Below are 51,548 nucleotides of genomic sequence, written 5' to 3'. Positions count from 1 at the left end.
GCTTTGAGGAAACCGGGCAGCGCGTCAGGATGTGTGACACCATCTTCGCGCATAAACTCGCCAACTGTCTGGACATCTCTTTGCTGTACGCCGCCTGTCTGGAAGCGGTAGGCATTCATCCGCTGATAGTGTTTACCAAAGGACATGCTTTTGTGGGCGGTTGGTTGGTGGATGAATCCTTCGCAGACCCTGTCAACGACGACCCTTCCCTGCTCACGAAGCGGACGGCAGACGGGATCAATGACATCGTGCTGGTGGAAGGTACCAGCATGAATGCCGGGAACCCTACGTCCTTTGACGCAGCGGTTGCCACCGCCAACCAGCATATGAGGAAAGACGAGGAGTTCGGGTTGTTTGTGGACATCAAGCGCACCCGCTTTAGTGGCATCAGACCGCTTCCACTCCGGGTCCACACCCCGAATGGCTGGGAAATCATAGAAGAGGAACCTGCCAAGGAACGGCAGGGCGATGCCCCTGAAGCTTTGGCCGCCGGGTTGGAGATACTGGACGTGGAGCAGATAAAGGTTTCCAAGCAGCGTCTCTGGGAAAGGAAACTCCTGGACCTCACGCTCCGGAACAACCTCCTCAACATCAGGCTTACCAAAAGTACCCTCCAGTTGATTTCCATCAACCTGGGTCAACTGGAGGACGGCTTGGCTAACGGGCAGGAGTTCCAGGTGTTGCCCAAACCGGCGGACTGGGACAATCCGCTCCGCAGCACGGGCATTTACCAGACGCTGAACCAATCTGACCCCATCCATGATTTGGTGAAGCACGAGTTCACCCAGAAAAGGCTCCGCTCCTACCTCACCGAAAACGAACTGCAGCACGGCCTCACCAATATCTACCGCAGCTCCCGCCAAGCCATTGAGGAAAACGGGGCCAATACCCTCTACATCGCCCTGGGCTTGCTCAAGTGGTATGAGACCCCGGCCAGTGAACGCCCCCGTTATGCGCCCATCTTACTCTTGCCGGTGGAAATAGTCCGGAAATCCGCCCAGAAGGGTTACGTCATCCGGAGCCGGGAAGAAGAGACCATGATGAACATCACCCTGCTGGAGATGCTGCGCCAGGACTTCGGGATCAACATAGGAGGGCTGGAGAACCTGCCCAAGGACGAGAGCGGGGTGGACGTGCGCATGGTGTTCAATATCATCCGGAAAGGCATCATGTCCCATTCCCGATGGGACGTGGAGGAACAGGCGCTTCTAGGCACTTTCTCGTTCAGTAAATTCATCCTCTGGAATGATATCCATAACAACGCTGACAAACTCAGCCAGAACAAAATCGTCAAAAGCCTTATCTCCGGTATGCTGGAGTGGCAGCCGGAGGCGCTGCCGGAGAACGCCGCATTGGACACGGATTTCCACCCCGCAGAGATAGCGCTCCCCATCAGCACCGATTCCTCCCAGTTTGAGGCCATCTTGAGCTCGGCACAAGGGAAAAGCTTTGTCCTGCACGGCCCTCCCGGCACCGGGAAATCGCAGACCATCACCAATATCATCGCCAATGCCCTGTACGCCGGCAAGAAGGTCCTGTTTGTTTCTGCCAAGAAGGCTGCCCTTGACGTGGTGGAGAACCGCCTGGAAGCCATTGGCATCGGCTCCTTCTGTCTGGAGCTGCACTCCAACAAATCCAAGAAGTCGGCGGTCCTGGAGCAGTTGAAGCGGGCCGCGGAAATAAACAGGAAGTCTTCTCCCCAGAGCTTTGAATCAGAAGCTGAAAGGCTCCTGTCCACCAGAACGGAGCTAAACGGATACGTGCAGGCCCTTCACCAGAAGTACGGGTTCGGGTTTTCGCTTTTTGAGGCGTTTACCAATTATAGCCAATTAGCCCTTGCCCCAGACAGTGTCACCTTTACCCCGCCGGCGGTGGAGCAATTGACCGCCTCACGGTTGGCCGAGTGGGAAGACCTGGCAAGCCAGATGCAGGTCATCGGCTCCGTGATTGGCCACCCACACCGCCACCCCTTGGAAGCAGTACGGGTAACCCAATATGCCCAACAACTGAAGACTGACGCCAAACAGCTCCTGGGCAGTTACCAAAACCTCCTCTCCCAGTACCAGATAGAGACGGCAGCCGTATGCCGTATCCTTAAGATAGACTCTACTCTCCCGGCCAGGGAACAGGCAGATGCCTTGGCTCTCCTTATTTCCCTTCTGCTTCGGCTCCCTGACGTCCCGGCATCGCTGCTCACCGTAGACCATGTGGAACAGACGCTGTCACAGGTGATGGGGTTGGCCGCCCACGGCCAGAAAAGGGAAGCCCTCCGTCAGCAATTGCTCCAGAGGTTCAACAAGACCCTCCTGAACTACCCAGCCGAACAGGCTTTGCAGGATTGGAATATCGCCGAGCAGAAATGGTTTTTGCCCAAGTTCCTGAAACAAGGGGCTATCGCCAAGGCCATGAAGAAGTTGAGCTTGACCGGTAGCTTGGCGAAACAGGAAACCCCTGCTATCCTCCAAATGGTGATTGACTACCAGGCGGAACAGGCACCCCTTGAAAAGTCGACGCACCTGCCGCAGCTGCTAGGGTTTCTCTGGCGGAATGATACCTGCCAATGGGAGGCATTGCTGGACATCTGCGCTGCCCTCATTGACATCAACCGGCAGGGGATTATCCTAAACACTGCCGCCAAGGCAAAAGAATGGAGAACCGAGCTTAGCCGGGAATTCTCCGAGGGAAGCAAAGCTTATCTCCAAGCACATGGGCAAACCCTTGCCAACTTCCTGTTGCTTTCTCAGGAAATAGGCAGAAAAGAGTTGGAGCTACATCAACTTCTGGGCATAGAGCACGCTTCGCTCAAGGTGAATGACGCCCATTGGGTAAACAACGCCCTCCTTTATGCGGGCAAATGGCTCGGCGCTATCGAGGAGGTGCGGGACTGGATCCAATGGCTACAGATAAAGGAAAGGGCCTTGGAGCTCGGTCTGCAACCCTTGGTTTCCGCGTATGAGAACGGCGGCATGGGAAGCGAGGAAATCGGCCAAAGCTTCAGAAAGGGGTTGTACCGCTCCTGCGCAGAGTACATCATCGACCAAGACCCGCAGCTTTCCACCTTCAGCGGCAAACTCTTCGAGGAGAAAATCAACAAGTTCAGGGAATTGAGCAAGGGCTTTGAGCAGCTCACCAAGGAGGAACTATATGCCCGATTGGCGGCCAAGATACCCTCCTTTGTGCAGGAAGCTTCCCAAAGCTCTGAGATAGGGATCCTGCAGCGCAACATCCGCAACAACGGCAGGGCGACCTCTATCCGGAAACTCTTCGACTCCATCCCCAATCTATTGCCTCGGCTTTGCCCCTGCATGCTCATGAGCCCCATCTCCGTAGCGCAGTACTTTGATGCCAATTCCACCAAGTTTGACCTCGTGGTGTTTGACGAAGCGTCCCAGATGCCTACCTGCGAGGCGGTGGGCGCCATTGCCCGCGGCACCAACGTGATTGTGGTGGGGGACCCCAAGCAGATGCCCCCTACCAGTTTCTTCGGCTCTACCGCCGTGGACGAGGACAACATAGAGTTGGAGGACCTGGAAAGTATCCTGGATGACTGCCTGGCCCTGTCCATGCCGTCCCATTACCTCCGGTGGCATTACCGAAGCAAGCATGAAAGCCTTATCGCCTTCAGCAATGCCAAGTATTACGACAACCAACTTCTCACCTTCCCTTCCACAGATGACATCACCACCAAAGTACAGCATGTACCTGTGGAGGGCTTCTATGACAAAGGTAAGACCCGCCAGAACGAGGCAGAGGCCAAAGCCATAGTGGAGGAAATCATCCAGCGTTTGTCACACCCTTTGTTGGCTAAAAGAAGCATCGGTATTGTGACGTTCAGCGTGGTGCAGCAGAACCTGATCGAGGATTTGCTCACCGAGGTGTTCAAAACCAGGCCGGATCTGGAAAGAATTGCCGTGGAGACCGAGGAGCCGCTGTTCATCAAGAACCTGGAAAACGTGCAGGGCGACGAGCGCGATGTCATCCTCTTTTCCGTGGGCTACGGACCGGACAAGGATGGGAAGGTAAGCCTGAACTTCGGGCCCATCAACCGGGAAGGCGGCTGGCGGAGGCTGAACGTGGCCGTCTCCAGGGCCCGCTATGAGATGAAGGTGTTCTCCACCCTCCGCGCCGACCAGATCGACATCACCCGCACCGCCTCGGAAGGAGTGGCCGGACTGAAGGCATTTCTGGCCTACGCCGAAAAGGGGAAGTCGGCACTGCCCGGTAGGTCGGTTATGACCTCTACCAATGAGGTGTCTTTTGAGAATACCCTGGCCGAGGAAATCAGGAAGCACGGGTACGAAGTCCACACCGGCATTGGGTGCTCTGACTACAAAATCGACATGGGGGTGGTGAATCCGGCCAGCCCGGATGAATACATCTTGGGCATTCTCTGCGATGGGCATAACTATGCCAGCACCAAGACCTCTCGGGACCGGGAAATAGTACAGGCAGATGTGCTTCGCCTGCTCGGCTGGAACATCTATAAGGTGTGGTCCATCGAGTGGTGGGAGAACCCACAGCGGACAGTCAATGAAATCCTGACGGCTATAAAACAGGCCGAAGAGCAGAAGACTCTGGCTCCCGCTCCTATCAGCGCATCGGAAGTCACTTCTCTATCAACACCCCAGCTTCTAACCTTTAACCAGACAGTAGGCACTATAAAATCTTTTATAGCCAAGGCAGAGGCCACCATAGAAGCAGTCACTTCTACTGCCGCCCTGGTGTATGAAGTTTGCCAGATGGAAACCGTGCCGACTACTTCCTCCGAGGATTTCCTTCAGCCTTGGAACCGCGAAAAGGTAGCCCGGCAAATCATGCAGGTCCTCGCCACGGAGTCCCCTATCAGCCAGAACCTCCTGTGCAAGCGCGTGCTGGCCGCCTGGGGTATTTCCCGGAACGGCTCCAGGGTGAATGCCTACTTCGAGAATCTATTTGCACGGCTACCAATTCAGAAGACCCAACTAGGCAAAAGTGTTATTCTTTGGAAAGAGGAACACCAACCGGAATCTTATCCCTTTTTCAGGGTGAGCGAGTTAGAGATTCAGAAACGGGAGGCGGATGATTTGCCGCCTGAGGAAATCGCCAACGGCATCAGGGAAATCCTGACCAACCAGATAAGCCTGCCTAAAAATGAGCTTATCCGGGAGGCTTCCCGCCTGTTCGGCTATGCACGTCTAGGGGCTAATGTCGAAACAGCGATGGTATCCGGCATTGCCCACGCCATTGATAAAGGGTATGCGGTAGAAGAGAATGAACGGCTGGTTTTAGCATAGTAAAATGCCTGCTGTATCCTGGCCTAGCATCCTACGGTTGGCCCTTCCTTCACTAAGGAAGGGCCAACCGTAGGATGCTACTGCTCGCAAAGGGTAAGAAAATCGGCTTGGGGGATCTTTGCCCCCCTGATTTTCCCTTACCGTTTTTCGGACCTCTCTGCCCGCTTCGGAATGGGAAAATTTCCGGGATGGGTTAGGATTGCAGCCTTCATCATTGCCAACAGCTTCGGTAGGTTCGAATATGCAGGCTGCTCCAGGAGGTTCAGATCACCCCCACGCATTTACCGGCCAATTCCTTTTGGGATACCTGCTGGATTCGCCGGCAGCGTAAGAAGAAGTAATTGCGGTCCTGAGGGCCAGATAATTATTGATGGGATTTTAATCATTTAACTACAAAAAACACATATGGCAAATTATGAGGAAATGGACTTTCGGAAGTTCACTGGTCGCAGCGAAACAGACAAAGCAATCAACACTCTGAAAGGAATTTTACTTGGCATCAACCTAGATGGCAAGATCAATGCATTAGAAATCAGAGAACTTCAGGGCTGGTGTAAAGAGCATGGGGAAATGGTCAACAGACACCCTTTCACTGAGCTTGTTAGCTTAATCCAAGAGGGAACAAGCAGTGGTTTAGAAGGGGTTGATTGGATAGAGGACCTGCTTTACCTATGCAATCAAACCGGAGAAGGTAGCCTATACTATGATATGGCCACTGCTGACCTTCAGACTTTGCAGGGTATGTGCCACGGAATTCTTTCAGATGGCCAGGTGGATGACACTGAAGTAAATTCTTTAAGAGAATGGCTTGATGAGCATGAGCACTTGGCTAAATACTATCCATATGATGAGATACACTCTCTAGTATTATGTGTGCTTTCTGACGGCATTATTGACGATAAGGAAAGGCTCAGGCTCAAAGCTCATTTTAATCAGTTTGTAAAGCTTTCTGATAGTGAACTGACAGAAAAAATTGCATTTGATACCGCATCCATCAAAATTGAGGGAATCTGTACTGCAAATCCGGAAATTGATTTTGACGGTAAGACATTCTGCCTCACTGGATTATTTGACCGTGGCACCAGAAAAGAAGCTGAAGCTGCAGTTGCTGATATGGGAGGCATTGTCACCAAAGATGTTTCCAAAAAAACAGATTATCTCATAGTAGGCCAGGGAGGCAGTCCATGTTGGTCATTTGAAGCCTTTGGAAGGAAAGTTCAGAAAGCCCAGACGTATCGCAGAGAAGGAAGCAAAGTCTCAATCATTGCAGAATATGACTTTTGGGATATTCTGGAAGGTGCGCAGTGTGCAAACAAAGTAAACGCGAACCAGTAAATGAAGTTTTCTCCACGGATTGGCAGGACTAATAGTAGAAAGTCCTACCTTATTGTAAGGTAAGCGCTTCAGAAACTTCCTAATAATATAATTTCTGCCCTGAGGCAGGGAGCAACGTGTGCTATTGATTATTTCCTGCAGGAGCCCGGCCGTTCCTAGGCCTTTCTTTAGTCCTGAGAAAAAGGTAATTCATGGGTTTTGACAAAGGGAAGGAATTATCCGAGTTTTTAAATGGTAGGCACTCTGAAGGCCGCCTGCTTAATAAGCTTGCACATCGGCAATACTTACAAATCGATACCGCTCTGAACCTATAAGGGCAGGATAAGAGAAACCGCTCCTTAGTGCGCAACGCCATCTCCGGGCTTGATGATTGGATCTGCTTCAGGGGCACCACCCCTGCAATGCGTAAGTCAACAGGACCGGTTGCACAGGATAACCTGGCATTCATGATTGGTAGCAGTGACATCTGCTCTATCAGGCAAGCTCACCAAGCGCTAAAACAAATTACGCCAAGCGACACCACCGGTAAGTGATGCCGCTTGGCGTAAAAACAGGCACCTGCTTCCCGAATCAGGCTGTCCTGTTCAGTAACAGGTATGATTACCTGATAAGCACTACTTTCCTATGGACGGATGCCCCTCCCGACGTGGCCAGCCGCAGGATGTACACTCCCGACTTCTGCTCCGCGGCATGCCATTCGTGGATATACCTACCCGCCTCTTTTTCCCCGTCAAAGAGGGTTGCCACCTCCAGGCCCTGTTCGTTGAACACCTTCAGGCTGGCGTGGTCCCGCTTGGTCAATTCGAACTGCAGGGTCACTTTATCGGTGAAGGGATTGGGATTGGCGCTTAGGCTATTTTCTCCGTTCTCAGGGGGTTCTGCCAACCTGTTTATGCTGGTGGAGGCTGATATAGTTTGGTTCGTTCCCGTGCTTCCCACCTTCACGATCCAGAAGTCGGCCAACCCCTGGCTGGGCTGTGTCCGGTCCCCGCTTGCCCCCGAAGAGGAGAGCCCCCCCAAGAGGAAGCCCCCGTCGGAGGTCTGCAGCACAGCCCTTAACTCATCGGCCGCAGTGCCCCCGTACCGATGGTCCCACTGCTTGAGTCCGGTGCCCCCCATCTTCACTACCCAGTAGTCCGTTAAACCCCGGCTTGCCTCAGTCTTCTCTCCGCTGATAAGGGAGGAAGAGGAACCAGCCAGCAGGAAGCCCCCATCCGTGGTCCCGGTTAGGGAACGCAGCTCGTCATCGGCAACTCCGCCGAACCCCTTGTCCCAAAGTTTGTCACCCGCGGCGTTTATCCTCACCGCCCAGAAGTCACTGCCTCCCCGGCTGGCTAGCGTCTTGTCTCCGCTCACTGAGGAGTGGGATAGGCCACCCAGCAGGAAGCCCCCGTCGGTTGTCAGGGCCATGGAGTGCAGCTCGTCGGCGGCTGATCCCCCGAAGCGCCGGTCCCACAGCTTGGTGCCTGCGTCCGTGACCTTAACGATCCAATAGTCGGTAAGCCCCTGGCTGGCCTGCTTCCGGTCCCCGGTGATGCCGGAGGCGGATAGGCCGCCCAACAGGAAGCCACCGTCGGCAGTCAGGGAAACGGAACGAAGCTCATCGTTAGCCGAGCCCCCAAAGCGTTTGTTCCAAAGTTTGGTGCCCGTGCTGTTGATCTTGATGATCCAGTAGTCGATGCCGCCCCGGCTCACCTCGGTCTTGTCGCTCCCCGAGCCCGAGAGGGAATTGCCCCCAAGAAGGAAGCCTCCGTCGCTGGTTGGGGTAAGGGTCCGAAGCTCATCGTCGGCGGAGCCCCCGAAGCGGCGGTCCCACTGCTTCACCCCGGTGCCCCCGATCTTCACGACCCAGAAGTCCGTCAGCCCCCGGCTCGCCTCCGTCTTGTCCCCGCTGATCCCTGAGGCCGAGCGGCCGCCCAAAAGGAAACCGCCATCACTTGTCGCCAGGATAGCATGGAGCTGCTCATCGGCGGTGCCCCCGTAGCGCCTTTCCCACAGCTTGATTCCGACACTGCTCACCTTCACGACCCAGAAATCGGTGCCGCCCCGGCCTGCCTCCGATTTGTCTCCGCTTATGGGCGAGGCGGAGGTTCCCCCCAGCAGGTACCCGCCGTCGCTGGTCTTCACCATGGCAGTGAGGTTGTCATCGGCCGAGCCCCCGAACCGGTAGTTCCACTGGGTGCCGGAGACAATCGGGGCATACACTTTGACTTGAACAGATTCCGATACCGAGGAGGCCCCCAGATTATCGGTAGCCTTAGCCGTGAACCAATAGGATCCTTCCGGCACTCCGCTCCACTGGAACGTGTACGGGGTACTCAAGTCTTCCCCCAGCTTCGTGGAGTCGTTGAAAAACTCGACCTTGGTGATGCTGCCATCCGGGTCCGCGGCAGTAGCGGCGAGGTTGATAGTGGCCGGAGCAGTAAAAAATGACTGGTTTGACGGAGAGGAAAGTACGACAGAAGGAAGGGCAGTCGCCACTGTGATGGTGTAATCCTCCGCCTCCCCGTAAGCGAACTCGTCACAGGCCGCCACGTCGTACAACGGGTTGTCGTACCGGCACCGTACCCGCATCCGGACCTGACCCAAAGCAGCAGTGGAAGGAATTGTGAAAGTGCCGCTGAACACACTTATCGAGGAAGTCGGCGACTCATACACATACTCACCGGCGTCATCAAAGTCCCGATCATTGTTGTAGTCTATCCACACTGCGAAGTACTGGGCATATTCCGCCCCTGCCTGCATGCTGACGGAATAACTCTGGCCCCTGTTCACGGTGGTGGTAAGGGTTCCCGTGGGAGCGTACTCGATATACCCCGCGCTTCCGTTGCTGCAGCCTGACCCGTTGTTCACCAGGGTATTGAAGCTGAAGTTGTTGATATAATCATTACTCGAGCAGCCATCGGTGTACAAGTTAGAAGCGCAGTAATCTGGAAGGTTTACCGTTACAGTGATGGGAGAAGAGGTGATTTGAGCCCCTAGGTTATCGGTTGCTTTGGCTGTGAGGGAGTAGGACCCTGGAGCTACCCCATCCCATCCGTAGGAATAAGGGGCCATCAGGTCCTCGCCGATCTTGGTGGTTCCCTGGTAAAACTCCACCTTGGTAATGGTGCCATCAACATCACTGGCGGTGGCGTTGAGCGGTATAGTGGCTGGTGCCGTGAAAGTGGTTCCATTTAAGGACAATGTAAGGCTAACCACGGGTGGTTGATTGATCCCAGTTGACGTTATCTTCACAGCCCAGAAGTCTGCCATCCCCTGACTTGATTGGGTCCGGTCACCTCCTATTCCCGAGCCTGAGAGCCCCGTCAATACGTAACCTTCGTCTGAGGTCTGCAAAACGGTCCTGAGCTCATCGTCAGCCGCCCCCCCGAACCGCCGATCCCATTGCTTGCTCCCGACCCCGGTAACCTTAACTGCCCAATAGTCGCTGCCTCCCCGGCTTTCCTCACTCTTGCCTCCGCCTACGCCCGAGGCTGAGGTGCCGGCCAGCAGATATCCGCCGTCGCTGGACAGGGCCACGGACCGCAGTTCGTCGTTGGCCGTTCCACCGTAGCCTTTGTCCCACAGCTTGTCACCCCCACTTCCCATCTTCAAGAGCCAGAAGTCACTTCCCCCTTGGCTGGCCTGCGACTTGTCCCCACTTATACCAGAGAAGGACCGTCCGCCTAGCAGGTAACCACCTTCCGGGGTAATGGCAAGGGAGTAAAGCTCATCATCGACTGAGCCCCCGAAACGTCTGTCCCATTGCTTGGTACCCGATCCGTTCATCTTTACTACCCAGTAATCAGTGCCGCCCTGACTAGCCTGCTTTCTGTCACCAGTAATACCAGAAGCGGAGGTGCCCGCTAAAAGAAAGGTCCCGTCTAGAGCTTCCACCACCGAGGACAGCACATCATTGGCGGAACCCCCAAAGCGCTTGTTCCAAAGCTTGGTGCCGGTGCTGTTTATCTTAACTGCCCAGTAGTCTGCTCCCCCGCGGCTGACCTCCATTTTATCGCCGCCTGCCCCTGAGAAAGATGTGCCCGCCAGTAGGTACCCTCCATCAGTTGTCTTAGTCAGGGCGCGAAGCTCATCGTCGGCCGAGCCCCCGAAGCGGCGGTCCCACTGCTTGCTCCCGGTATTTCCAATTTTCACAACCCAGAAGTCCCTGCCCCCGCGACCGACCTCGGTCTTGTCGCCGCTGATGCCAGAAGAGGAGTACCCACCCAGAAGATAGCCTCCGTCTGAGGTCTCGATCAGGGAGTTGAGTTCTTCGTCCGCGGAGCCCCCGAACCGCCGATCCCATAGCTTCACGCCTGCGCTGCTCACCTTCACTACCCAGAAGTCCCTGCCCCCACGGCCGGACTCAGTCATGTCACCGCTTATTGGGGAAGAGGAAGTCCCCCCAAGTATATACCCCCCGTCAGAGGTCCTCAAGGTGACACTGTGGTTGTCGCTTCCTGAGCCCCCGAAAGCGTAATTCCACTGGGTGCCCGCGAGGCTGGTTGGCTTTACCGAAACTGGAACAGGAACCGAGGTTACAGTATTGCCTGAGTTGTCGGTAGCCTTGGCGCTAAGGATATAGGAACCGGGGGCTACCCCATCCCAGTCGTAGTAATAAGGGGTTGTCAGGTCCTCCCCAAGCTTGGTGGTTCCCTGGAAAAACTCCACCTTGGCAATGGTGCCATCTGCATCCGTGGCAGCGGCGGAGATGGCAATTGTTGCAGGTCCAGAGAACGTGCCTCCAGCGGAGGGTGAAGTCAGGGCAACCATCAAACTGGATTGAACCTGCATTTTTATGGTGTGGCTTTGCTCACATATGCCATTTGACACAGTTAGTTTTGCTGTATGTGTGCCCACACTTTTATATGTATAGGTTGTATTCCCTCTAGTATTGCTATCTGATATGCCGTCTCCGTTGAAATCCCAGCTGTAGACTGCATCAGGGACGACATTCGTGGAATGATCCGTGAATGAGGTGACAGAATTCAATACGGCGGGAGTGGCAGTGAAGGAAACGACGGGGTTCACGCAGGTAGCGGGGAATGGCCCAGGAATTTCTTCAGCCGGGCACGCCAACTCCTGGTTGAATTCTAAAGCACAATTACAGTTGTAAACCTTATCGTCTTTCCCGAGGGCAATGATACCGTTGATCGCCTTAGCCCCTATTATCCCTTGCACCTCTACAGGGTAGGCAAAGCGGTATTGGGGATTCTTCCCAGACCACCAAGGAGGCAGGTCGGTTCCAGCGAGACTGAAGTAGCCCCACCCATATACCTTATCATCTAGCCCTATTGCTGTACCGCCCCAAGCGGTTGCCGAAATAGCCTTTGCTCCTGAAAATAATGGCCTCAGGCTTGCGTCACTGTCCTGGAAAGACCCTAGCTCAGGTTGTGCCCCGTCCCCCCACGTGAAAACAACGCCGCCCATGTCTAAGGCAAGTGAAAAAAAGCTTCCACAGTCAATGGCCTTCACTTTTCCCAATCCCGGGACCGGCACTGGTTTCAAAATTTCGATTTGCCCATCGCTGCTTAATTGGCCGTAACCATCACTTCCCCAACCGTAGACCATGTCATCAGCCCCAATCGCGAGAGAGTGATAATAACCGGCGGCAATGGCTTTTACCCCGGTCAGCCCAGGTACTTGAATGGGTACGGCAGAAGGCTCGTGGGTACCGGTGCCTAATTGGCCATGAGCGTTATCGCCCCAAGCGTAAACAGTTCCATCTGCCGCAAGCGCAAGTGAATGGTAGGAAGGCCCTTCATAATACATTGAATAATATGCTCCCCCTTCAGCGACACTTAACACCTTCTTGCCGATCTTTGTCTCTATGGCCGCAACATCCAAGGGGGTATAGTTTGAACCGCCACTTACAACCCGTATCCCTATTCTGCTTTTGTACATCTTTGGAATTGTGGTGCGTAAAACATTAGTGTAAGAATATCTCTCCGAAGCCATTTCTTTCGCAAATAGCAAGTTATGAGCCAGCATCCCCCAGAACATACTAATAAACAAACCTGCCTTAAGCAGAATAGGGCAAGTCCATCTCTTGTTTTTCCTTAGAAGAAAAAAACCGTATAAAGTTGCAGTGCTATAGAGTTTTCCCATTACTTAACATTATTAGATTTTATATTTAATATTATGAATATTATTTGATCAAGTTATAAAATTGCGTATTATAGTAAAATTAATTATTGATATATTTAAATTTATTTTAATTTTTTTTCAGCCTCTGCCTTCCTTCATCTATTTTTATGATAGGCCTTATACCAATGATCACTACTTGCTTAATATGGGGAAAAGAACTACTTCTATTCCGATATGGCATCTAATCTTTACCATACCTTTCTAATCTGCGTTCCAGACAGTTCCTTATCCCTCACCTCCCAAAGGCGCCGCATCTCATCACAAGTACCGTCCCCCCATAGGTCATCTCGTAGGATTCCGGCCGGGATGGCTTTCCTTCCACCACTACCCGGATGTAACCCTTTTCTAGCAAGGCGTTAATTGGAATAGTATAAACTGGGCAGGAAATAGGCACCGGAAAGATAGGCGTCCACCTTGGAGGCTGTGAAGGGGTGCTTGGCCAGGGAGAGCCGCTGGCAGGCGCACAGCACCTCCCAGTCACGCTGCCAAAGCCCTGTCTTCTTCTTGAGTTCCTTGAGGATACGATGCTGCACGGTCAGGATGCTGGAGATGTCCGAGGCGGGGATGCTCATGCGTTATAGGGGATGTAAAAGGGTGGGATCCGGGGGTGGCTGGTACAGACACATGTATCACCAACCTGATATAGACTACCAGCCTATACCTGAAGATACGAAATTTCACGGAGACTTCAGGGAGATAGTGTCAGGTCTAACCTAATCCTTACGATTACTCGCTAACTCTACACTCACTCAAGAATGATCCGGCATCTATCCCCCAGTAATCAACGATCGTTGCTATATTCCCAATTGTTTTCTTGCAAATGGCCATCGTATTTTCGAAGGGAAGGGCAGATCGAGCGGCCTCTTGGGCGTAAGCCAATGACTTTCCCCTATCCACCGCATAGTTAAGGTAAAACCCACTCATGTTTTTGGCGATCACCGCCAGTTGGGGCAGGAAGGCCTGCGGAGCCTGCCCGGCAAGCTCTCTGCAGTTATTGATGGCAGACAATCCTGCTTTTTCGGCTTCAATTAGGTTAAATTCCCCAATAAAAAGACGCATCTGGCCCAAAAGGGTGGTAACCAAGAGTGGCAGGTGTGTCTGCCGGTTGCGGCTTACCAGCTCTTGGCACGCCTCTATCGCCGAATCGAAAATCAGCCTTGCCGGCTCGAATTTCCTATGGTCTGTCAATAAGTTGCCGAGGTTGACTAGAGTTCCCGCCATATTTGACATTAGGCTAGGTATTGCATCCATGTATTGGACGTATAGGTCTATTGCCTCCCTGAAAGCCTCGTCTGCCTTTCCGGGCTCCCCTTTTGATACAAACAGCAAGCCTAGCCCATTAAGGGTCTCGGCTACCCTTGGCAGGTAGGTATCCGGGGCATTAGCGGCTAGTTCCCTCCTTATTTCTAGCGATTTCCTGTAGGACCGCTCCGCTTCCGGCAGCTTCCCATTCTCCTCTAGGAAATTCCCGTAGTTATTGAGCGACTCAGCCAATCTTGGCAAAAGTTCTTGGTTTTCCTTTGCGAGGTCCTCCCGAACGTCTAGAGCCTCCCTATAGGCTAACTCTGCTTCATCGGGTTGGTTGTTTTTAACCAGCAGGTTCCCCAAGTTGTTTAGGGTATCCCCGATTTTGGGGCAGTAAGCACTAGGGTCTGATTTCGCCAGCTCCCTTAATTGCTCCAGAGCCTCCTGGTATAGGGCCCTCGCCTCGTTAAGTTCATTATGCTCCTGCAGGAATAGGGCGAAGTCGAAGAGGTTTTTGCTGTTCCTCTCCGCGGACAGGGACTTTCTATACAATTCCTTTGCCTTCTGGAATCGGTTGGGAAGCTTGAAGTCCAAGTTCGTGAGTTGGGCTTTGATGAGGAACTCGCTTGCCTTGTCCCGCAGCAGCTTCGCATTGCCTTCCTTCCTCTGCCTTAGCCTTTCCTGTTCTTCCAACAAAGCATCCAGTTCGCTGACCATTTTCCTTTCCTCCAAGACCTCGCTTGCCTTTCGGAAGTCTCCGGCTTCAACGTAGGACATAGCCAACATCAGACGTTCGGTGGAACGTGCCATGCTGAAGCTCTCGGCTAGTTTAATCACCTCTCTCTTTAGTGCGGCTAGCTCTTCTTCAGCAGCGGTACGCCTCTCCTCAAGCCTATGCAATTCCTCCTTGAAACTCCCGTCTGTTGAGTATTTTGCAATTCTTTCCCTTGTTATCTGGCATTGTTTATCCAATTGCGCTAACTCTGCCTCAAGCTCCTTATATATGCCGGCTTCCTTAAGGTTGATGACCGTGTTTCCGTCCCCGATGATGGCAGACACTCCGGCATAGATGGGGGCGTTGGCGACGTTCTTGCTGAAGTTGGTTTCCATAACCATCAGCCGTTGTTGTCGCCCAAGGTGACGTTGCCGCCTGCTTTGATTGGTGCGGTGCTGACGTTCTTGGATTGGTTTACTACCGTGTACTGAGAGGAACCTGCCTCTTTTCTCCTGATCGCCTCGGCGATATATTGCACCCATTCCTCGGCGTGGGGTTCCGCCCTTAGCCCCTTCCTGATCGCCAGTACCGCAGACTCTTTGTTGAGTTCATCATCCGGGTTATTCTGCAGGTCTTCCAACTCCTGCTTCGGGCTACCGTCCCTTTTGAAGAAAATAGATTTCAACCAGGAGACGCCCTCCTTGGCAAATTCCTCTGTGGCTGTGTCAAAGGCTTTGTCGAAGGCTTTCCCTGCCAGATAGTTGACGATCATTATGACAGCTCCTGTCGTGATGGGTTCCATAGGATAAGATTTGTTATAGGTATTTTGATTTACATTCTCGGACAAAGCATACAGCTGAGTCTGCCGGATCCGACTGCAATTGATCCTGATTCAGCTCCCGACCAAGAAAGAGAGCTTCCAAGACATAGCTCAATCCCCGAGCGCATTGAATATAGCAATTAAGAGGCGTGATTTATAATTTGGCCGGTGAGTTTCTGTGTCAAAAAAAGTATTTCCCAGAAGAAGCCCCAACAGGCGCAATGCAGCTATAAAATTTTACCTCCAGTTTGTATCACCATAAGCTATAGCTATTTAAGATACAATTTCAGTCTAAGTTTAACATATAATTCTATATAAGCTTGCATTCAGCTTCTGAGAGATTGGGTGCTTTATCTTAGGGTCAGAAAGAAGGAGAAGAGCCAACAAAGGTAGAACAGTTGACAGCCTGAGGTTTGACATTAGCCCATGTCTTAGTAGCTTGGCTTTTCCGTTTGTTCAGTAACCAAAAACAGGTTCTATGTGCGGCCGTTACTCAGTAATCCCCAAGAAGAAGAAAGCCGTAGCCGGGCAGAAAGGCTCCGTAGCGGAGGTGTTGGCCAAGTACCAGAAAGAGGCCCGCTACAACGCCGCCCCTACCCAGCTCCTGCCGGTGATCACCAGCCAGGAACCCGATAAGGTGCAGCACTTCTCCTGGGGGCTGCTGCCCAGCTGGGCTAGGGAAAAGGAGCTTGGCTTGAGGCCCATCAACGCCCGTATGGAAACCATCCTGGAGAAGCCCTCCTTCAGGAAGCTCATTGGAAGCAAACGGTGCCTCATTCCGGCGGACTCGTTCTATGAGTGGAAGAGGGTGGGCAAGACCAAGACCCCTTACCGCATACTGCTGAGGAATGAGCAGCTGTTCACGTTCGCGGGTCTTTGGGACGCGTGGGTTGACCGCAGTACGGGCGAGGTGCTGCACACCTTCACCGTCATCACCACGGAACCCAACGAATTGATGGCAGGCATTCACAACCGCATGCCGGTCATCCTGCACCCCGAGGAGGAGCGCATCTGGCTCTCAGGCACCGATGACATCAAACTGCTGGCCGAACTGCTCAAGCCCTACCCGGACGAGGAGATGAAAGCCTACCCGGTCTCCACTCTGGTGAACTCACCAAAGAACGATACTCCGGAGATTCTGCAGCCGATGGCCTGGCAGGGAGGCTTGTTCGGGTAAGGAGTCCATCTTAGACACCTGCCTCAGGTCTCCACCAGAAACGTCTTCAGGCCCGCGAACCCAGCGCCGGGCGCATTCCCCAGCACCAGGGCCGTAATCCTTCTATCCCCTATACGGTAGACCCGTATCCCTGAAAGCTGGCTCTCCAGGAACGCCTTCAGCTCCCGGAAACCCTGCGCCTGCTTTTTTTCCTCCTCCAACGCATCCTCCGGCTCGCGTACCATGTGGCGCAGGAACCAGTCCAAGTCCACTACCTCGGCCTTCGTGCCCTCCGGCTGACCGGACAGAGCCACGGCTTCTTCCAAGGTGAGTTCATTCTGCTGCGCTGGGAAAGAGACCGGCTCCAGCGGCGCGTCCGTCTCGCTCCTATAGAACAGTCCTTCGGAAAGCCTGCGCAGCTCTTCCAATAATCCCCGGGTATCGTTGTTCTCCATTTCTTAGGTATCAGTATATGAAATTTCTAGAGAGAGGTGAGGCCATTGTCCACCTTCGCCTCCAGCACTCTCTGCAGCTGCTGTGGCAGGGCCGATAGCAGGTCGTAGCCGGTAGCCTTCTCGATGGCATCCACGCTCGTGCGGTAGGTGCCCCACTGCGGGCTGGCGGAGTTGCTGTTGGGCGTGTCCACGGCGATCACCCTGGTGCCGGTTGTTATGCGCTCCAAGTCATTCTCCCCTTGAGGCAGGACCACCAGCACCTTCCAGATGCGGGCCGGTACGGTCACCCGCCCGTTGTCCACGGTCACGGCCGGTCCGTTGGCCCCGGTGCCGCCCCGGCCGTAGCTGCCCATGACCACATACACCTCCATGCCTTCCCGCGCCAGGTCCCGGGTGTAGGCCTCCAGGTTTCCCCACGTGTCCTGGTTGTTCCTGGGTGCCTGGGGGATGATGTTGGTCATCAGAAAGGTGGCCGAGTTGTCCTCCTCCGTCCGGGTCCGGTCGGCGGAAGGTGCGTTGTGCCCCCGGTCGAAGCCGCTGCCCTGAAAGCTGGAGGCCCTGACGCGGTACCAGCCCTCGGGCAGGTCGGTATCCGTCCGGAAATCATCTACCTGCCGGGGGGAGGTGCCGAGCCAGTAGGGACTCACGTGCCAGCTCACCCAGTTGGGCGTGGCCCGGGCTCGGCTGTAGGAAAGCGCATACTGGGGGCGCATGATGAGGTAGTCGTCCTCGTCCCCAATCTCGGCGGTGGCCCCGCTCGGGTTGCCCAGCAGAAGCTGCTCATCCGCCAGGGTAAGCGATTTGGTGGGGACTACTTCTGTTTCCTTACAAGCGAAAGTAAGGACTGTAAGAAACAGTATGCTGAGGTTTCGGTACCTGCGGAGTAGGGGTATATGCATCTGAAAGGTTTTAGGCTCTAACCCAGGAACGATGGGCAGGGCCTATTGTTTTGCTGCCTGATAAAAGCAGGTGCTTACCTAGCCTTTATAAGGTCATCCAGCCGCGTGGTGTAGCAGGGGGAGACATTGCCGCTCTGCATCTGCCATTTGCCTTCCGTACCCTGCACCCCGTATTTGACTTTGCCGTGCCCAAACTTCTCCCTCAGGGTGTCCAGGGCCTGCATCAGACCGTTGTCCCGCTCCCTGGTACCGGCCGAGAAGATGCTTTCCTGGATTTGGCCTGCGGGGCAGATGCCGGTGACGATGATGCCGGTCTTCTTGTAGCGGAAGCCTTTCCGGAAGATAGCCCTGAGCGCCTCCAGGGCGGCGGGCATAATCACCAGTTCGCTGGCGCTGGGGCTGTCCAGCTTCACCGTCCGGCTGTTGAAGTACATCTGGCCTGCCTGCCCGAAGCGGCTGGTCTCCAGGAACACGGTGAGCGCGGCGGCGCAGGACTTCTGCTTCCTGAGTTTGGTGGCGCACCGCACCGCATGCGTGGCCAATGCCTCCTCAATATCAGAAAGATCTGTCAATGGTTGGCCAAATGATCTTGACGTACAGATGTTCTGCTTTGAGGGCGGAATCATCTCCAAGTCAACACAGGCCTCGCCGCGCAACTCTTTCACCGTACGCAGACCCACGATGGTCAGGTGCTTCTTCACGAAACTGTCAGTCTTCTGCGTGAGGTCATAGGCCGTGTGTACCCCATACATTGCCAGTTTCTTGGCGTAGCGCCTACCCACGCCCCAAACGTCTCCTATCTCGGTAGCCTTCAGTGCCGCCTCAATGTGCGCCGGTTCGGTGAGCACCAATACGCCATTAGCCTTGCTGGATTTCTTAGCCAGTCGGTTGGCCAGCTTGGCCAGTGTCTTGGTTGCTGCAACCCCGACCGCTACGGGTATGCCCGTGGCCCTGGGCACCCGTTCCCAGATGGCCCTCGCATGCCGGTGGATGTCCACGTGCAGGAAGTTGCCCAAGTCCAGGAAACTTTCGTCTATGGAGTAAACCTCCACCTTGGGCGAGTACTCGGAGAGGATAAGCACCACGCGCCTGCTCATATCGCCGTAGAGTTCGTAGTTGCTGGAGAACACGTGCACGCCGTCTTTTTCCAATAAATCCCTGATTTCAAATAGGGGCGTGCCCATCTTGATGCCGAGCGCCTTCGCCTCATTGCTGCGGGCGATCACACAGCCGTCATTGTTGCTGAGCACAACGATGGGCTTCTCCGCCAAGTCAGGCTTGAAGAGCCGCTCGCAGGACGCGTAGAAATTGTTGCAATCAACAAGGGCGAAAAGGGAGGTCATGGGCTTAGAACTTGCGGTGAATACCCACAACAACACCCCATATCTTCCCAGCTTCCGCTGATTCAATCCTGATGGGTGGGTACTTAGGGTTTTCCGAGACCAGGTAGGCCGCGTCTTTCCGGATGTCCAGTCTTTTGATGGTATAGCCTCCGTCCACGAAAGCCAGCACCACCATGCCGCTGCTGGCCCTAAGGTCAATGTTTACGATAGCCAAGTCCCCCGGCATGATGTGCGCCCCGATCATGGAGTCTCCCTCCACCTTCACCAGGAAAGTGGAGCTGGGGTGATTGGAGGCATAGGTGTTCAGGTCGATGGGCTCGGCCGAGTAGTCCGTCGCGGGACTGGGGAACCCGGCCTGCACGGTGGTGGTGAAAAGGGGCAAAGAATTGCCTTGGTCAATGATTACAAGGAACCGCTGTTCTTCAATCGGGTGTAGTGGGATTATCGCTGCTTCCATTCTGCCTCTGCTTGTTTTGTCGCATTTTACGAACAATATTAGCAAAACAGATATATAAATCTAAAAAATTTAGCATGTATAGAAGCAATGAACAGCCTAATGTGCTATAGAATCGAATTTTATAAGAATGGTAGCGGATAGCGCAGAGTACGATTTTCGAGGTGAGCAGCATGCCTGCTTTACATAAGAGGCATTATAGACCTACAAGGTTAGTGCTGGGAAGTATGCCCATTTGCAATGGTGAGCTTTCCTAACCAAGAGGGACACTAATCCCTCCCCGGTTGCGTTCCTTATGCGACGGGTCCCTGAATACGCCCTCTCCGGAGTACCGCACACCGTTACGAAGGGAAGAACTGTCATCACATCATTCGCCCGTCCATCTTTCGCCCGATTCATTGCGGCAAGTCCGGTATCAATGGTTCCATCAACTTCCATGGCTATTGGACAGGCCATGGCCTTTATTTTCGCACATAAGCCAGAACCCGTGAAATACACTCCATTTATCGCCCTTTATATTTTTGTGGGGGCCTCCTGTGACACCGTTACGACGGCTGCCACCGAGGCGGCATCCAAGGCCGCCAAAGACGCTGTCAATACTGAGTTCGAACGGCATACCGGGATCGATTCGGTATCCACCAGGATCGGCTCCCTGGACACCCTCAACGTGGAGGAAACCATCAAACAGGAAGTGAGCCGCGAAGTAGAAAAGCAGGCAGAGGAAATTCTGCGTTGAAGGGTGGAGTGGCGGTCTCTGGTAAGCCCTGCTTCCGGAGTCGGTTTACCGGAGGAGCTGTGTCACCGGTTTTCCTTCCCGTAGCAGGTCCATCAAGGGACGATCCTTCCTTCGCGTGAAAACAAACGGACCTCCCGAAATCCGACCTACCCGGTCAGACCCAAAGCGGTTCCTTTGGGGAAACACACCCCCTCCTTTCCAATTCAAGCGCCATACTGTCAAACCCCGTTGCCATTCCATGAGGGTACGGCTTTTCTTTGTCCCTGCCCCACGCGGGCATATAGCTAACTAACAGGTACCGGCAGCCGAACGGGGCGTTGGGCTTACCCCGGGTATGGGCCGGACCTGGGGTGCCGGGGCAGATCAGCGTGTGACTTGTGCAAGGGAGTCCAAGGGCAATCCCGAACAAGGGAGCAGGGTTGTGGTTGGAATTTAGGTTTGGCCGGGAAAGCGGATGTTCCTGTTCTATTCCTGGGCGGTCTCCAGGAACCAGCGAAGGCAGTGGAAGGCAATCCGGCGGGCTTTTGCGTGCTGGTGTGTCCGGGCGAGGGCCAGTGCCTCCAGAAGGATTACCTGGGCGTGGACCAGGAACTGGTTGTCCTGGCTGGATGCCTCCAGGATTCCCAGGATATCCTGCGCGTACCTCAGCAGGCTCCTTATCTGTTGTTGGTGCAGTTTCTCTGCGGTATGCAGTAGGGCAAGCGTTCGGCGTACCTTGGCCAACTCCTCCAGGCATGCCTCCCCCGGCGTGGGGTGACCCCGGGCTTGGGTGAACAGACGCGTGGGCAGGAGGGTTGTGGGGGCGGTGGGTGGCATGCGTTCTCAAAAACGCTGTTATCCCGTGGGCCGCTCTCATCCTTATAACTAAGGGCGGTGGGGATTGGTTGCCCGGCGGCAGGAATAGGGTATTTCCCCCCGGAGCCATGGTTTTAAAACCGAGGTAAGGCCGGGGACCGATGGCTGCCTTCTGGGTAGGGTATCCCCCGTCTGGGGAGGGCCTCAGCGCGTCAGCGGGAAATCATAGGGAGCCTTCCCACTCGCCCGTGTGCCTCATGCTCTCCAGGTACGCGTGCAGGTTGCTTTGGGCGGTCTGGAGGGCTTCCCCGGGCCTGAGATTGTAGGCGAGCATCATCGCCTCCAACAGGCCTACCTCCGCGGCAATCAGCGGAGGGTGACCCCGGTGCGATATCTCCAACAGGCCCAACTGGACCTGTGCTTCCCTCACCAGTATCCCGATCTGCCCAAGGCGCGGGTTCTCTTTGAGGGCGAGTACCGCCAATTTGCCATTCACTTCTCCCAACTTCTGGAAGAGCATCTCGACGGGGGGGATTTGGGCCATTCTTTTCCGGAGCGATAGGTTGACAGGGGTATGCTGAGGGGATGAAAGGAAGAAACTACAGGGGAGCAAATGGGGAACCGAGAAACCCCTGGAAAGATTCCCTGCCTGTTACCTGGTTGTGAATGGTGCGATCTTGGCGTGTTTCAGTGCCTTTAGGGGGTTTCCAATCTCAAAGGGTTTCCGCCGCAGCCCATTGTTGAGAGGAGCCATGGCCACCGTGCGGGTGCTGGGGTACCCGGTCGAGCCAAAGGCGATTCCACCCGGAGATAGACCCCCCGCACCAAAAGTATAAAGCCCGGATAGGTAGGACCCTCCCTTCAAATACAAGCCACGGGCACATACGCCATTTGATTTCTTGGCTCCCATGCGCATCCAGCGTGCTGTTGCGGGAGCTGCCGGCCTCCTTTCCCTACCAAATCTTGTTTCTCCCCCGCGCCAACCCTCTACGGCCGTATCGCAGGCCAGCCGAGGCAAGGCAACCATAGGGAAAGGATTCAGTAAACAGGACGAATCAAGCCCAGGAACCTATGGACAAAATCCGCTCGGCAGACAGCATCAACTCCTTCTTCGTAAACCAGGTAAAGGACTACGCTATCTTCGCCACCGACACCAAAGGCATCATCACCGCCTGGAACATCGGGGCTGAGCGGCTGAAAGGCTACTCCGAAGAGGAGATCGTGGGCCAGTTTTACGGCATCCTGCACCCGGACGAGTACCAGCGGGCCGGTTACCCCGAGAAGGAACTGCGGAAAGCCCTGGAAGACGGCTCTTATGAGAACGAGGACTGGCGGAGGAAGAAAGACGGTTCCCTGTTCTGGGCCAACGTGACCCTCACCTCCATCTTTGATGGAGGCGGCCGGCACATCGGCTTCACCAAAATCACGGGGGACCTTACCAAGCAGAAGGAACTGCAGGATAAACTGGCCGAGCGGCAGCAGGATGCCCTGGAGCGCAAGAACAATGAACTCCAGAGGACGAACAAGGACCTGGACAACCTCATCTACACGGCCTCGCATGACCTGCGGTCCCCTATCACCAACATAGAGGCGCTGGTGCTGTACCTGGAGGAGAGACTGCAGGAATCAAACTCCCTCACCGGGGAAACGCGTGAGGTCTTAGGCAGGATCGCAGAATCCATCCATCGGTTTAAGCATACCATCGAGGATCTGTCGGAGATCAGCAAACTCCAGAAAACCTCTGCCGAGGAGGAGATAGACGGGGTGGTCACCAATATTAAAGAGGTGTACGAAGACATCATGGCAGACCTGGAGTACCCCACCAAACGGAAAACCTGCTTCATCCAGACCGATTTCGAGGTGTCCCAGCTCAACTTCTCCAGGAAGAACTTCCGGAGCATCCTCTACAACCTCCTCAGCAACGCCATCAAATACAAGGCCCCCGACCGTGACTGTATCATCCACGTAACCACCCGGCTGGAGGAGCCTTATGTGGAATTACGGGTAAAGGACAACGGCCTCGGGATAAACGCCAAGCAACAGAAGCAGTTGTACGGCATGTTCCGGCGCTTCCATGACCACGTGGAGGGTACCGGCATAGGGCTTTTCATGGTGAAACGGATAGTGGACAACGCAGACGGGAAGATCGAGGTGGAAAGCAAAGAAGGGGAAGGCACCGAGTTCAAGGTGTACCTTCAGGCAGCCATGTAGCCCTCCCCCATAACAGGCCTGGGCTGTGCAGGCAGGCACCGGTGAGATCCCCTGCAAGCAAAACGGCAAACAGATGCCCTCCCTCTGACACACCCCCGAGCCTTCTGCCAGGAAGCCCCCTTTAGGGCTTTCCCTGAGTCGGTTCCTTTCTTTATGCCCGGGCAAGATATTCAGGGAATGCGGTTCAGAGAAAGAAGCAACGAGGGTTTGGCGCAGATCCTCACCAAGGTAGGCAAACCAGACAAGGCTCCTCAGCAAGGAGGCCCTTTCCGGTTGGCTGCCCAATCCTTTCCCCAGGCTTACCCGGAGAGGGAAAGGCATCCGCTCGGGCAGGGCTGGCCTACTCCTTGGGCAGTTCGATGTAGAAAGTGGAGCCTTTGCCCTCCTCGCTTTCGAAGCGGATGGTGCCTCCGTGCCACTCCACGATGGTCTTGATGATGGACATGCCCAGGCCCGTGGTCGGCTCCCCCCGCAGCCCCGGCCTCCGGGCCCGGGTGAACTTCTCGAACAGCTCGCCCTGGAACTTCTCCGGGATGCCGACGCCGTCGTCCTGGACCGTGATCAGCACGGAGCCGTCCCGCTCGGTGAGGTCGATGGCGATCACCCCGTCGTCCTCGGTGAACTTGATGGCGTTGGAGAAGAGGTTGTTGACCACCTGCGAGAACTTGTACTCGTCCACCTGGGCGTAGAACTTGTCGGCCGAGGAGGTGAACCGGACCTCCTTCTGGATGTGTCCATCGCCCTCGCGGTACTGCTCTGGTAAGTGGCGCTTGCCACGCGAGGTGCGGGGCCGTACTAAGCCTCCTTCCTCTCCACTAGGAAACGCTCCGAGCGGAAGGCGTGCAGCCCGTGCTGGCAGGCCGAGAAGAAGGAATCGAACTTGCCGTAGGCCTTCCCGTCCTTGGTGAGGAGGTAGGCGGCGGAGGTAGCCACCAGGCTCTTTTCAAGCCCTGCGGTTCGGTTAGTCTTTTTCATGTCTTTGGGGGTGGTTTGTCCAGAATACGTGCATGTGGTAAATACGGTTCACTGGTAAAAACGGGAAGGGAGGAAAACCACCCGTGGGATGGACAGGAGGTTTGCCGAACGGAAAGGTAACGCCAACCGTGAATGGGGGATTTCCAGTATATACCGAGGGCGGGTGCTGGCCCCGCCGGTGCGCTGAAAATCCTTGCTGGGCTATAACCTGCTGGGGGAAATACGCGGATCCCTTTCCCTACCCCAGAGGTATGCTGCTGAAATAACCCATTGGGCAGCTCCCGCCCCCAAAACAAACCGGTATTGTTACGGGTTAACACCTTTAACCTTAATTCCGTTAAGGAGACCTTACTTACTTTACAGATGGCCAAGATACCAGAAGACGCAGGCAACGTTACAAAACTCAAAGAGTTGAACGAGGAGTTGGAGAACTACTTCAACAACACCATCATCCCGCAGCTCTTCGTGGACGCCGACATGGTCCTGCGCAAGTTCACCCCCGCGGCCATGACCCACTTCAGGCTCTCGGACAGCGACGTGGGCCGGCACATCGAGGAGGTGTCCCACAACATCCGCTTCCCGACCATCATCGAGAACATCCGGGAGGTGATCGAGAGCAACGAAAGCCTGGAGAAGGAGATCCAGACCACCGACAAGGTATGGTACCAGATGAACATCCTGCCCTACATCGTCCGGAGGGAGAACAGGGCCAACGGGGTCATCATCACCTTCGTGGACATCAACGACCGCATCCAGATCCTGAAGGGGTACGAGCGGCTCAACAGGAACCACGAGGTCGTCATCCACGCCCTCTACCATGACATCAAGGGCCCCGTGTCCAACATCGAGGCGCTGGTGAAGATAGTGGAGGAGATCATGACCGAGAAGACCAGCACGGACGAGGACGCAAGGTCGGTCCTGGAACAGCTCACCCTTTCCGTGGCCAAGCTAAGGGAGACGGTGGAGGACCTGGTGGACATCGGGGAGACGGAGCTGGACTTCGCCAAGGCCCCGGAGCGGGTGAACTTCGGGAACGTCATCGAGGACGCTACCCTCTCCCTGAAGGAGAAGATAACCGAGACCAATGCGAGGGTCACCTCGGACATCAACGAGGTAGAGATCGGCATCTCCCGGAAAACGATAAGAAGCATCATCTATAACCTGGTCAGCAACGCCATCAAGTACAAATCATCGGACAGGGCACCCGAGATACGCATCAGGACCGAGCGGACCGATGGCACCGTCCTGCTTACCGTCAGCGACAACGGGCTGGGGATAGAGGAAGGCAAGAAGGAGGCGATCTTCACCCGCTACACCCGGCTGCGGGACGACGTGGAGGGAACCGGCATCGGCCTGTTCATCGTCAAGAACATGGTGGAGGACACGGGGGGCAGGATCGAGGTGGACAGCACCGTGGGGGAAGGCTCCACCTTCCGGGTGTATTTCAGGCAGGACCACACGCTGGGTTGAGGATGCCCTGCCAGGTACCGGGCGAGGGAGGTGTCCCTGTTCAGCTGATCCCGCCTATGGAAGGCAGCCGCTGACAAGGCTTCCCGGATAATTCAGGCCTTCCGGTAGCCCATTGGTTTCCCGGCAGCGGGAGGGTCCCCACCCTTTCGCCGGAAGGGCCCGGAGGAGGAATGGAACCATTGGTGGCGCCGTCTTTGTCTACCTGTCACCCCGGTCAAGCACCGGGGTGACAGGTATTCAGCATTGGCAAGGTGTCACTGTTCCGACCCCTTTTTTTTAATATCGTTAAGTTGGCCAAAAGAATATTGCTCGTGGATGATGACAGCTCCTACCTCTTCATACTGAAACATAGGATCGCAAGGATAGATGCCTCGGTGCGGATGGTGACCGCCGCAAACGGTGCCGAGGCATTGGGGATCCTGGAGGGTGACGCCCTCCGCAAGGAAATGCCCGACATCATCATCACAGACATTGAGATGCCCGTCATGGGCGGCATCGCCTTCACCAGGGAGGCCGCCAGGCTGGGTCTGGTGGATTTCAGCCGGACCAGGGTAATCCTCAACAGCCAGGGTTCCCGCTACGGCAGCATTGACTGGGGGACTGACCATCCTGGGGCGGCCTTTTTCCCCAAGCCCCTGACCGAGGAATGCCTCAGAGGTATTTTCGGCTGAGAGCCGCCTTGACCGGCCAGCCCTGTGGCCTTGAGGCTTTACTGTTTGCTGATTGCCTCCGGAATAAAGACCCATTTCCCCGGCGTGGCGGCCACTAGTCGATTCTCCCGGGATAGTTGTCCAAGATACGCTTATCGATCAGGTCCGTGCTGCACAGCAGGACTTCCCCTTCAGCACTTTCCCATCGGCGATCTTCCTTCTGCAGATGTAGTTGGCGTTGATGTTGTAGGTGAGGATCTCCGTGTTGTTCCTGGCGTTCACCACGAAGTACTTGTCCCTCTCGTCGATGGTGACGATGTAGAAGGGGCCGCCCACCGCCTGCTTGAGTTCGTCCTCGCTGAACTCCTGTGTCTTGGGGTAGTATGGCTAGAAAGTGTCGTCAGATTTGTAAAGAATGCTCTCCACCCGAAAAAAACCGCTGCTTATAAATTTGCCTGCGAGGTGCGGACCACCCTCAGCTTGAGCGCCGAGGAACTGGCGCCCCACCTGATGTCCCTCTGGGAGGGGGAACTCATCCTTGTCTCCGCCCACCGGGACTGCGGGTCAGCGACACACAGCGGGGTCTCGCGGGTGAAGGGGCTGGCCGCAAAAGGAAACCGCACACCATTTGGGGGGCGTGCGGCCAATCCGGTCCCCCTCAGAGCGCGAGCGGATAAGGGGCTTAACTAACACTTATGAAAACGGTAACCTATTATTAAGTCATACCCCTGGGCGTGCGCCAGGTTTCAGAGACGGCTGATTTACCGTGTTTTAACCTGGTAATTAGGTATTTACCAGGGGTAGTCCGCTTATCTTACCAGGTATCTTCCCACACCGTGAAATCCTCCGAGCAGAACCGGTTCAGGGCGTACCTGTAAGCCTCGTAGAAAGAGCCGAAGCCCTCCACCCTGACCTCGCCCCTGGAGACGTAGTACTGCCCAGCCCCATTTAGGGGACGGCGTCTCTGGCCCGTCTCCTGGGCGTCTTCGCGGGCAGCGGTCGGCATGGCGAGCATAAAGTTTCATCGGTTCAAAGGTATTTTTACATCACCGGCGCGGTTTGGTTTCAGCCAGAGCCTGCGATTCCGTAGAATCACGGCTTTTTCCAGTATTTCCCTGCCTGCAGGCGGGTAAGCCGATTTCCGTCTGCGGGAGATGCTACTTCGCCTCCCCTATGCCTGGCCTTCCGTGCTCTCCAGGAACCGCTCTGAACCGATCGCGATCCCATCCGCAGAGCCACCCCCCCCTCCAGGTAATAAGAGGACCGCATACGTGGGTATCACTGATTTTTTGTTTTAGTTAAACGGGCCTGTCGTAAGGCAAGTAGTCAGTCCCTTGAAGGGCCGGGGGCAAGGGTAATCCGGTTGCAGCTTACTTTCTCGAAACCTGCAGCCCTTCGACGGAACCCCCCCTTTCCTAGGACGTTGATTACGCGGCGGCAGGCCGCGTAATAGGTGGGGAACGGGCCGAGGATCTCGCCGTCTACGGTTAGGAGGTGGGTTCCGTAGGGCAGGGATCCGGGCAGACTCTCTTTGGGGAGGCTGATGTCTGGGCGTGATAACTCATGGGCAATGGGGGAAGCGGTAGGCGCCTAGGGAAGTTATTCTTTCCTGGTAATAAAATTGGAGGCTACCCACCAACGGGAATGGGGCGCTGAAGGTACCGGGCGGGAACCTGCCTCATTGAACCTTGTGCCTGGCCGTGGCCCTTTACTTCCGGAAGGTCAATTAAAGGGAGGCGGGCTGTTGGGAAGACGCCACCGGGCAAAGCTGCCCGTGGGGTTCGGCATGGATCTGATCAAAACCCGGCTCCACCGACAGGCCCAGGTGGGTAGCGTCATCTCTGCTCAGGAGCAGGGCAACTGCATTCGCAGAGGAGGTCAATCGGTTTGTCGACACTCCTATGGGGTCCCACAATTCCTTGCCAAGGCAGATACCATCAAGTGGCTTCGATCTGAACACAGACGACTTCAGCCAATCAACCTAAGAAATGGCACAATTTCAGCGCTCGTATTCCTTGGCAAGTTGACCATTATTGCTTATTGGCTATAATACAAGGCTTTTCAGGAAAACATGCAATACAGCACACCTGCAAAATTTTGTAATTTTGCAGGACTAAATCTATGCAAAGGTGATCCAAAACGCATTCGTGGCAGGTAGTGAGGAGGGGACGTGGGGGAAAATGGCGCGCTTTTCCCAAGACATGCTGTGCACCATCGACCGGGGTGGCAGGTTCCTTCAGGTAAACGAAGCCAGCAACCTCATCCTGGGCTACGAGGGGCGTGAGCTGAGGGGCCGCCATTTCTCCGAGTTCGTACACCCCGAGGACCTTCCCCGGACAGCGGAGATCATCGCCGAGGTGATGGGCGGTTCCACCCACAACAACCTCGAGATCCGCCTTGTCCACCGGGACGGACAGGTCAGGTATTCCCTGTGGGGCGGAGCATGGTCTGCAGAGGACGGAGCGATCTACGCCATCGGGCGCGACGTTACCGAGCTAAAAATAAGCAGGATAAAACTAGAGGAGAGCGAACAGCGCTATAGGGCATTGTTCGAGCACAACCAGGACGTCCTCTTCCTGGAGAACAGCAAGGGAGTAGTCATCGATGTGAACCATAGCTTCTGCGAGGCGTTCGGCATCCCAAGGCAGGAGGCGATAAACACCCGAGTCCCCTCCTTCCTGCCAGCCACGATGGCCGCACAGTCGGAAGAGGGATTCCAGGAGGCGATGGCCGGCAGGACCATGAGACGCACCCTTGAGTTCAGTTCCGAGCGGGGAAAGGAAAAGGTATTCGACGTACTCAAGTCCCCGCTCACCGTGAACGGGGAAATCATCGGGGTTCAGACCATCGCCAAGGACATCACGGCCAATGTGCGCTCCTACGAGACGATCAAGCGGCAGGCAAGCAAACTCAGCACCATCTTTGAGAGCATCACCGATGCGTTCCTGATGGTGAAGCCAGACTGGGTCCTCACCTACCTCAATTGCGAGGCGGAGAAACTGCTGAGCCTCGACAGGGAGACGGCGCTGGGGAAAAGCCTGCTGGAGATCTTCCCAGAGGAGACAGGCGGCGAATTCCACGCCCAGTACCTCTATGCCCTGGAAACGGGGAGGGCAGTGGACTTCACCGCTTCCCTCAGGAGGTTGAACCTTTGGCTCAGGGTAAAGGCGTTCCCCTCCACCGAGGGGCTGTCCGTCTACTTCGAGGACGTCACCGAGCAGGAGAAGGCAAAACTCGAGCTGGAGAAACTGGCCCTTGTCGCCAGCAAGACCAGTAACGGCGTGATGATCACCGATAACGAGGGCAGGATCGAGTGGGTCAACGATGGGTTCACCAAACTCACAGGGTTCGCGCTCCAGGAGGCGGTAGGGGTGAAACCCGACTTCCTGATGCGGGGCAGGAACACCGACGAGAACACCATAGGGCGCATCTACGGCAGGCTGGGCCAGCCAGATCCCTACAGGGAGGAAATCCTGATCTGTGACAGGTGGGGCGGGGAGAAGTGGCTGGAGCTGGATGTCACCCCAGTGCTGGACGGGACCGGGGTGGCGGTGAGACAAATCAGGATCCAGACCGACATCACCGAACGGAAAAAGGCCCAAAAGGAGCTGGAGAAACTCTCGCTGGTAGCCAGCAACACGACCAATGGGGTGATCATCACCGACCGGGAGCGGGTGATTGAGTGGGTGAACGATGGCTTCACCAAGCTCTACGGCTACAACTTGGAGGAGGCGGTCGGCAAGGGGCCGTCCGAGCTGCTGCACAGCCCCAGAACCGACAAAGGGATTTTCTCCGCGCAGGAGGCAAGGCTTCTGGGCGGGGAGCCGATCTCCTTCGAGGTGCTGAACCTGCGGAAAGGCGGGGAGGAGGTGTGGGTGTCGGTGGAGATTTCCCCCGTGTTCGACCATACCGGAGAACTTTCCCGCTACGTGGAGGTACAGACCGACATCACGGCCCTCAAACGTTCGGAGCAGGAGCAGGCAAGGCTGGCAGGTGACCTCTACCGGCAGAACAGCGACCTCCAGCAGTTCACCTACATGGTCTCCCATAACCTCAGGGCGCCCGTGGCCAACGCCCTCGGCCTGGCGGAGCTTCTGGCCGGTACCGGCAGGGACTCCGACCGGTTCGCCCCTACCCTCTCGTTCCTCGGCCAGAGCGTGCGCAAGCTCGACGAAGTGCTCAGAGACATGAACACGGTGCTCAGCATTAGGGACCGGAGAGGGAACCTTGAGCGCGAGGACGTGGATATCAGGGAGGTCATCGTGCAGGCGCAGTCCACCCTCAAGGGGGAAATGGCCCTTGCGGGAGGCAGGGTGGACATCGGTGTCGCGGAGGGCCTCCGGGTGAAGGCGAGCAAAGCCTACCTGTTCAGTATCTTCTACAATCTCCTCTCCAACGCCATCAAATACAGGTCAGGCGAGCGAACGCTTTCCGTCCAGATCAAATGCCTGCAGAGTGCCGACCGGGGAACGATCATCCATTTCTCGGACAACGGCTCGGGCTTCGACATGAAGAAGGCCAAGGGAAGCGCCTTCAGGCTCTACCAACGGTTCCATACCGCCAAGGAAGGCAGGGGCATGGGGCTGTACCTGGTGAAAGCCCACGTGGAGGCGATGGGCGGGCAGGTGAAGGTGACCAGCAGAGTCGGCATAGGCACCAGGTTCCTTGTCTTTTTCCCTCCTAACTAGTCAAGGGAACCTTCCCTACTAGTAGGTCGCCTTAGGTATGGAATCCAATCCTCCTGAAGACCCCTCCAAGACTTGGAAGTTCACCGCCTCCTTCCTTCGACCCTCAGGCATGCCCCCGGACTTCGGACCCAACATGGCCGCTTGCCCGCCTATGCCATTTCCTCACAGAAATAATAAATTTACATTATACATATAAGTATTTGTATTAAACAAATGATGTTTATACATTAGAATAAGTAATTGCACTCCCACCTGAAAACAGCCAGATCCCCGGCCTGCCTGCGCGCAGCCACAGCTGTTCCACCGATAGGCTTTCCTCACCAAACCCATATAAGGATGGAAACAACGGAGATGAGCCGGCTGGTGGCTCCCTACCTTCAACCCGGCAAGGTGCCCGCCCTCTCGGCGGACTACCTGGAGTTCCCGCTGAATGACCCGGGCGAGGGCCTGCTGGCCAACGCCTACTACTTCGGGCACCCAGAGTGGGCCGAGGAGTACCTGACCTACTGCCACCGCAGCGAGGCCTACACCGGCCGCTGGAAAGCCGCCCTCGGGGACTGGGCGGGGAAGGTGGTGGTGGACATCGGCTGCGGCCCGGGCAACGTCTACGCCTCGCTGGGGGGCGAGCCCGCCCTGCTGATCGGGGTGGACGTGGCCCCGGCCTCCCTGCGGCTGGCCAAGGGGCTGGGCTACGCCACGGTGCTGGCGGACGCGACGGACCTGCCCTTCGCCTCGGGCTTCGCCGACGTGGTCACCCTCAACGCCACGCTCCACCACTGCCAGGACATGGGGGCGATCCTGCGGGAGGCGGCCCGGCTGGTGAAGCCCGGCGGGCTGCTGGTCACCGACCACGACCCGCAGCGCAGCGCCTGGGACTACCGGGGGCTGGCCAAGCTGCTGTGGAACGCCCGCCTGGTGATCTACAAGGTTATGAAGCACAGCTTCCACAAATCGGGTGACCAGCAGGCCCGGGCCCTGGCCTCCGAGCTGCACCACCAACCGGGCCACGGCGTCACGGAAGGGTTCTTCCAGGGCATCCTCGGGCCGCTGGGTTTCGAGGTGCGGGTCTACCCCCACAACCACGAACTGGGGGCCGAGGTGCTGCAGGGGCAGGCGGGCCCGGCCGAGTTCAAGTACCGCCTGGGCACCCTGCTCTCCTACCGCAACCCCAACGCGAAAACCAGCGCCCTCACCCTGATGTGCGTGGCCCGTAGACCCGCCATCGATGGTCTCCGGGAAAGCCCGTCCGCCGCGGAGAAGGCGGAAAGCGCCTCCCCACAGCGGTGACTGACGCCAAGATTACATCCTGCTGGACCTCCACTTGCCCGTGATGGACGGCTTCGGGTTCCTGGCGGCAATCAGGAACAAGGCCCCAATGCCGCATACCCCTAAGGTGATCCTTCTCTCCTCCTTCGAAAATCTCCAGGACCTGGAGAGAGCCGGCAAGTTCCAGGTCCGGGGCTTCGTCAGCAAGCCGCTCTCGGCCAAAACCCTGGAGATAGTCCTGCTTGGCGCCGCCCAATCGCCCAAGGGAGTGCTTGATGAACGGAGGCCGGTGCCCGGCACGGGTCTTACCCGGCTGACCCCAGGCCTAGGCCGAAAGCCTCCCCGAACCACTCCACCCATGGAATCCCCCTGCGGATAGGGAGGCTCCCTTGCCTTTTGGGAAGGCCTGGTACTATCAATGGGTAGGCAGATAGGAGGCAGATAGGCCTCAGCCTCCCGCCTCCTTCAGGGAACTAAACGGAATGGGTTCCCCTTCCCCGTCCTTAACGAATCGCGAGATGTGTTTTCCCCTACCGCTGAAGGTAGGAAAATCAAACATGCCGCCGGGTTGGGGGCGACATCTTTCGAAAGGCTCTCCCCCTCCCACCGAACCATGGACAATCCCCAATCCCAGCGGTCACTTGTGGCTGGAGAATGCCCCAGCAGCTCTTTTGCGGTGACCGAGAGCTTTGGAGACGGAGACCTCTGCGATAAGGCCTGCCTTCCTTTTGGCCCTGACGCCGGGGAACGCCAGTCTTCCCGTGCACCGAAAGTGTCTTTTTATTCCGCCCCATAAGTCCGTGCTTCCGATGATGGATACCTTGGCTTCTGCGGAGTGAGGCCGGGCCACAATGGAAAACCGCACACCTTTTGGGGTATGCGGCCAATTGGGTTCCCTCAGCGCGCGAGCGGGTATGAGGCCTTGAACCAACTGCTAATGAACACGGGTTACCTAGTAGTAGGTCATACCCCTGGGAGGGCGCCAAGTTTCGGAGATGCCCGAAATATCGGGTTTGAACCAAACAATTAAGGGTTCACCAAGGGGATCCGATTGTCTCACCAGGTATTTTCCCCTTACTGTAAAATCCTCTGAGCCGAACCTGCCCAGGGCGTGCCTCTAGGCCTGGTAGAAAGAACTGGAGCCTTCCGCCTTGCCATCGCCTCTTGTGATGGAGTAATGACCTGATCCCCGCAACCGCCTGCTGCCAGCAAGCCTACCTTTGGGCTTCCGGGGAGTGGTTTCTTTTTTTATCTTTGGGGTAAATAGCCAAGCCATGCCGTTCAGGAAAAAGAGCAACGAGGAATTAAAGCGGATCCTCTCCAGGGTCGAGGGACTGGGGGACGCGTACGGGGACAATGGCCATGCCCTGGCCGAGCACATGGGGGAGGCGCTGCTGGTGCTTGGCGCCTTGGCCAACCAGGGCTTCACCGAGGACCACCTGGACCACATCATCAATTACTGCCGCTCCCGGGTGGAGTACGCGCTCTACCTGGTGGAGCGCGAGGAGCGGGAGGACGCGCTCCAACTCGCCAGGCAGACCCTCCGCTATTACCTCAACAGCAGCCAGCTGGGGACCGGCAGCGAGGTGGAACTCTGAGGGCGCGGAAAGGGTTTGCCTCGGGAAGACAAATCCCGAGATGCGCCCGAACGAGAACCGATTTCTAATGCTGGGCCTCCTGCTCCAGGAGGCCAAAGGGTACCAGGCGAAGGAACCCGGCGCCGAAGCTACTTTCGCCTTGATCGATCAGGTCAAAGGTGTCCTCTCCGTCCTAGGGGAATGCGAGTGGAAGGAAGAGGCACCCGTCCAGGTTTTGGATGCTTTCGGGAGGCTGTCTGCCGCCGAGGGGCTGGTAAAAGAGGGGAATATCCCCCTGGCCGTCAGGATCACGAAATTAGCCCTCATGCACCTCATCGCCAAAGAGGCCTTGTTCAAATAGCAGAGCCGGTCTCGGCTTGCGCCGGCCCATGCCCCATGGGTATCCCCGGAAGCCAAGCATGCGGGCAGGTTCCATTGGCTGATTCGGATTTAAAGGCTGGGACCAAGCCTTCCCCTAGGCCAGGAGCCAGGCTAGCGCCTCCTGCTCGGAGGCGAAGCACTCCAGCCGGTAGGGGTGTTTCCCTTGCTGGTGCATGTCGGAGATGATCATCCGCTGGAGGGCGTTGCCCCCGACCACCGAGGCCATTTTCCGGAGGGAGCAGTTGGGGAGCAGGTTCTCGATGTAGAACCGGCTCCAGTCCTTCTCGTCCTGGGAGATCAGCCCCGCCTCCAGGTTGTTGAACAGCATCAGGCGGAACCCGCGCTTGAGGACCTGGTCGCAGAAGTGGGAGATAGCGGCCTGGTACTCCATGGCCGAGGGTTTCTTCCTGAATGTCAACCGGCCCAGGCCGTGTTGGGAGGAGCACTCCAGGACATAGCTGTCCGAGGAGGCCAGTACCTCCATTCCCTGCGGGTCCATACCCTGTGATTCCATCATGGTCGTCTTTTGGCTGCTTTGTTTGCGCGTTCTGCCTCTGTTGGAGGTGCCGGGGGAGCGCGAATATACCAAATAATCTCACCAGAGTGAAATGGAATGGATCATGGGATGTGTGAGCTGGGGTACGGTTTCCATCCGGAGAGCCATTCCCCTCCTTGGAAGACAAGTCTCCGATAGGTAGGCCCCGAATTTCGGGTTCTCGCCCTATGGGCCCGGGCAGGTGGTATACCATCAGGGACATGGACGGGAACCACCACCATCTGCTGCTGCTCTGCGGTCTCCCGCTGGGGCACACGGTGCTCGGCTAGGTCGCCCTAGCCATGGCAGGCTTCCGGCACATGCGATTCCCCGAATCCTTGATCACCATCTAGGAACCGAAGGGCTATCCTGTTTTGCTCTTGTACCTGTCCCAGAAAGGTTTTGCGGAATAAAGAGGTTCATCTGCTTAAATCTCTTAACCCTGATGCGCTTCTGCACGTGAATACCCCTGAAGAACAGGAGAAGATATAGTTAATATCGCTTCCAGTCCCAGGCCTGGTTTCCGGAAAATGGGTCTGGATCGAAAAATACCTTATTCATGCTGGCGCCACTGGATGCTGGCGCCACAGGTTTTCAGAAACCTTATCCAACTTAAAGTCAAAGATCCAACTAGCCCTCCTTTTCCTTCTCATACAGAAAGGGCTGTGCCGAGGTCCGACGCAGTCCTTTCTGAATGCATTATGGCTGATGTTATGTGAGAATCAGGTTCGCGGGGCCAAATTCCTCGTAATGGATGGCCTCGGGCTTTACTCCCATTGCGGCCAGATCCTTGAACTGCTTTTTGATGAACGGGGCCGGACCACAAACGTAATAGTCGGCGTCCTGTAGAACCGCCTGGTCTCGTAGTTTGCTTAGTTCCACAATTCCCTCGTTGTACCCTTCCACCTGCATTTCCCCGTCCAGGGAATCATAGAAGATGTGCTTCTTGAGCTTGCCGTGGCGGGCTTCCAGGGTGGTGAGCGGCTCCCGGAACGCATGGACTTTCCTGTTGCGGCAGCCGTGCACCCAGACAATCTCCCGGTCACTCTCCGTATCGGCCAGGTACTCCAGCATGCTCAGCAGTGGGGTCTGCCCCACCCCGCCGCTGATGAAAACCACTGGGGTATGCTTTTCGGTGTCCAGGAAGAAGTCTCCGGCAGGAGGCGCCACCTCTATGATGTCGCCCTCCTGTACCTTGTCATGCAGCCGGTTGCTGATCATGCCGTTGGGGTTGTCGGCGGCCCCTCTTTCCTTCTTCACCGAAATGCGGTAGTAGTTGCCGTTTGGGGCACTGGAGAGGCTGTACTGGCGGGGTTGGAAGAGGTTCAGCTCGGGCAGGAACAGTCTGATACTGACGTACTGCCCCGGCTCGAAATCGGCCACCTTTCCGCCGTCAGCGGGGTACAGGTAAAAAGAAGTGATTTCCTCAGACTCCTGCTCCTTCTGTTTCAGGATGAAAGGCCGCCATCCGGTCCATCCTCCTTCTTTGGCCACGGAGTCATGGTACAGCTTCATCTCCAGGCCAGTCATCAGGTCGGCCAGCTGTTGGTAGGCCACCGCCCAGGCCTCTATCAGTTCCGGTGTGGCGCCCTCCCCCAGCACTTCGCTTATGGAGGCCAGCAGGTGCTTGCCCACTATGGCATAGTGCTCTGGCCTAATATCTAGGCTCACGTGCTTGTGGCCTATCTTTGTCACTGCTGAGACCAGGACAGAGGGGTCTTCAATGTTTTCGGCATACGCCAGCACCGCCATGGCCAAGGACAGCTGCTGCTTTCCGCTCCCCTGGTTGCCTAGATTGAAGACATTCTTCAACTCAGCGTTGTGCCTGAACATGCGGCTGTAAAAATGGGTGGTGAGGGCCACCCCATGCTCACGTAAAATCGGCACCGTGGTCTTTATCAGTTCTCTCTGCTCAGATGTTATCATACACTCATGTGCTAAATGGAGGAATAAAATTATAGTACGCAGCAGGGATTTAAAATGATGGGGATCATCTTAATGAAAGATTTAAGTTCTGCCAATCGCTTTCGCCCGTGCCTACCTTTAGCCATGCCCAGCCTAGTTGAGGGTGCCTGAGCACTCCACATAGGCTGGGCTTAAGTCTCTATCCTTTCCCAATGCTAAAACCAACTATCATGGAACCCATGGATACCGTCACAGAAGTATTGAGCAAACTCAAGGAGGAGGGCTATACCGTAGACTTCAACCTGGACAACAACTGTATCGTGTGCCACGGCAACTCGCTGCAGCTCCATCACAATGAATATACAGTGGATGCTTCTTATCGTTTTGAAGGCATCTCTGACCCCGGGGACGAAGCCGTAGTGTATGCCATCTCATCCGCGAAGCACCGTATAAGGGGCATCCTTGTGGATGGATACGGGATATACAGCGATAATGCGGTGTGGGAAATGGTGAGGGGGTTGAAGGAAAAAGCAAGCGCTGGCTCAGCAAACCAAGCCCCTTTAGCCTCTACCTAAGGGAATACACCAAGCAAGGACACCTGCACCCTTGAATGACATCTGCCGCCGCAGATGGACTGGACTTACCTCTAGCGGCCGATAAAGGGAGGCAAATTAGTAGCGCCTGGTTCTGTTTTAGTAATTCTTCGGGTTCTATTGCAGTCATTATGCCTGCTATCCTTCCTCCTTCTCCGCCATCTCCTATGCCAATGCAAACTACGCCCAGCCTCCCCCTACAACAGCAGGAGTAAACGTGGCTGCATAAGCATCCAAATTTTAGTCTTTCTCAGCGAACTAGCCAGAAACGTCCTACACTGAGGTTAGCTCCCTAATAGAAATTAGGCTACGGGAGCCTGGGCCAAAAGTGGCAGGCTATAGGCCTGCTGCGGGGCATAGAAACCAAGCTGCGGTTTCGTGTGCTTTTAACTAAGGGTTCTCACCAGTTCATCTCTGATAGGTTGGGAAAAGCATCAGATTCATCTTCATACGGACGCTCCTGGAGGTTCCTGAAGGCACCTGAAGTCTTTCTCTACTTAAATGTACAGAGATTGCCCTTCGCCAAGGGCATCAGCTCCTCAAAGCCAACCTAGTCTGAGTCTGCCCAGGTAGCTGCCATAACAGAGGGCACAGCCACTTCAATGGTGTTGTTGGTGAGGGAAGCGGTCACCAACTGCGCTGCCGGATCTCTAACTACGGCATGGAAAGTGTTTGCTCTGGCCTAGGCCCAAGGTGGGATTTGGTCTCCACGGTACCTTCTTGCGCCAATTGCTCCACTTTCCCCTGCATTGGCCGCAAACGGAGGGTGTTCTACTGCAGTCTTATCTTCATACCCAATGTATGTCTAAGTAATTCAGCCTCCTTCTATGTGCCGGATCTAGAAGTTTAACGATAGAGCCCCAGTTCCCCAGTCTCTACCGATACCCTTTTTGAAGTTAAAGGTTTCCTGTTTCATCTCCCGTTGATTCAGGAATTTGATTGTGCCTGAATGGGGTTTGGCCCCTGTTTTTTTAACCTAGTATGCTGAGAAAGCCTCAAAATAGGTATATATAGATGAACACTCCTGTTCTGGTGGTGTCTACCCAAGCGGTGTCCATTTTGGCTACGCTTCTGTCTCCGCACCTGCCTTTTCCCGCAGAGCGCACTATCTTTCGGGCGTCATGGGGTACATGCTGGGCTGCATGCTTTATATTATATTGATCACCCTTATCTTTTATCGCCTCACCTTCTTCAATTTGCAGTGCCTCTCCTAATTGGATCAGCATGGGTGCGGTGGCCATTACCACGCTCTCAGGCGCCACCTTGATTCTGAATATCAGTAGCACCACCGGTTTTCTTGACTTTGTACCTTTCCTGAAGGGCTTCACCCTTTTCTTCTGGATCATCAGGACCTGGTGGATTCCCATCATCGTCATTCTGGGCATATGGCGGCATGTGTCCAACCGTCTCCCCATCTTCTACCACCCGCAGTACTGGGGATTGGTGTTTCCGTTGGGCATGTACACGGTCTGCACTTGGCGGCTGGCATATGCCCTCCAACTTCCGTACCTGCAAATTATTCCCACCTACTTCATTTACCTGGCGTTTGTGGCTTGGGCCTATACCTTCCTGGGACTTTGCATAAACCTGGTGAAGACCTTTGTCCCTAGGCACCATTCAGGGAAGGGAAGTAATTAGAAGTCGATCCCCGATTAATATCCAACGTCCCCATCCGTCTGGGTGGATGCTTATAGGGCACTTTCAGGAAAACAGCCTTTAGAACAGGATACCTACATTGACAGGGGATGAGCGGGTGCTTAAATCAGGATAGGTATGGGGTTACTCTCTTATAATATTAAAAACAACGACTGAATCCCTAGGAAGATTTGCCAGTAATTGCCTTGTAAAGGGTATGTTTGTTCTCCTTCCCTAAGTCAACTCTACTCCGCAGGCTTCTGCACATTGGTGATAAAAAATTCACCAGTGTTGATACCGTCCACTAAGTTCTGAATGGTCTTATCGCTGAAGGTAGTGAGTAATTGCCGCCGGTAGTGCTGGATATCATTATGCAACGGGCAAGGATGGGTGTCTGAGCATTCCTTCATGCCCATTCCGCATTTTCTAAAGGCCTCCAATCCGTCAATGGTACGGACTACCTCCAGAATGCTGATATCATTGGCGGAACGGTGCAGGAAGAAGCCGCCGCCCGGGCCTTTCATAGAGGCTATTATCCCTTTACGGGCCAGGTCCTGCAGAATCTTACCCATGAAATGAGTAGGCAGTTCCAACTCTTTCGCAATCTCTTTGATTCCTACCCGCAGGCTTCTGGCATCATTCAAGGCAATGTACACAATCGCCCGAAGGGCATATTCCGTGGTCTTTGATAGCATCTGTTCTGTCCTTGCCTCTCCTACTTTATGGAAGTAAAGGTATCACATCTTATCCAGTTGCCGCCTTCCTTCGTCGGTAATCAATTCGGGGGACCACATAGGCCACCATACCAGTTCCACCTCAATCCCGTGGGTAGGAAACATTCTTTTCAGGATTTGCTGCGTGGCAGTGGTTATGGTGCCGCTCATGGGGCAGCCCTTGGTGGTAAGGGTGAGTTCAATGTAGATCCGCTCTTCCTCTGCTGTCACCTTGTAAACCAAGCCAAGGTCAACAATGTTGATGCCGATCTCAGGGTCTATGATGTATTTCAAGGTTTCCAGCACTCGCTCCAGAGTATCAGGCGCTTTGGTTTCCATAGGTAAAGGGTTTTAAGTCAGAAACTTTGTGCAACAGCAGGTGAAACACGTTCACGGTGTAGAGTACCGCCGCTATGGTTAACACAATGGCACCCACCAGTATCACGGTCGGCTCCCGCAGCAGTACGCCTGCCACCAACCCCACAAACCCCAGCAGGTAACTGATGTTCTGCCAACGCAGCAAGGTGTGGCTGTACAGGTCTTTGGGAAGCGGGGTCTGGAACCTACCCACCAGGTCTTCATAGGCGTGCATCCAGACAATGAAGGGAAGCGTCTTGAACGTCTGCCCCAGAATCAAGGCCGTAACAAAGCCCAGAAATATGGAAAGGCCATACACCAGGTACAGGCTGGACATCACCGCGGCGGGCAGCTCTATTTGGCTGCTCACCACCAGCACCAATACCAAAGGCACCACCAACAGGGCCAGCGCCACAAAGGTCTGCTGCATGCCCAAGTCAATGTCTGTCCGTTGCCTGGATTTCTTCGCTTCACGGAGGAAAAGAAGGAACGCACCCACGCCCCCTACCACCAGGGCCGCATACAAGGGGAGAAACCTTGTGTGTACGAACAAATGGTCAAAGATGAACAGCACCAGCCCCGCGTTGATGAGGTTGTAAGACCAGTTCAGGTGTTTGGTGCCCTCTACGTGCGCCAGCAGGAACATAGGAATCAGTTTGGACCCAACCCCTATTATCAAAAGCAGAAACCAACCGGCCATTCCGATGTGGGCGTGCAGTTTCAGGTAGTGCACGTGGTCCTGGGGCAGAAATGGCGTTGAAAAGTTCACCGCCATCAGTAACCCAATAAAACCGGTGAGCAAAAGCCAGGCCGCCGACGTCAATATAAAATCTGCCTCTACCGTCCACTTAGGTGCTTTCCTGGCCGTCTGGAGGATGTTGATGTTGAAGAGCAGAAAGGAAATCAACAGGCAGCAGGCCGCCAGATGCATGGGCAAGCCCACCTGGAAAAACCAGAAGGAGTACGCCAGCAGAATGGTACCCGTCCCTAACAACCCGAACGTCCAGAGGGCCAGCTTCTCACTGTAGAGTTTGCCTTCCAGCACTACCGGCAGCAATTGGTACAGTGCCCCGAAGATGGTCATGGTCGCCCAGCCCAGCACTGCCACGTGGGTCAGCGTCAGGAGCTTGGGGTGAAAATAGTGGCCGCCAAAGGCATCGGTGGAGAAGAGCAGCAGCAACGTGAGCGTCAAAAAAGAAAGGGCGGCAAAGGCATAATGCGGCAACACTACCCATTTGCTGGGGGAATTGGAGGCGGTTGCGGTACTCATGGCTTTAAGGTTTATAAATGAGCAGATACACTTCCCCGGGACCTACTTCTTTTATGGCTACCTGAAAGCCCCTTTCCTGCAACTTGGGGAGCAGGAACTGGGGCACCCGCTGATGGGTCACGTGCAAGGCTTTCCCGAAAGGCAGCCCCTCCAGTTCCTTGAGAATAGTAACCATAGGCAACGGCATTTCCAATTGGCGCACGTCAACCTGCTTCAGGTTTCCTGCATACTGGGCCAGGCTTTGTTCAAAGTCACCAGTCCATTCGGCGCTCGCCAAAGTAGAAGAAACCGTCCCGGCACCTTTGCGCCAGAAGTAGGTATAGACCAGCTCCGGTGACTTCACCTCTGCGAAGCTGACATAGCCGCGTTTCTGCAGAATCTGAATAAGCGGTGTGGGCTCAAACGTGTTGAGAATGACCAGGGCGTTCTGCCCGTTCACTTGCTCAACCGCCTTCATGATGCTCAGGAACGGGTCATTGCCAGCGGCAATATCTTCGCGCACATCGAGGTAGAGGAAGGCATTTGGGGGCAGCTCTTGCAAGAACACCGGAAAAACAAAAGCTGAGGGTATTACCTGCGGCACCGCCTCAGCAGTTTGCTTTTTCACCTCAAACCCCAGCGGCGCCAGCTTTTCAAAAAAGGCCTCTACCTGGCAGCCACCCATGCGGGCCGCATCGGCTATGGTCACCCTGGAGGCCAGAATCTTGCGCAGCAACGGATTCCTGAGCTTCTCAAAATGCCGGTTGATAGAAACGATGGCTTCAATGGCCGCAGGATTTTCCTTGATTACAGCTGAGATTTTGGTGGTGGCGGCAATTTGCATGGCTAAGCGGCTTTGGCATTGGAAGACCAGAATTCAGGCGTGAATGCGTCTTCCCTGGGTTCGTGTTTGTGCTCCAATAGCTTGGCGGCAAGTTCCAACTCTTCAGCAGGTACTAAGCTCTGCAGGTACGGGAACAGCTCGCGCTCCTCCCAGCGTATGTGGTTGGTGAGGTCTTTGTCCAGTACTTTGAACAGCTCTTTGTTCATGGGACTGCCTTCCTGAATGAGGACTACCAGTGTCTGCAGGAGGCGGTGCTCCTCTTCCAGCCTCAGGCGTACTTCATGGTCTTGGGGTAGCACGCGGGCCAGCAGCCACTCTTCCTCCTGGCAGTGTGCTTTGAGAACGATGTTCCAGAAATAGCGCACGTAGGCGCGCAGCAGTTTCAGGTCAGTGCCTTTTTTGAGTCCCTGCCTAATCTTCCAGCAGAACAACAGACCGAAGTGGTGGTCACGGGAAAGGGGTACCAGACTCTTGTCTCTTTTTTGGGGTGTCACAGTAGCTTTCATGACGTTCGTGGGCAGTGCCCTATTTAAGTTGTGGGAAGTGGGCAGGCCTGCGATGGTCCGCCCCTTCCACTTACTTATAAAACTTCTTTTTCCACTTCTAGCGCCTTAGGGAACAAAATGTTGTTCTCTAAATGAATGTGGCGCTGTAAATCTTCTTCAAACTCCTGCAGCTTGGCGAAAGCCACTTGGTAGGTGGCGCAGGCATCCTCGGGCAGGGTGAAATCATTGGTCAGGGTTCTGATGGCTTCCAATTCGCCACCGGCGGCCTCGTGCTCCATCTCCATCATATTGATGGGGTTCTGAATGCTGCCAAAAGCCGGAGGAGCCACTTTTTCGCCTTTCTGCTTGGCCTCATTCAGTTGCTTGATGAACGGGAACAGCACGCGTTCTTCTTTAGGCATGTGGCTCCCCAGTTCATTGGCCACATTCGCAAAGTGCTTGGCCACCTGCAACAACTCTGGATGGTTGGTGCCATGCACGCGGGCAATCTTGCTGGTGTATTCATACAAGGCCGGAATGGCCTCCCGTACGTACCTATGGTGGATATTCACAATGTAGTCGGCCAGGAAGGAAAGGTCCCAACTGGCAAAGTCGGTTTGAGCCACCGCTGAAGTATCTGGCAAGGCATTCAATTCAAGCTCCACCACCTCAGGGTTAATGCCTTTCTCCTCGCATACCTGGCTGATAGATTTCTTGCCGCCGCAGCAGAAGTCAATGCCGTATTTCTTGAAAACCTGTGCCTTCCTGAAGTCTTTCGCCACCATCTCGCCAATGCTCTCTTCCTCAGTGGTCGTGAGTTTAGAGATTTTCACCTCCCATACCTCAGGGCCTTGCGCCAGGTATTCCCACTTGAAAATATTGCCGCGCTCGCCCAGCAACTGGTAGTACAGCGGCTTAGGGTCATGGTCATTATGGATGATGAAGGCCTCGCCGCCTTTCAGTTCGTCGAACCATTCAAAAATGGTAGGGTGCTTCATGCGCGGCTCCAGCGCGGTAACATCTAAGACGTCTTTGGTTTCAGTAGTTGACATGTTAAGTTAGTAAGTTTGGGTTCTTGTTTCAATCAACACTTCAAAGTTAAAAAAACATTTCAATAATAAAAGACTTAAAGGTATTTTATTATTTTATTTCTACCTTTACTACATCGGCAAATACACTTCTTGTTTGCTGCTGCGATGATGCAAAATTACCACCCACGGTGGGGCCTTCCCCACTGATGCTCGTCATGACGGGCGGCAGATGACTTTGTTAATTTGCCGCAAAGCGAGCAGACGCCCCCGGCCGATGCAGGGGAATCAAAAGAGAAACGGGCCTTTTTCGGCCTGATTTCCCGAAAAGAGGCCGAAAACAGCGGGTTTTTCTGATGTGTTTTGTACAAGGATGGCTGAATGTCACGGTTTATGCGGCCGCCGCAGTATTCGCCGGAACAGAAAGCCAGCCTTCCACTAAGAAACGACTTTCCTGCCTGCCCGGCACTGCCCAAGCAAAATCAGCAGAATTCCCCCTGGCAGCAGGGTGCTGATGCTGAACATCAGTTCATAAAAATAAGGAAGGGCACCAAGCCTGAGCCAGAGAAACGCACCCTGTAGGAAAAGGAGGACCTCGGTACCGGCAAAGGCGGCCAGGAAAAAGCCCATTCCCCAGCGGCCCATGCGGCCCCGAAAGCTTAGCCATCCCAGCCGGAAGAAAAAGGCAAACAGGAAAAGGCTGACAAACCCGATGAGCACCAAATGCAGGTACCCGATGATGAAGAACCGCACCTGAAAGGCCAGCGCGGCCAGGTAAGGGAAGGCCGTCAGAAGTTGCATGCCTGTTTTGAGGACAAAGGCGAACGCCGCCAAGGAGAACAAAGCGCGGTCCCATCTCCCGAACAGGCGCAGGAGTTGCGCGCGCGCGGGCCAGAGCATCTGTAGCAGCAAGGCCAGCGCCACCACCTGCACCGAGGCCGCTGCTCCCGCCGCCAGAAAAACAAGGCCGGCGGGCTTCGTCCAAAGGAAGGAGAGCAGGTAAGCGGGCAGACAAGCCCAGAACATCAGCCTGAAAAAAGCAAGGGCGGTTTTAAAATCAAAGGCAATACCGTGGTGCTCCAGCATCCAGAGCAAAAGCCCCAACACGGCAAACACCAACCACCCGTTGTACTGGAAGTGGAGGTAAAAATAGATGGCGTTGTAGTACATTTCGCTGCCGCTGTGCCCGGTGGCCACGATGGGCGCCATGGCCCAAGGACCTAACGAGGAAAGCGCCAAAAAAATCAAGGCCGCCTTGACCAGCCGAAAGGAAAATCCGTGTTTCCCTTGGCTAACGCAGGCGGTTTTGGCATCCTTTAGAAATTGATAGATAAACCAGTAACTCAGGAGCAGGTGCACCGTGGAAAAGGTAATAGAGCCTGGCGCGTAGCCCTGTATCGGAAAGCTCACCAACATGCCCAGTACCGTGCCCTGCGAGAGCCAGAACTGCCAGGTGTAGGTGGGCTTGTTGCGCAACTCTTCCGGCAAATATGAGGCCAGCAAGGCCACAAAAACCGCGGCATAGAGCCAACCCAGCAAAGCCACGTGCGAATGCGCGTGAAGCAGATACTTATAATTCACCGCCGGTACCGTGCCCACCATCATATACCGCAGCAGAAGCCCCAGAAACGCCACCACCACCAGGTTGGCCAGCGCCACCAAAAACCAACCGCGCTTAGACGAAAGGGTCAAGGCATCACTTTTTGCTGCCGCTGCTGTGTTATTCCCGTCCATTTGTTTTCCTAAGCACTTTGCCTAGGCTCCTCTAGGAGTTAAAAGTAAAGTGCAGACATAGGTTAATAAAAGATATATAACTCTTTTATAGATGACTTTTGTCATTTCCCTTCCTTGGCCCGAATATGACCTTTGGAATGGTAACCGAATGGGAATTCACAATTGCCTAAGTTTCAATTCAACCTTATTGACAACAATATTTACCACTAGCAATATTTAAAATGAGTGGCAAAAGGCGTCTATTCTCAAGTTTCAGGGCGGTAGTACTCCTATTTACCCTGTTTGTATTCTATAGGCTGCGCGCATTTTTTTATACTTAAACTCACTTTTATGAGGTACAAAAAACTCTGGATCGGATTCATTGTCGTTATAGTCGGGTCCTTTGCCGTTCTCGGCTACTATGGTTCTGAAATTTACCGGGAGGCACCGCCCATTCCGGAAAGGGTGGTCACAGCCTCAGGCCAAACCATCTTTACCGCCCAGGACATTATGGATGGGCAAAATGTGTGGCAGTCTACGGGTGGCCAGGAACTAGGCTCCATCTGGGGCCATGGGGCCTACACCGCCCCCGACTGGACCGCTGATTGGCTCCACAAAGAAGCCATGTTCTTCTTAGACCGTTGGGCCCAGGAGGCCAAAGGCACCAACTATGATGCCCTGAACGAGGAAACGAAAGCCATGCTGCAGGCCCGCTTGCAGAAACAGATCAGGGCCAATGGCTATAATTTAGAAACCGGCATACTTACCATCTCCGACCTCCGCGCCGAGGCCATTGCCGGGGTAAGTGCGCATTATACCGGCCTTTTCATGAACGACTCGGCCCTGGCGGAGTACCGCGATGCCTACGCCATGAAAAACAACACGGTAGAGGATCCGGAGCGCATGCGCAAGCTGAACGCCTTCTTCTTCTGGGCCACCTGGGCCTGCGTCACCGAACGCCCCGGTCAGGATATCACCTACACAAACAACTGGCCCGCCGAGGAACTAGTAGGAAACCGCCCCAGCGCCGACCTCCTCATCTGGACCGGCTTCAGCGTGATTGTGCTTATCTCGGGCATTGGTCTGCTGGCCTTTTATTATGCCTCGCACAAAGAAGAGGAACTAGACCACAGCAAACTCCCTAAGGAAGACCCCTTGCTGGGTTTGCAGGCCACGTCGTCCATGCGCGCCACCCTTAAATACTTTTGGATTGTAACCGCTCTCATCGTCGTGCAGATTACGTTTGGGGTGGTTACGGCCCACTACGGCGTGGAAGGGCAGGCCCTGTATGGCTTCCCGCTCTCAGATTTCCTGCCCTACTCCATTACCCGTACCTGGCACGTGCAACTGGGCATCTTTTGGATTGCCACCTCCTGGCTGGCGACCGGCTTGTACATTGCCCCGGCCGTTTCGGGGCATGAGCCGAAGTTCCAGCGGCTGGGCGTTAACTTCCTGTTCATCTGCCTGCTCATTATTGTAGCGGGCTCGCTGGCTGGGCAGTGGTTCGGGGTTATGCAGAAACTGGGCTACGGCGAGAACTTCTGGTTTGGGCACCAGGGCTATGAATACGTAGACATGGGCCGTTTCTGGCAGATTTTCCTGCTGATAGGTTTGTTCCTGTGGCTGTTTCTGATGGTTCGCGCCATCTGGCCCGCGTTTAAAAGTGATGCCGAAGGCCGGCATTTGTTGGGCATGTTTCTGATCTCTTCCGCAGCCATTGCCTTGTTCTGGGCCGCGGGCCTTATGTGGGGCCAGCACACCAACCTGGCCATCGCCGAGTATTGGCGCTGGTGGGTGGTGCACCTGTGGGTAGAAGGTTTCTTTGAGGTATTCGCCACCGTGGTCATCGCGTTCCTGTTTGTGCGGATGGGCTTGCTGGAAACCAAAATGGCCACCGCCACCGTGTTGTTCTCCACCATCATTTTCCTGTTCGGGGGCATTATAGGCACGTTTCACCATCTGTATTTCTCCGGAACGCCTACGTCCGTGATGGCCTTAGGGGCCACGTTCAGCGCCCTGGAAGTAGTGCCGCTGGTGCTCATTGGGTTTGAGGCCTACCATAACTTTACCATCAGCCGCTCCACCACCTGGATCAGAGCCTATAAATGGCCCATCTACTGCTTTATCGCCGTGGCGTTCTGGAACCTGGTGGGTGCGGGCGTGTTCGGCTTCCTAATTAACCCGCCCATTGCGCTGTACTACATGCAGGGGCTGAATACCACACCGGTACACGCCCACACCGCCTTGTTTGGCGTGTACGGGGTGCTGGGTATTGGCCTGATGCTGTTTGTCCTGAAAGGCCTCTCCAGCCGGAGACGCTGGAAGGACGGGGTCATCAGTTTTGCGTTCTGGTCCATCAACATCGGCCTGGCCCTCATGGTTTTGATCAGTGTGCTGCCTATTGGATTGATGCAGACCTGGGCCAGCGTGAAATACGGCCTTTGGTATGCCCGCTCCATGGAATTCATGCAAACTGACGCCATGGAGGTCCTGCGGTGGCTGCGAGTAATAGGTGACACTATTTTCGCGGTGGGCGCTGGTGCTTTGGCCTGGTTTGTCATCGGCCTGAAAACCGGGCATTCGCTGGAAGAAGACGAGGACGTGTCTAAAGACATTCCGGCGCACGAAGAATTGGTAAGCAAATAAAAAGTATTTCCATCTAAAGTAGTTTTCAGGAGCGGAAGCCGTTCTAGGCCTCTTTCCCTGAAACCATTACGGGAAATTCAAGCTCTGATTCTGCCGAAGTCAAAGACCACGACAGTGCTGTCTAAACTTTTGAAGTGACTTTCGGTGTTTGCTTAGGCGGGAGAATCCAACAGCCCAGTACCGCCCTCCGGAACTGCCATAACTGACAGAATAACTTATTTTGCTACCCCTCAGGCCGAAAACAACTAAAGACAGTTGAAAGCCAACACCACCAGAGTAAACAGCGGTAACCGATCAGACCTTGCCTTCGGCTGAGGCTAGTATCGGTTATCGCTTTTATAGGCATTATTTGGAATGGCGCTGGTATTGGCCCGGGGGCAGGGCCAGGCGGTTGCGGGACTTGGCGGCGGCTGTCAGGTCATTGCCCCTCAGCACTTTCACATCCGCTAGCATAGGCATCAGGTACGTGTGCAGCATGTCGTGTGGCGGGCCTTTCATTTGGCAGTCGGCAAACACTTCCTTGAACCCATGCTGCAAACCCTGCCCCAGCTCCTTTAAGGCAGGGAATCGGTTTTGGCTGCTTGTTGGTGCCGCAGGTTCGCTTTGGTGGCCTCATCTGCTTTCCAGCGCTCTTCCCGTTCAGCGCAAGGCCATGGGTGGAAGCAGGTTCCGCATGGGCGGCATGGGCGGTTTCCGGACTGGTTGCGGGAGCATCTGGCGAGGTGCAGGGCAGATGCGGACCAGCTAAAGAAGCTACTATCAAAAGGGATTCCATAAAGCAAGGGCTCTGGGAACACATTCATTTGAAACTGTTTACCCAGTAGTGCCATCTTGCCTTAAGGGATACAATGGCACCCATCATGCTGTGCGAGGCCACCTCTCCACCAACATAACACCTTTCCCCGGCAAAGCAGGGCCGTGCCCATGGCCTTTATTTTGCCCTGGCCTGTTTTTCCATAAACAGGCCAGGGCAAAGACCACTTTGCCTTAGATATCTTTTCTGGAGAATATTCTCCTGGCCCACAGCAAGGGCGCTAACACCCACACCACCAATAACCCGAACGCCAGGGAAATTCCCCAAAGGCTGCCCAAAATGCTTTTGTACAAAGCACCGGTGTACCCCATCAGGGCCGAGACATCCAGGTTCAGCAATACCAGGATGCGGCCCAGGTCGACGGGGTTCAGGGCAGTCATCGCCAGAGTGGCGTACTCCAATGGGTAATCACCGAAGGAATACAGGATGAACAGCACAATACCATCATAAATCAATGCGAAGTAAAACCACAGCAACAGGGCAATGCCGATGCCCTTGGCCTTGTCGCGCGTGATCACCGAGGCCAGGAACGCCATCGCCACGAAGATGAAGGTGATGAAAACGCCCGTCAGCACCAGGTATACCCCCGTGAGGCTGGCCCCGAAGAGCAGGACCGGAACGCCCACCCCCACCAGAAAAGCGGCCGAGAGCGAGAAAGCCACGCCCAGGTACTCGCTCAGGAAAATCTTCCGGCGGTCTATGGGCTGGGCCACCAGCAGTTCCATGAACTCATAGGAGTTGTAAAAGTGGGTGGTGGCAAACACAACGCTGATGAGCGGCACCGTGAGCAGCACCAGGTTCAGCAGACTCAGCAAGCCCTTATCTGCACTGCCGCCCAGGTTGAACAAGCCGATGGAGAGCAACAGCAGAAACAAGGTGTAGGCGATGATGATTTTACTTCTGACGATGTCGTAAAGCACGTACTTGATGATCTTGCGCATGGCTTAGTTTTCCTCGTTCATGATTTTGGCGATGGCCCGGCTCAGGCGCTCCTCGTTGGTCTGCTCCTTCAGGCGGGCGATGGTCTCGTGGAATTTCACGCTGCCCTCCACCAGGCACAGCACCTCGTCGGCCACCTCCTCCACCTCGCTCATGATGTGCGAGGTGAGGAGGATCAGTTTCCCTTTTTTTTTCTCCCTCAGGATCTTTTCTTTCAGGATCTCGGCGGAGATGGGGTCTAGCCCGGCGGTGGGCTCATCCAACAGCAGCACCTGCGGGTCAAACATAAACGCCAGCGCCGCACTCACCTTCTGCTTGGTGCCGCCAGAGAGGGCACCCATGCGTTTGTCGTACATAGCGGGCAGCCCATATAAGCCAAGCAGTTCCTCATCCATCCCTATGCCGTCTTTGCGGATATCCCGCACCATCTCTATCACTTGCCGGATTTTCATATTCTCGGGGTAGCGCCCAATCTGGGGCATATACCCAATCTGGCTGCGGTACGCGTGTTTGTTGAGCACGCTTTCGCCGTTCAGCCGGATGTCGCCCTTGTCGGGCAGGACCATGCCCAGAATGCACTTGCCTAATGTTGTTTTACCGGCCCCGTTAGGGCCTATGATGGATATGACTTTGCCTGCCTCAAACTCAATGCTCACGTTGTTGAGCACCTGTAGCTTGCCGTAGGACTTGCGCAATTTTTCTATCGTTATCATGGTGTATCTTCTTCATCAGCGGTTGTCTGTCAACCAGTTGTTCGGGGGTAATGCTCGGCAGCACTTTCTCCAGGTTGTCCAGCAGGTCTACCATAAAGCTGCGCATGAACATCACTGCCGGCGGCACCCGCTCCACCAGCATGGAGAACAAACTTACGGGGCGGTAGGGCACATCACCCTTCTGGTCTTTGTCCAGGTCATAGCCCGTGTACTTGTCCCAGTAGTTATGCTCGAAGTGGTTTTCCTGGATGCTGCCGTTGGTGCTCACGTCAAAGGAGTTGCCGGTGAAATTATTCAGCCGGAAAGTGTCTTCTATACAAGTGGTCATCACCTTGATAGCCCAGCCGTTCCGCTCAAAATCGTTATTCTTTATATCCAGCCGGCTGGAGCTTTCCATGTGGATGGCGGTGGTGTTGCGCCGGAAAGTATTGTGGTGGATGACACTGTTGCTGATGTCCTTGAGCAGGAGGCCGTAGGAGGCCGCGCCCCAGTTCTCCTCGAAGGTGTTGTGCTCCATCCGGACACCGGTGGTGTACATCACAGCCACGCCCGCCCCATTGTTTCGGAAGGTGTTATGCGTGTACGTGTTTCCGTCCGAGAACATGAAATGCAGCCCGTAGCGCATGTTCTGGTGGCTGATGTTGCGGTGCACCTGGCTGTTCTTCACCACCTCCAGGTAAATGCCGTCGCGGTGGCCCTGCACCTCGTTGTCGGTTATCTCCACATTGTCTGTGTAGTACAGATTGATGGCGTTGCCCAGGGAAGACTCGGTCCTGTCCTTGTTCTCTCCTTTGATGGTATTCCCC

Annotated in this window: 44 protein-coding genes (1 of these 44 only partly in view); 15 read left to right on the top strand and 29 right to left on the bottom strand. The window is 55.1% G+C overall.

Annotation, left to right across the window (positions count from 1 at the left end):
• The first annotated feature begins 29 nt into the window (after window positions 1–29).
• Together EFB08_RS17485 and EFB08_RS17480 are read left to right on the top strand one after the other, a co-directional pair.
• Window positions 30–5,273: a DUF3320 domain-containing protein gene (locus EFB08_RS17485; RefSeq protein ID WP_227006388.1), complete on the top strand. Its 5,244-nt coding sequence runs from the start codon at window positions 30–32 to the stop codon at window positions 5,271–5,273.
• Between the two features lie 405 nt (window positions 5,274–5,678).
• Complete coding sequence (locus tag EFB08_RS17480) at window positions 5,679–6,608, top strand: BRCT domain-containing protein (RefSeq protein ID WP_123128255.1); 930 nt, start codon at window positions 5,679–5,681, stop codon at window positions 6,606–6,608.
• Window positions 6,609–7,208: 600 nt separating this feature from the next.
• Here EFB08_RS17480 and EFB08_RS17475 read toward each other — a convergent pair.
• The 4 genes from EFB08_RS17475 to EFB08_RS23590 form a co-directional block, all read right to left on the bottom strand.
• Window positions 7,209–12,494: an Ig-like domain-containing protein gene (locus EFB08_RS17475; RefSeq protein WP_165864955.1), complete on the bottom strand. Its 5,286-nt coding sequence runs from the start codon at window positions 12,492–12,494 to the stop codon at window positions 7,209–7,211.
• A 599-nt stretch (window positions 12,495–13,093) separates the two neighbouring features.
• Window positions 13,094–13,309, bottom strand: coding sequence for a hypothetical protein (locus EFB08_RS17470; RefSeq protein WP_123128253.1), 216 nt, complete (start codon window positions 13,307–13,309; stop codon window positions 13,094–13,096).
• A gap of 154 nt (window positions 13,310–13,463) precedes the next feature.
• A complete protein-coding gene (locus EFB08_RS17465) occupies window positions 13,464–15,092 on the bottom strand; it encodes a tetratricopeptide repeat protein (protein ID WP_165864954.1) in 1,629 nt (542 codons plus the stop codon).
• 5 nt (window positions 15,093–15,097) lie between these two features.
• The gene (locus EFB08_RS23590; protein ID WP_165864953.1) at window positions 15,098–15,499 is read right to left on the bottom strand and encodes a hypothetical protein; all 402 of its coding nucleotides are present in this window, start codon (window positions 15,497–15,499) and stop codon (window positions 15,098–15,100) included.
• A gap of 496 nt (window positions 15,500–15,995) precedes the next feature.
• Between EFB08_RS23590 and EFB08_RS17460 the strand changes: the two genes are divergently transcribed.
• On the top strand, window positions 15,996–16,694 hold the full coding sequence (locus EFB08_RS17460; protein ID WP_123128251.1) for an SOS response-associated peptidase: 699 nt from the start codon (window positions 15,996–15,998) through the stop codon (window positions 16,692–16,694).
• Window positions 16,695–16,717: 23 nt separating this feature from the next.
• Here the strand turns inward: EFB08_RS17460 and EFB08_RS17455 are convergent, their stop codons facing one another.
• The 4 genes from EFB08_RS17455 to EFB08_RS17440 form a co-directional block, all read right to left on the bottom strand.
• The gene (locus EFB08_RS17455; protein ID WP_123128250.1) at window positions 16,718–17,128 is read right to left on the bottom strand and encodes a nuclease A inhibitor family protein; all 411 of its coding nucleotides are present in this window, start codon (window positions 17,126–17,128) and stop codon (window positions 16,718–16,720) included.
• Between the two features lie 26 nt (window positions 17,129–17,154).
• Window positions 17,155–18,027 (bottom strand): DNA/RNA non-specific endonuclease, encoded by an 873-nt coding sequence (locus tag EFB08_RS17450; RefSeq protein ID WP_123128249.1) that lies wholly within the window; start codon window positions 18,025–18,027, stop codon window positions 17,155–17,157.
• A 74-nt stretch (window positions 18,028–18,101) separates the two neighbouring features.
• Window positions 18,102–19,370 (bottom strand): Y-family DNA polymerase, encoded by a 1,269-nt coding sequence (locus tag EFB08_RS17445; protein ID WP_123128248.1) that lies wholly within the window; start codon window positions 19,368–19,370, stop codon window positions 18,102–18,104.
• Between the two features lie 4 nt (window positions 19,371–19,374).
• Complete coding sequence (locus tag EFB08_RS17440) at window positions 19,375–19,827, bottom strand: LexA family protein (RefSeq protein ID WP_123128247.1); 453 nt, start codon at window positions 19,825–19,827, stop codon at window positions 19,375–19,377.
• 292 nt (window positions 19,828–20,119) lie between these two features.
• On the opposite strand from EFB08_RS17440, the gene EFB08_RS17430 reads away from it, so the two are divergent.
• Window positions 20,120–20,560, top strand: coding sequence for a hypothetical protein (locus EFB08_RS17430; RefSeq protein WP_125077778.1), 441 nt, complete (start codon window positions 20,120–20,122; stop codon window positions 20,558–20,560).
• A 465-nt stretch (window positions 20,561–21,025) separates the two neighbouring features.
• Here the strand turns inward: EFB08_RS17430 and EFB08_RS17425 are convergent, their stop codons facing one another.
• Window positions 21,026–21,376 (bottom strand): hypothetical protein, encoded by a 351-nt coding sequence (locus EFB08_RS17425; protein WP_123128244.1) that lies wholly within the window; start codon window positions 21,374–21,376, stop codon window positions 21,026–21,028.
• Window positions 21,377–21,578: 202 nt separating this feature from the next.
• Window positions 21,579–21,899 (bottom strand): hypothetical protein, encoded by a 321-nt coding sequence (locus EFB08_RS17420; RefSeq protein WP_123128243.1) that lies wholly within the window; start codon window positions 21,897–21,899, stop codon window positions 21,579–21,581.
• A gap of 527 nt (window positions 21,900–22,426) precedes the next feature.
• Between EFB08_RS17420 and EFB08_RS17410 the strand changes: the two genes are divergently transcribed.
• Window positions 22,427–23,566 (top strand): sensor histidine kinase, encoded by a 1,140-nt coding sequence (locus tag EFB08_RS17410; RefSeq protein ID WP_123128241.1) that lies wholly within the window; start codon window positions 22,427–22,429, stop codon window positions 23,564–23,566.
• A gap of 340 nt (window positions 23,567–23,906) precedes the next feature.
• Here the strand turns inward: EFB08_RS17410 and EFB08_RS17405 are convergent, their stop codons facing one another.
• Together EFB08_RS17405 and EFB08_RS17400 are read right to left on the bottom strand one after the other, a co-directional pair.
• Window positions 23,907–24,245 (bottom strand): sensor histidine kinase, encoded by a 339-nt coding sequence (locus EFB08_RS17405; protein ID WP_227006387.1) that lies wholly within the window; start codon window positions 24,243–24,245, stop codon window positions 23,907–23,909.
• A gap of 116 nt (window positions 24,246–24,361) precedes the next feature.
• Window positions 24,362–24,541, bottom strand: a complete 180-nt coding sequence (locus tag EFB08_RS17400) for a hypothetical protein (protein ID WP_123128239.1) — start codon at window positions 24,539–24,541, stop codon at window positions 24,362–24,364.
• A 363-nt stretch (window positions 24,542–24,904) separates the two neighbouring features.
• Here EFB08_RS17400 and EFB08_RS17395 point away from each other — a divergent pair, with 363 nt between their 5' ends.
• Window positions 24,905–26,011, top strand: coding sequence for a sensor histidine kinase (locus EFB08_RS17395; protein ID WP_123128238.1), 1,107 nt, complete (start codon window positions 24,905–24,907; stop codon window positions 26,009–26,011).
• 290 nt (window positions 26,012–26,301) lie between these two features.
• Window positions 26,302–26,682 carry a response regulator gene (locus tag EFB08_RS17390; protein WP_165864952.1) on the top strand — a complete coding sequence of 127 codons (381 nt, stop codon included), beginning with the start codon at window positions 26,302–26,304 and terminating at the stop codon, window positions 26,680–26,682.
• A gap of 138 nt (window positions 26,683–26,820) precedes the next feature.
• Here EFB08_RS17390 and EFB08_RS23585 read toward each other — a convergent pair whose 3' ends face one another.
• The 3 genes from EFB08_RS23585 to EFB08_RS23580 all read right to left on the bottom strand — a co-directional run bounded on the left by EFB08_RS23585 (window position 26,821) and on the right by EFB08_RS23580 (window position 28,543).
• Entirely contained in the window at window positions 26,821–26,997 is a 177-nt protein-coding gene (locus EFB08_RS23585; protein WP_165864951.1) for a hypothetical protein, read from the bottom strand.
• Between the two features lie 478 nt (window positions 26,998–27,475).
• Window positions 27,476–27,676, bottom strand: coding sequence for a hypothetical protein (locus tag EFB08_RS17380; protein ID WP_123128235.1), 201 nt, complete (start codon window positions 27,674–27,676; stop codon window positions 27,476–27,478).
• A gap of 711 nt (window positions 27,677–28,387) precedes the next feature.
• The gene (locus EFB08_RS23580; RefSeq protein WP_165864950.1) at window positions 28,388–28,543 is read right to left on the bottom strand and encodes a hypothetical protein; all 156 of its coding nucleotides are present in this window, start codon (window positions 28,541–28,543) and stop codon (window positions 28,388–28,390) included.
• Between the two features lie 298 nt (window positions 28,544–28,841).
• Between EFB08_RS23580 and EFB08_RS17370 the strand changes: the two genes are divergently transcribed.
• From EFB08_RS17370 to EFB08_RS17350, 5 genes are all read left to right on the top strand, one after another.
• On the top strand, window positions 28,842–31,349 hold the full coding sequence (locus tag EFB08_RS17370) for a PAS domain-containing sensor histidine kinase (RefSeq protein ID WP_227006393.1): 2,508 nt from the start codon (window positions 28,842–28,844) through the stop codon (window positions 31,347–31,349).
• Window positions 31,350–31,685: 336 nt separating this feature from the next.
• Window positions 31,686–32,636 (top strand): class I SAM-dependent methyltransferase, encoded by a 951-nt coding sequence (locus tag EFB08_RS17365; protein WP_123128232.1) that lies wholly within the window; start codon window positions 31,686–31,688, stop codon window positions 32,634–32,636.
• 16 nt (window positions 32,637–32,652) lie between these two features.
• On the top strand, window positions 32,653–32,994 hold the full coding sequence (locus EFB08_RS24040) for a response regulator (RefSeq protein WP_227006392.1): 342 nt from the start codon (window positions 32,653–32,655) through the stop codon (window positions 32,992–32,994).
• An 895-nt stretch (window positions 32,995–33,889) separates the two neighbouring features.
• Window positions 33,890–34,213 (top strand): hypothetical protein, encoded by a 324-nt coding sequence (locus EFB08_RS17355; RefSeq protein ID WP_125077776.1) that lies wholly within the window; start codon window positions 33,890–33,892, stop codon window positions 34,211–34,213.
• Window positions 34,214–34,253: 40 nt separating this feature from the next.
• A complete protein-coding gene (locus EFB08_RS17350) occupies window positions 34,254–34,553 on the top strand; it encodes a hypothetical protein (protein ID WP_123128229.1) in 300 nt (99 codons plus the stop codon).
• Between the two features lie 114 nt (window positions 34,554–34,667).
• On the opposite strand, the gene EFB08_RS17345 is transcribed toward EFB08_RS17350, so the two are convergent.
• Entirely contained in the window at window positions 34,668–35,090 is a 423-nt protein-coding gene (locus tag EFB08_RS17345; protein ID WP_125077775.1) for a hypothetical protein, read from the bottom strand.
• 729 nt (window positions 35,091–35,819) lie between these two features.
• Window positions 35,820–37,034 carry an NO-inducible flavohemoprotein gene (gene hmpA / locus EFB08_RS17340; protein ID WP_227006386.1) on the bottom strand — a complete coding sequence of 405 codons (1,215 nt, stop codon included), beginning with the start codon at window positions 37,032–37,034 and terminating at the stop codon, window positions 35,820–35,822.
• 209 nt (window positions 37,035–37,243) lie between these two features.
• Here hmpA and EFB08_RS17335 point away from each other — a divergent pair, with 209 nt between their 5' ends.
• Window positions 37,244–37,588, top strand: a complete 345-nt coding sequence (locus EFB08_RS17335) for a phosphoribosylpyrophosphate synthetase (protein ID WP_123128227.1) — start codon at window positions 37,244–37,246, stop codon at window positions 37,586–37,588.
• Between the two features lie 1,013 nt (window positions 37,589–38,601).
• Here EFB08_RS17335 and EFB08_RS23575 read toward each other — a convergent pair.
• Window positions 38,602–38,847 (bottom strand): hypothetical protein, encoded by a 246-nt coding sequence (locus tag EFB08_RS23575; RefSeq protein ID WP_123128226.1) that lies wholly within the window; start codon window positions 38,845–38,847, stop codon window positions 38,602–38,604.
• Here EFB08_RS23575 and EFB08_RS17325 point away from each other — a divergent pair.
• Window positions 38,840–39,244, top strand: a complete 405-nt coding sequence (locus EFB08_RS17325; protein WP_165864948.1) for a tellurite resistance/C4-dicarboxylate transporter family protein — start codon at window positions 38,840–38,842, stop codon at window positions 39,242–39,244. The genes EFB08_RS23575 and EFB08_RS17325 overlap by 8 nt on opposite strands.
• Before the next feature lie 242 nt (window positions 39,245–39,486).
• On the opposite strand, the gene EFB08_RS17320 is transcribed toward EFB08_RS17325, so the two are convergent.
• The 7 genes from EFB08_RS17320 to EFB08_RS17290 all read right to left on the bottom strand — a co-directional run bounded on the left by EFB08_RS17320 (window position 39,487) and on the right by EFB08_RS17290 (window position 45,651).
• On the bottom strand, window positions 39,487–39,936 hold the full coding sequence (locus tag EFB08_RS17320) for an RrF2 family transcriptional regulator (RefSeq protein WP_123128224.1): 450 nt from the start codon (window positions 39,934–39,936) through the stop codon (window positions 39,487–39,489).
• Window positions 39,937–39,978: 42 nt separating this feature from the next.
• The gene (locus tag EFB08_RS17315) at window positions 39,979–40,293 is read right to left on the bottom strand and encodes a metal-sulfur cluster assembly factor (RefSeq protein WP_123128223.1); all 315 of its coding nucleotides are present in this window, start codon (window positions 40,291–40,293) and stop codon (window positions 39,979–39,981) included.
• Window positions 40,274–41,581 (bottom strand): hypothetical protein, encoded by a 1,308-nt coding sequence (locus EFB08_RS17310; protein WP_123128222.1) that lies wholly within the window; start codon window positions 41,579–41,581, stop codon window positions 40,274–40,276. Before EFB08_RS17310 ends, EFB08_RS17315 begins: the two co-directional genes overlap by 20 nt.
• Window positions 41,582–41,585: 4 nt before the next feature.
• The gene (locus EFB08_RS17305; RefSeq protein ID WP_123128221.1) at window positions 41,586–42,404 is read right to left on the bottom strand and encodes a DUF2249 domain-containing protein; all 819 of its coding nucleotides are present in this window, start codon (window positions 42,402–42,404) and stop codon (window positions 41,586–41,588) included.
• A gap of 2 nt (window positions 42,405–42,406) precedes the next feature.
• Window positions 42,407–42,910, bottom strand: a complete 504-nt coding sequence (locus EFB08_RS17300; RefSeq protein ID WP_123128220.1) for a hemerythrin domain-containing protein — start codon at window positions 42,908–42,910, stop codon at window positions 42,407–42,409.
• 74 nt (window positions 42,911–42,984) lie between these two features.
• Window positions 42,985–43,941 carry an iron-sulfur cluster repair di-iron protein gene (gene ric, locus EFB08_RS17295; RefSeq protein WP_123128219.1) on the bottom strand — a complete coding sequence of 319 codons (957 nt, stop codon included), beginning with the start codon at window positions 43,939–43,941 and terminating at the stop codon, window positions 42,985–42,987.
• A gap of 414 nt (window positions 43,942–44,355) precedes the next feature.
• A complete protein-coding gene (locus EFB08_RS17290) occupies window positions 44,356–45,651 on the bottom strand; it encodes a hypothetical protein (protein ID WP_123128218.1) in 1,296 nt (431 codons plus the stop codon).
• A gap of 330 nt (window positions 45,652–45,981) precedes the next feature.
• Here EFB08_RS17290 and EFB08_RS17285 point away from each other — a divergent pair, with 330 nt between their 5' ends.
• A complete protein-coding gene (locus EFB08_RS17285; RefSeq protein ID WP_123128217.1) occupies window positions 45,982–48,276 on the top strand; it encodes a nitric-oxide reductase large subunit in 2,295 nt (764 codons plus the stop codon).
• A 345-nt stretch (window positions 48,277–48,621) separates the two neighbouring features.
• Here EFB08_RS17285 and EFB08_RS23570 read toward each other — a convergent pair whose 3' ends face one another.
• The 4 genes from EFB08_RS23570 to EFB08_RS17260 form a co-directional block, all read right to left on the bottom strand.
• Entirely contained in the window at window positions 48,622–48,774 is a 153-nt protein-coding gene (locus tag EFB08_RS23570) for a hypothetical protein (protein ID WP_165864947.1), read from the bottom strand.
• A gap of 489 nt (window positions 48,775–49,263) precedes the next feature.
• Complete coding sequence (locus tag EFB08_RS17270) at window positions 49,264–50,031, bottom strand: ABC transporter permease subunit (protein WP_123128214.1); 768 nt, start codon at window positions 50,029–50,031, stop codon at window positions 49,264–49,266.
• 3 nt (window positions 50,032–50,034) lie between these two features.
• The gene (locus EFB08_RS17265) at window positions 50,035–50,742 is read right to left on the bottom strand and encodes an ABC transporter ATP-binding protein (protein WP_123128213.1); all 708 of its coding nucleotides are present in this window, start codon (window positions 50,740–50,742) and stop codon (window positions 50,035–50,037) included.
• Window positions 50,675–51,548 carry the 3' portion of a nitrous oxide reductase family maturation protein NosD gene (locus EFB08_RS17260; protein WP_227006385.1) on the bottom strand. Its footprint extends 455 nt past the window's final position, so 874 of the gene's 1,329 nt are visible here — the last part of the coding sequence; its start codon lies beyond the right edge, outside the window — the gene reads right to left on this strand; its stop codon occupies window positions 50,675–50,677. The genes EFB08_RS17265 and EFB08_RS17260 overlap by 68 nt, the downstream gene beginning before the upstream one ends.

The sequence above is a fragment of the Rufibacter latericius genome (assembly GCF_003721515.1).
Classification (GTDB): Bacteria; Bacteroidota; Bacteroidia; order Cytophagales; family Hymenobacteraceae; genus Nibribacter; species Nibribacter latericius.
The sequence above is the reverse complement of the archived record's forward strand: the minus strand, read 5'-3'. Positions and strand labels throughout refer to the sequence as shown.

Excerpts from the sequence above, each read along its gene's own strand:
- EFB08_RS17485 (WP_227006388.1), top strand. The coding sequence starts at position 30 with ATGTGTGACACCATCTTCGCGCATAAACTCGCCAACTGTCTGGACATC.
- EFB08_RS17480 (WP_123128255.1), top strand. The coding sequence starts at position 5,679 with ATGGCAAATTATGAGGAAATGGACTTTCGGAAGTTCACTGGTCGCAGC.
- EFB08_RS17475 (WP_165864955.1), bottom strand. The coding sequence starts at position 12,494 with ATGTACAAAAGCAGAATAGGGATACGGGTTGTAAGTGGCGGTTCAAAC.
- EFB08_RS17470 (WP_123128253.1), bottom strand. The coding sequence starts at position 13,309 with ATGAGCATCCCCGCCTCGGACATCTCCAGCATCCTGACCGTGCAGCAT.
- EFB08_RS17465 (WP_165864954.1), bottom strand. The coding sequence starts at position 15,092 with ATGGAAACCAACTTCAGCAAGAACGTCGCCAACGCCCCCATCTATGCC.
- EFB08_RS23590 (WP_165864953.1), bottom strand. The coding sequence starts at position 15,499 with ATGGAACCCATCACGACAGGAGCTGTCATAATGATCGTCAACTATCTG.
- EFB08_RS17460 (WP_123128251.1), top strand. The coding sequence starts at position 15,996 with ATGTGCGGCCGTTACTCAGTAATCCCCAAGAAGAAGAAAGCCGTAGCC.
- EFB08_RS17455 (WP_123128250.1), bottom strand. The coding sequence starts at position 17,128 with ATGGAGAACAACGATACCCGGGGATTATTGGAAGAGCTGCGCAGGCTT.
- EFB08_RS17450 (WP_123128249.1), bottom strand. The coding sequence starts at position 18,027 with ATGCATATACCCCTACTCCGCAGGTACCGAAACCTCAGCATACTGTTT.
- EFB08_RS17445 (WP_123128248.1), bottom strand. The coding sequence starts at position 19,370 with ATGACCTCCCTTTTCGCCCTTGTTGATTGCAACAATTTCTACGCGTCC.
- EFB08_RS17440 (WP_123128247.1), bottom strand. The coding sequence starts at position 19,827 with ATGGAAGCAGCGATAATCCCACTACACCCGATTGAAGAACAGCGGTTC.
- EFB08_RS17430 (WP_125077778.1), top strand. The coding sequence starts at position 20,120 with ATGCGACGGGTCCCTGAATACGCCCTCTCCGGAGTACCGCACACCGTT.
- EFB08_RS17425 (WP_123128244.1), bottom strand. The coding sequence starts at position 21,376 with ATGCCACCCACCGCCCCCACAACCCTCCTGCCCACGCGTCTGTTCACC.
- EFB08_RS17420 (WP_123128243.1), bottom strand. The coding sequence starts at position 21,899 with ATGGCCCAAATCCCCCCCGTCGAGATGCTCTTCCAGAAGTTGGGAGAA.
- EFB08_RS17410 (WP_123128241.1), top strand. The coding sequence starts at position 22,427 with ATGGACAAAATCCGCTCGGCAGACAGCATCAACTCCTTCTTCGTAAAC.
- EFB08_RS17400 (WP_123128239.1), bottom strand. The coding sequence starts at position 24,541 with ATGAAAAAGACTAACCGAACCGCAGGGCTTGAAAAGAGCCTGGTGGCT.
- EFB08_RS17395 (WP_123128238.1), top strand. The coding sequence starts at position 24,905 with ATGGCCAAGATACCAGAAGACGCAGGCAACGTTACAAAACTCAAAGAG.
- EFB08_RS17380 (WP_123128235.1), bottom strand. The coding sequence starts at position 27,676 with ATGCTCGCCATGCCGACCGCTGCCCGCGAAGACGCCCAGGAGACGGGC.
- EFB08_RS17370 (WP_227006393.1), top strand. The coding sequence starts at position 28,842 with ATGGCGCGCTTTTCCCAAGACATGCTGTGCACCATCGACCGGGGTGGC.
- EFB08_RS17365 (WP_123128232.1), top strand. The coding sequence starts at position 31,686 with ATGGAAACAACGGAGATGAGCCGGCTGGTGGCTCCCTACCTTCAACCC.
- EFB08_RS17355 (WP_125077776.1), top strand. The coding sequence starts at position 33,890 with ATGCCGTTCAGGAAAAAGAGCAACGAGGAATTAAAGCGGATCCTCTCC.
- EFB08_RS17350 (WP_123128229.1), top strand. The coding sequence starts at position 34,254 with ATGCGCCCGAACGAGAACCGATTTCTAATGCTGGGCCTCCTGCTCCAG.
- EFB08_RS17345 (WP_125077775.1), bottom strand. The coding sequence starts at position 35,090 with ATGATGGAATCACAGGGTATGGACCCGCAGGGAATGGAGGTACTGGCC.
- hmpA (WP_227006386.1), bottom strand. The coding sequence starts at position 37,034 with ATGATAACATCTGAGCAGAGAGAACTGATAAAGACCACGGTGCCGATT.
- EFB08_RS17335 (WP_123128227.1), top strand. The coding sequence starts at position 37,244 with ATGGAACCCATGGATACCGTCACAGAAGTATTGAGCAAACTCAAGGAG.
- EFB08_RS23575 (WP_123128226.1), bottom strand. The coding sequence starts at position 38,847 with ATGGCCACCGCACCCATGCTGATCCAATTAGGAGAGGCACTGCAAATT.
- EFB08_RS17320 (WP_123128224.1), bottom strand. The coding sequence starts at position 39,936 with ATGCTATCAAAGACCACGGAATATGCCCTTCGGGCGATTGTGTACATT.
- EFB08_RS17315 (WP_123128223.1), bottom strand. The coding sequence starts at position 40,293 with ATGGAAACCAAAGCGCCTGATACTCTGGAGCGAGTGCTGGAAACCTTG.
- EFB08_RS17310 (WP_123128222.1), bottom strand. The coding sequence starts at position 41,581 with ATGAGTACCGCAACCGCCTCCAATTCCCCCAGCAAATGGGTAGTGTTG.
- EFB08_RS17305 (WP_123128221.1), bottom strand. The coding sequence starts at position 42,404 with ATGCAAATTGCCGCCACCACCAAAATCTCAGCTGTAATCAAGGAAAAT.
- EFB08_RS17300 (WP_123128220.1), bottom strand. The coding sequence starts at position 42,910 with ATGAAAGCTACTGTGACACCCCAAAAAAGAGACAAGAGTCTGGTACCC.
- ric (WP_123128219.1), bottom strand. The coding sequence starts at position 43,941 with ATGTCAACTACTGAAACCAAAGACGTCTTAGATGTTACCGCGCTGGAG.
- EFB08_RS17290 (WP_123128218.1), bottom strand. The coding sequence starts at position 45,651 with ATGGACGGGAATAACACAGCAGCGGCAGCAAAAAGTGATGCCTTGACC.
- EFB08_RS17285 (WP_123128217.1), top strand. The coding sequence starts at position 45,982 with ATGAGGTACAAAAAACTCTGGATCGGATTCATTGTCGTTATAGTCGGG.
- EFB08_RS23570 (WP_165864947.1), bottom strand. The coding sequence starts at position 48,774 with ATGAAAGGCCCGCCACACGACATGCTGCACACGTACCTGATGCCTATG.
- EFB08_RS17270 (WP_123128214.1), bottom strand. The coding sequence starts at position 50,031 with ATGCGCAAGATCATCAAGTACGTGCTTTACGACATCGTCAGAAGTAAA.
- EFB08_RS17265 (WP_123128213.1), bottom strand. The coding sequence starts at position 50,742 with ATGATAACGATAGAAAAATTGCGCAAGTCCTACGGCAAGCTACAGGTG.